Consider the following 56,271-nt stretch of genomic DNA (forward strand, 5'->3'; position numbering starts at 1 on the left):
GCTAGATGAGCATGACGGACGTTATGTTTTGTGCTCCCTATTCAGTCAATATTGACTTTACCATCTCTTGCACCTCAGGCTTTTCAAAGTCTTCTTCAACCTGAATGTGGGGCATGAGTCGGGCCATAATGGCATCTTGCTTCTGGCCGGCGGCCCAGGCTTCGGCGTAGGGCGTGTCGGGCGAGAACGTGACGCGCGAGTACAGCGGCAGCCACTTAGCGGGGTATTGGGCCGCGATTTTGGCCTCAATGCGCTTTTGGAGCAGGAAGCGCGGGTCGGCCACGCGGTCGCGCATTTCCACGAAGTTGTAGAGCGCGAGCTCGGCCATGGCGTCGGTATTGGGCTTGCGCAGGCGTTCAAACTCGTCCATAACGCGGCCCCAATCGCCTTCGCCTAGGTCGTCGAGCAGACGGTCGAGCACGGTGCAGTCCTCGAAGCCCGCGTTCATGCCCTGGCCGTAGAAGGGCACGATGGCGTGGGCCGCGTCGCCGAGCAGCAGCACCGAATCCTGGTAGCTCCAGGGCCAGCACCGGATGGTGACGAGCGAGCCCGTGGGGTGGTTAAAGAACTCGGTATCAAGCTCCGGCATCAGCGGCACCACGTCGGGAAACACATCGCCGAAAAACTTCTCGACCTCCTCGGGCGTGCGCAGGCTGTCAAACGACAGCGACCCCTCATAGGGAAAGAACAGCGTGGCATTAAAGGAACCGTCGAGGTTGGGCAGCGCAATCATCAAATAATTGCCCCTAGGCCAGATGTGCAGCGCGTTTTTCTCCAACTGCCAGGTGCCATTGGGGCCCGCCGCAATGGTCAATTCCTTGTAGCCGTACTCTAGGTACTGCTGCGAGTAGTCGGCGCGGTCGAGGCGCTGCATGGCGCCGCGCACCGCCGACCACGCGCCGTCCACGCCAAACAAGCGTTGGTAGGGCACGTCGTACTCGCGGCCGCTGGCCACGTCGCGCAGGTGCAGGCGGCGGGCGGGCAGGTCGAGCTGCGTCAGCTTCTGGCCAAAGGTGATTTCCATGTCGGGCTTAGCCTCCACTAGGTCAAGCAGCGTGCGGTTGAGGCTATCGCGGCTCACCGAGAAGATGGCCTGGCCCTCCTGCCCGTAGGGCTGGTAGGTGAGCTGGCCGCGCTGGTCGTGCATCACGCGGCGGTACATGGGGATGCCCACCTTACGAATATCGTCGGTGACGCCCACGCCCGCCAGCCCGCGCCAGCCGCGGTCGGAGAGCGCCAGGTTAATGGAGCGGGCCTCGCGTAGGCCGGCCTTGCGCGGGTCGGGCAGGCGCTCGTAGAGGTGCACCGGGTGGCCGCGCCGCGTGAGGTACAGCGCCAGCAGCGTGCCCACCAGGCCCGCGCCCATGATAACCAGCGGCTCGGTGGCGGCGGGGGCCGCAGCGGTGGGAGTAAGCGAAGTAGGAGAATCCATGCAATGAAGGTAGCAGCGTAATCGGCGGCCCGGCGGGGCGCTATTTCAGGCTGGCTAGCGGGTAAATAAAGGCTAGTGAACTCGTGTTCTTGTCCTTCGAGAGAAAACCGGGCTTGAACGTGGCCTGGGCGTTTACTACCTGATAATCACCTGGTTTTTTTAGGTCGGCTACCAGCAGGCGAGCCAGCTTGCGCATCTGCTGCTTCAGGGTATCGGGGTGCTGCTCGGGCGAGTTTAAGGGGTTGATAACTTCGAGGCTGAGCACGGCCGGCCCGGTGCCGCCCGCGGTGGCCGACACCTTCACCTGCTCAGCTTGCAGCAGCTCTACCTGCCGCTGGAGGGCCGCGTCGTGCTGATGCCGGATGGCCACGTCGGACGCTATATCTACTTGCTTGCCGCAGCCCGCCACCACGCCACCCAGCAGCAATAGCCAAAGTTTTGATGCTTTCATACTACTTAAAACCAATTACTTGCCAGCACCATCAACTGCTCCAGCGCCGCTTGGTCGTCGTGGTCGAAGTCGTTGAGCTGGTCGCTGTCTACGTCGAGCACGGCCACCACGGCGCCGTTTTTGAGCACGGGCACCACGATTTCCGACTTCGAGTCGGAGCTGCACGCGATGTGACCCGGAAACTCCTCCACGTCGGGCACCAGCACCGTGCGGGCCTCGGCCCAGCTGGCGCCGCACACCCCGCGCCCCTTGCGGATGCGGGTGCAGGCAATCGGCCCCTGAAACGGCCCCAGCACCAGCTCGTCGCCCTTCACCAGGTAAAAGCCCACCCAAAAGAACCCGAACGCCTGCCGCAGCGCGGCGGCCGTGTTGGCGAGGTTGGCCGTAAGGTCGGGTTCGGCGCCGGTCAGCGCCTCGATTTGGGGCAGCAGCTCGGCGTAGCGGGCAGCTTTAGTATCGGCGGTAATAAAGAGATTTTCGGCCATTAGAATAGGTAGCGTAATTTAGGTTTTACGCAAAAAGCGTTTGTCATTGCGAGCGCAGCGAAGCAATCGCATCAGGACGAGCCGCTCGGGTATGATTGCTTCGCTGCGCGCGCAATGACAAACGGTTCGGGTAATCACTAAGCCAGCGGCAGCGCGGCGCTACCGTCGTTCTCAAACCAGAACAACTTATCGGGCCCGACGTTTTCGACCGAGCGCCAGTTGCGCAGGCCCACGCGGGGGGCGGCAATGCCGCGCTCGAGGCGCCTAGGGCTGCGGAAGACGCGCATCTCATCCCACAAGTTGCTGGCTAGCAAGGTGCCGATGACGGTAGGGCCACCTTCTACCAGCACCGAATCGAGGCCGCGGGCGCGCAGGTCGGCCAGCACGGCGGGCAGCACATCGGGCGCGGCGGCAATGTCGGTGGGCAGGGTGATGAAGTCGAGATTGGGCCGCGCCTCGCAGTGCCGGTGCGTGTACACCAGCGTGGGCTGGGTGCCGTCGAAGAGGTGGTGGGCGGGCGGTAGGCTTAGGTTTTTGTCGAGCGTGATGCGGGTTGGCTGCGGGCCGGGCCAGTCGCGGGCGTTGAGGCGAGGGTTGTCGTGCAGCGCGGTGCGCGTACCGACCAGAATACTAGCCTCTTCAGTGCGCCACTTGTGGGTGAGCAGGCCCGCCTGCGGCCCGCTTATCTGCACCGCCTGAAAGTGCGGCCCGGCCAAAAACCCGTCGGCCGACTCGGCCCACTTGAGCACCACGTAGGGCCGCTTTTTTTCCTGCATCGTGAAGAAGCGGCGGTTGAGCTGGCGGCCTTCGGCGGCGAGCAGGCCAGTGCTGACTTGGATGCCGGCGGCGCGCAGCCGGGCCAGGCCCTGCCCGCCCACGAGCGGGTTGGGGTCGTCGTTGCACACGATGACTTCCGGCACGCCGCGGGCGATGAGCAAGTCGGCGCAGGGTGGCGTTTTGCCGTGGTGCGCGCAGGGCTCCAGGGTCACGAAAACGCGACTCTGGCGCAGCAGGTCCTGGTTTTCGACGCTGGCCAGGGCGTTTACTTCGGCGTGCGGCCCACCGTACTGCTGGTGGTAGCCTTCGCCGATAATGGTGCCGCCGGGCCCTACCACCACGCAGCCCACCATCGGGTTGGGGCGGGCGGTGCCCTGCCCTAGGGCGGCCAGGTCGAGGGCGCGGCGCATGAATAGCTCGTCGTGCATAACAAGGGTAAAAGTAGCGGCAGTAGCCCGCAAAACCCGCCCTAAAATTACGGCCCACGCCCGCCGTAATTTTGCGCCGATGACCACCGCCGCGTTTACCGCCCACCTCACCGACGCTCTGCTGGCCCCCTACCCCGGCCCCGAAGCCGCCGCCGTGGCCGCCCTCATAACAGAGCACCTGCTGGTCCTGAGTCCCTTGCAGCGCCGGATGCAGGCCGCTGCGCCCGTGCCCGCCGAGGTCGCGGCCCAGCTGCCCACGTTGGTAGCCCGCCTGCTGGCCCACGAGCCGGTGCAGTACGTGCTGGGCACGGCGCACTTCGCGGGCATGGACCTGGAGGTGACGCCCGCCACCCTCATCCCGCGCCCCGAAACCGAGGAGCTAGCCCAGCTCATTGCCCAGGAGCAGGCCGGGCGCACCGGCCTCACGGTGCTCGACGTGGGCACCGGCTCGGGCTGCCTGGCGCTAGCCGTGGCCCAGGCGCTACGGCCGGCCCGCACGGTAGCCGTCGATATTTCGGCCGAAGCGCTGGTGGTGGCCCGGCGCAATGCCGCCCGCTACGCGCCGGCGGTGGAGCTTCAGCAGCTTGATATTCTGCAAGCTAGCCCGGCCGGCTTGACCCCGGGCACCCTGGACGTGCTGGTGAGCAACCCGCCCTACGTGCGCGACAGCGAGCGAGCCCAAATGCGCGACAACGTGCTGAGCTGGGAGCCCGGCACCGCCCTCTTCGTGCCTGATACTAACCCGCTCATTTTTTACAAGCGGCTGGCCGAGCTGGCGACCACGCTATTGCGGCCCGGCGGCGGCGTGTATTTAGAAATAAACGAAGCCCTAGGTGCCGAAACAGCCGCGCTGTTTCCGGCTTCTGAGTTTGACGACGTGCGGGTAGTGGATGACTTTTTTGGGCGGGCACGGTTCGTGCGGGCTACCAGAAAGTAGTTTCCCGCAGAGTTTCGGGGGGTTAGACGCAGGGTTCCGCAGAGTTCTTCCAAGAGAAAACCTTGCGAAACTCTGCGCCTAACCCTGCGAAACCCTGCAGGAAACTCACTTCAAAACGCTAGAGCCGTTTCAACCCGGCCAGCGCCTGCGCGTCGCCGGGGCGGATAAGTAATACCTTATTATACAACGCCCTGGCCTCGATTTTCTTACCTAGACTGAGGTAGGCAAAAGCCAGCGAGAGATTGGTATCGTAATCGAACGGATAGAGGTTGACAACTTTCTCAAAAAAGCGAGCAGCTTTATCAAACTGCTTGCGATTCAAGTAGATGACACCCGCCCAGTAGTTAGCCTGGGTGTTCTGAGGGTCCACTTGCAAAATGGCCGTGTAGAGGCCCAGCATGCGCTCTACCTGACCTAGGGCGTTGAGGGGTTTGATGAGGCCAAACTTAGGCTCGATGGCGTAGGGCCGCTGGTCGATGGCCTTCTGATAATAAGCCGCCGCAGTGGTGTAGTTTTTGGCCAGAAAATACAGCCAGCCCAACCGCAGATTCTGCTCGTAGAGGTTGGTGTAGCTACCGCGCAGCGCCCCGATGGCGTCGTCATAATTGCCCTTGGCCTCGGCGGCGTAGCTCGCCGCAAAGGCTGCCGGCAACCCTTCCTGCGCCCGCGCGCTGGCTGGCCCTAGCAGCAATAATGCGGTAGCAAAAACAACGGGCTTTACCAAATCCATGCAAGGGCGGCGGAGAAAGAGGAGAGCGAGTAACTTTTGTTAATCAGCGTAATGCGGCGCTGCTCGGCCCCGTACACCAGGCGCAGCCGCAGCCGTCGGGCCCCCAAGATAAGCAGGCTGGCGGCGGCGCGGCGGCCCAGCGGGTCGAGCAGATTGTAGACGTAGGTGCCGTCGGCCTCGGCCAGCACGGGCACGGCGCCCGCGCTGCCCCAGGCCTCGGCCCACAGCCAGGGCCGCAGCCGCCCGCCCGCCCCAAGCAGGGCGTTGGGGTAGGTGCGGCCCACCGAGCGCACCAGGCTGCCGCGCCCAAAGCCGTAGAGGCGCAGGTTGCCGAGCGGGTACACCGTCAGGCGCAGGTCGGCCTGCACGCGGGCCGTGTCCGTGACCATGCCCGCGTACAGGCCGGCCTGGGCGGTCCACACCGGCCGGGCGTAGGCCAGGGCCAGGTACCCTAGGTGGTTGCTGCCCAAGTCGCGGGTGATGAAGTCGTAGCCCGCCTTGGCCTGCCAGCGCGGGGCCAGCTGCCCCACTAGCAGGGCGTGGTACTGGTTTTGGCTGATGCGATGCTCTTCGATGCCGCCGGGAAAGCCATATCGAGGCAGCTCTACGCTTTGGTGGTAGTAACTAAAATCCTGGGTTAAGCTGAGGCGCGGACTGAGGCGGCTGCCCACGCTCAGCCGGCCGTAGGTGCCCGCGCCGCGGCGGCGCTCGCTGGTTTGCAGGGTGCTGATTTCTACCTCCAGCTCTGTTAGGGCGCGGGGCCGGGGCAGGCCGAGGGCGCGGCTGGTTTCGGCGGGAAGGGTACCGGCCAGGAGCGCGGCCGGGCCGGGCTGGTTGAAGGCGAGATAGGTGGCGGCCAGGCCGGCACGCGCCTCATCGTCGAGCGGATTTTGATGCAAAGCGGGGCCGTAGTAGCGCAGCGCCGCCGCTAGATGGCTGGTGGCCAACGCGCCCGCTCCTAGGCGGCGGCGTAGCGCGGGGTAGTCGCTGCCTTGCGCAATGGCCGCCCGGCCCACCGAGTCGAGTGCCCGCCAGCGCTGCTGCTCCAGCAAGGCTTGGTTGAGGCTATCTACATATTGATAATCAAGCAGCTGCTGCGCACAAGTGCGGCCAGCACCCGCAACTAGTAGCCACCCCAGCAGCGCTAGCCGCCACGCCCAAGACCACCCTAGGTAGCGGATGAAAGGGGCGCTGCTCATATAGCCGCCGCAAAGGTGAGGTGCAGCGCCGCCGGCCCCTGGCCGACGGTGAGCGCCGTCAGGGCGCCCTCACTGACCGTGAGCGTAGCTTCCTGCACGAACCGGCGGCGCCCCCAATAAGCCACGACTACCCGGCTGCGCAAGGGCAGCGGCCGGCCCGCTAAGCCCGGTAGGGTAGCGGGCCGGCTCAACTCAAACGTGGGCCGCACGAACCGGTAAAACGGGGCCACTAGGTCTTGCAACCAGCCTAGCCAAAGGCTGCGCACTACCGTAAGCGGCAGCGGCACGGCGCGCAGCGGCGCCTCTACTAGCGGCACCCAATAAGCGGCCAAGTAAAATTTATAGAGCCAAGCCTGCCTAGGTCCGTAGTACGCCGTGAAGCGGAACAAGCCTTCATCTTGCTCAAAATATGCCACAGCGCCCGTTTGGTGGCAGCGCAGGTAACGGGCGTTGTAGGCGTCGGTGAATACTTCCCACTGCTGCGGCGGGGCCGTAGGCGCGGCAGCCAACTGCACGGCCAGCCGGTAGCCGGGCGGCAGGTGCAGCGCCTGGCTCAGCTGCGGCTGGGCCGGTGGCGTCCGCACTACGCTACCTAGCTGCGGCACCGCTCCGTAATACAGCTGCTCGGTACCCAGCGGCTGGCACGGGCAGGGCGCTAAAGATTCCAAAAAATGAGCCAGCGGGTACGCCAGCGTAGGTGAGCCAATGGCCGGCGTGGCCTGCACCTGAAAGTGTAGGTGCGGCTCGGGCGAGCGGCCCGAACTGCCGCAGGCGGCTAGCACGTCGCCGCGCCGCACGGCGTCGCCGGGACGCACCCGCGCTGAGTGCGCCCGCAGGTGCGACAGCTGCGAATACACGCCCGGCGCGTGGCGCAGCACAATGGTATTGCCCCAGTTTTGGCGCGTATTCACTTCGCCAATCGCATTATCTTCCACGTGCTGCACTACTTCCTCCACCACGCCATCGGCCGGGGCCAGCACGGGCTTGTTGTAGCAGTAGTAGTCGCTGAGGGCCTGGCCCGCGCCGTGGTAGGTGCGGCCATCGGCATCAGTAATGGCGAAATCGAGCGCCTGCCCCCACGCGCCTTGGTGCGTGGGGCCGCCATCGGTGTAACCCTGGGTGCAGCGCCAGGCACCTAGGAAGGGCAGCGCCAGCGGCACGTAGCCAAGGCCGGCCGAAGCGCCGGGTGGCTGGGCCAGTTGCGCGTAGAGGTTGGCCTCGGGCGAGTAGCGCTGCATGGGCACCAGCACCAGCCAGCGGCCCGGCGTTTCGCGCAGTAGCAGCACGTATAAAAACAGCAGCGACGTCAAGCAAAACGGTAGCGACAGCGCCGGCAGCCCGGCCTTGGCCAGCAGCGGCGCCAGCCCGCCCAGCAGCACCGCCGTCACGGGCAGGCTCAGCAGGGCCCAGCCGTAGCTGGCCAGCGAGGGCACGACGAACACGCCGCCCACTGCTACGGCCGCCACTATATAGTTGGCGCCCAGGTTATACGCCTCCGGAGTGCTTGCCGCGCCACCTAGGGCATGGATAACCTCAACCCCAATAAAGGCCAGCACCGACAGCGAAAACGCGATGCGCGACTGCCACAGCAGCCCCGCCGCCACCAGCAGCCCGGCCCAGGCGCTGTCTTGCAGCAGCACCGCGCTCAGGGCGCGCAGGTAGGTGGCCAGCAGCGGCGGCCAGGGGTAATCGCCTGCCCAGCTGGCCAGCGCCACCAGCCGCGGGCCGCCCACGGCGTACAGGTCGTTGAGCCAGTACGCGCCTGGCTCGGCCGGCGCCAGGGCGGGCCAGCTGCCGGCACCTAGGAGCAACAACCACATTACCAGCACAAAAGGCAACGACAGAAACGGCAGTCCGCGCCCGCCCAGCCAGCCGCCCAGCGCCACACTTAGCAGTAGCGCCAGCCCGGCGCCCACCACCACCAGCGCCCCGAGGGCCCAACCCGGCGCAAGAAATAGCGGTAGCGCCAGCCCCACCAGCAGCGCATTGAAGCTGTAGGCCCCTAGGTCGGTGTAGTCGCGCCGGAAGCCACCCAGCCGCGCCCCGGCCACCGCCAGCGCCGCCGCCCCCAACCCCGCCGCTCCCGCCCACGGCCGCCCGAAGCTGGCCACCACCAACAGCGCCGCCAGCCCCCGGTGCTGGGAGAAGAACAGCATGCTGTAGCTGTGCAGAATAGCGCGGAAGTAGGCGGGCATTTTTTTGGACGAAACAGAAAAAACGTCTGTCATTGCGAGGAGGCACGACGAAGCAATCGCACCCAAACGGTAGTTGAACGGCTCACGAACGGCTCGTCCTGATGCGATTGCTTCGTCGTGCCTCCTCGCAAGGACAGACGGGATTAGTATGCCAATTACCCATTGTGCTCCGTACTTAAGTGCCCCGGCACCCGCTCCAATTGCTGCACGTATTCTAGCGTTTCGGCCTCGCGAATGACGTGCGCTTGGCCTTGTAAATCAAGCAGTACTACGTTAGGACGCAGGGTGATAAACTGCTGCCACTGGCTCAGGTTGTAGGCGCCCACGCGATGCACCACTACCTGGTCGCCGGCGGCCAGCAGCGGCAGCACGATGCTCTCGCGCACCACGTCGATGTTCATGCACAGCGGGCCGTAGAGCACCGTGGGCTCAGTTTGCTCCGAGAAATTGCCCACGGGGCTGATGTGATGGTCGTACCAATAGGAGGTGAACAGCAGGTTCACCCCAAAGTCGAGCACCGTGGCGCGGCGGCCGTCGGGCAGGCGCTTGGTGGCCAGCACAGTACCTAGCAAGTAGCCCGCCTCATCGACCAGCGCCCGGCCGGCCTCCAGCACCAGCAGCGGCAGCGCCTCGGGCCGGAAACCCGCGCCGAGCAGCGCCTCGCTCACAGCCGCGGCGTACTCGTCGAGGTCGGGCACCGCGTCGGGACCGGGCAAGAAGCTGCCTTTTAAGGTATTGGCTGAGGGAAAGCCGCCGCCTAGGTCGAGGTAGCGCACCGGCAGGCGCAGCTCGTGCTGGCAGCGCAGGGCCAGCGCCGCCAGCTTGGTAGCCGCCACGCCGTAGGCGGCGGGCTGCATAATGAAGGTGCCTAGGTGGCAATGTAGACCCACCAATTCGAGGCGGCCGGCGGCCGCGGCTACTTGGCCGAGAGCCTGCCAGGCCTGGCCGTTTTCGAGGTTAAAGCCGAAGCGGTCCCACTGCGGGTAGAGGCCCGCGTCGAGATTCACGCGGATGGCCACCCTAGGGCGCTGCGGCCGGCCGGCGGTCACACCCAGCAGCAGGTGCAGCTCGTCAAAATTATCGAGGTGAACGACGGCATCAATTTCGGCGGCGCGTAGCAAGTCGGCGCGGCTCTTGCCGGGGCCGTTGAAGAGAATCTGGGGGCCGGGCACGCCGTTGCGCAGCGCTTTTTCGAGCTCCATGCCGCTCACTACTTCGGCCCAGGCGCCTTCCTGGTGGAAGACGCGGCACACCGCATTGAGGTAGTTGGTTTTGTACGACCACGCCAGCTGCACCTGCGGGTAGCGGGTGCTGAAGGCCCGCGCCACGGCCTGGTAGCTGCGGCGCAACTGCCGCTCGCTCAGCACAAACAGCGGCGAGCCGAACCGCGCCAGCAGCTCGGGCACGGGCACACCTTCCAGCTCAGCCACCGGCCGGGCACTGGCGCGCGGGCCCACTTTGGAGAGCGGACCGACCGTGAGTTTGCGCAGCGTGGGGCGTTCGTAGGGGAGCTTCATAAGGATAGGCAGGCAGGTATACAGGCTAAAAACACGCCTGTCATGCTGAGCGCAGCGCAGCGGAGTCGAAGCATCTCTACCGCTTCGTTGCTACCGTCAGGAGTTAGTTTACCTGCCAAGATGCTTCGACTCCGCTGCGCTACGCTCAGCATGACGACTGTGTTTGAATAGTATCTCATAATTCCCCCAGCCCCGCTATTTGCTGAAAATCACTGTAATCGGCCACCAAATCCCAGGCGCAGCGCATGAACATCTTGCCTATCGCTACCTCATCAAATGGGGGCACGGGCTCGCCCAGCGCCAAGTGCAGCAAGGCGGCGGGCTGGTTGTGGCCGGCGGCGGCGGTGAGGTACACCCACGCCGGAAACCTAGGGTTGATTTCGAGGATAAACAGCTCGCCGGCCGCCGTGCGCAGCAGCTCTAGCTCGAAACTGCCGCGCCACTGGCTGACGCGGGCAAACTGGTGGGCCAGCTCGGTCAGACTGTCATCCTCAATCGTGATGCCGGCCCAGGCCTTGCCTTTGTCGGTGATGGTGAGCTTGCGCATGGCCACGGCGCTAAGGCAGTGGCCGCGGCCATCGGCCAGACCGGCTACGTTTAGCTCTTGCCCGGTCACGAAGCGCTGGGCCAGCAGCGGCAGGCCCCAGCGCGCTTGCAGCTGGGCAAAAGCCGCTTCGGCCTGGGCCAGCGTGTGCACCACCTGGGCCTCGTACCAGCGGCCTTTCAGCACCAGCGGCCACCCTAGAACGGTGGCGGCCGCGACCAGGCCACCTAGGTGGTGCACCGCCTGCGTGGTGGGCACCGGCAGGCCGTGGGCTTCGCCGAAGGCGCTCAGATTCAGCTTATCGCGGGCATCGAGTTGGGGCAGCGTGGGCACCAGCAGCCGAATACCTAGGTTGCGCAACTGGGGTTCGAGGCGGCTAAAGAGCGGTAGCTCGGCATCAAAATTGGGGATAATGACATCGAGCTCTTCCTGGGTTTGGATGTAAGTAAGGCGCTCGAGCAGCGCGGCCGAGCCAGCGGCGGGGTAGGGCAGCTGGTAGGTTTTCTGGAATAAATCGCGCAAATAAATGCCCGGCTCTAGCGCCTCGTAGCTCAGCCCGATGAGGCGCACCTCGTAGTCGGGGCTTTCGAGCAGGGCGCGGGCCACGGCTACGCCCGCGCCGGGGCTGTCGGTGGCGTTGAGGCCGGTGAGGGCCACGGTGAGTGGGCGGCGGATTGGGGCGGGCGCGGGGGCAGACATTAGACGGCTTCCTCCAGCAGCTGGTAGTGGGCGAGCTGGGTTAGCAGGTCGTCGAAGTCGCGCTGCAACTGGCTGGCCGACACCTCGTAGCGGTCGAGCAAATCGGCTTGGATGGCCGCCACGGCGTGCCCGGCTTTGAGCTGCGCAATGATTTCCGCCGCCAGCGGGTTGGCCGCAAACGAGTCGCCGGTGGCGGGGTTGAAGACGAAGCCGGCCTCGCTGGTCGCAATATTTTTCTTGAGCTTCATGGGGCAGCAAAGAGAGGCACAAAGATGCGGCACTGATGCGCGTGGCGCCACCAACGGGCGTGGCGGGCACCTAAGGCAGCCGCCCAGGCCAGCGGCCGCTTACCCTCCTCCAAATTTGCTACCTACCCGCGGTGCTTGCGCGCCTCAATCGCCGGGAGTGCCGCGGGCGTCGCCCGGTGCCGGGGTGGGGCCGACCAGTGCCGGCAACTAGCGCTCTAGGTGCGCCGGGCGGCAAACTAGCGGCACTGGCCGATTGGCTAGGGCCGTCGGGGTGAGGGTAGCTGTAGCTTGCGTTGCTTTTCAGAACCAGCCTTTTCCGTGCCTCAGTCTCTTCTCCGGTCGGCCTCCACGCTACTGCTCCACGCCCTGGTTTGGGGCCTGGTGGCGGTGCTGCTCATCGCGCAGCAGCCCGATTATCCCGGCCCCAAGCCCCCCGAGTTTTGGCTGACGCAGGCCACGGTATTTGGCTTGCTGGTGGGCTTGTTTTATTTGAATGTGGGCTGGGCGGCCCCGCGCCTACTGCACCGGCGGCAGCTGCCCGCCTACGCGGCCGTGAATACCGTGGCCGTGCTGCTGGTACTGTGGATGCACCAGCAGGTAGAAACCCGCCTGCACGTGCCCGAACTGATAGCCCGCGGCCGCGAGGCCGTGATGAACCCGCCCAACGCGTGGTCGTCGCCGCGCCCGCACCTGCTGCTGACGCCCGAGGAAGAAAGCGGCGGCTTGTTTGACACCGGCACGCTGCTGCTCACGCTCATGGTCCTGGGTCTCGCTACCAGCCTCGCCGCTACGCAGCGCGGTCAGCGCGACGCCGAGCGCCACCTAGAGCTAGAGCGCCGCCAGGTAGCCACCGAGCTGAGTTTGCTCAAGGCCCAGATTAACCCGCATTTCTTCTTCAACACGCTCAATAACATCTACGCGCTCACCCTCATCGACGGCGAACAGGCGCGGGCGGCCCTGCACCGCCTCTCGCGCATGATGCGCTACGTGCTCTACGAAACGCCCGCCGGCCACACCCGCTTGAGCCAGGAAATCAGCTTCTTACGCGACTACATCGAGCTCATGCACCTGCGCCTCACCGACCAAGTGGAGGTGATATTTGAAACGCCCACCGACCCCGCCGCGCCCGACCCCTACATCGCGCCCATGTTGTTTCAGCCCTACGTCGAGAATGCCTTCAAGCACGGCGTGAGCGCCACCGAGCCCAGCCGCATCACCATTGCGCTGCGCCAGACGGCCGGCCAGCAGGTCGAGATGTGCGTGCGCAACACCTTGTTTGCTAACCGCCCCGCCGACCCCGACGAGCCCGGCGGCATCGGGCTGGCCAATACCCAGCGTCGCCTCGACCTACTGTATCCCGGCCGCCACCAGCTCCGCACCACCGCTCCCACCGCCAACCACGAATACGAAGTATGTCTCAGCCTCCTGCTGCCGTAGCGGCCCCCATTTCCTGCATCGCCGTCGATGATGAGCCCCTGGCCCTAGGTCTGGTTTGCGCCTTTATCGAGCAAACGCCCTTCCTGAAGCTCGTGGGGCGCTATTCCAGCGCCGTGGCGGCCTTGCGCGCCCTGCACGAGCAACCCGAGGTCCAGCTGCTGTTTCTCGACATTAAGATGCCCGACCTCAGCGGCCTAGAGCTGGCGCGGGTGCTGCAAGGCGGCGGCCAGCGCGTCATTTTCACCACGGCCTTCAACCAATACGCCCTCGAAGGCTTCCGAGTCGATGCGCTAGATTATTTGCTGAAGCCCTTCAACTACGAAGAGTTTTTGCGGGCCGCGCTCAAGGCCCGCACCTACTTCGAGCTGAAAAACCCCGTGGCCGCGGCACCCGCCCCGAGCGCCCCCACTGCGCCGCCCGACGACCACATTTACCTCAAGGTCGAGTACCAGCTGGTGCGCGTCGCGCTCAGCGATATTCTCTACGTGGAGGGCCTAAAGGACTACGTGAAGGTGCACCTCACCAGCGCCACCCGGCCGCTGCTCTCACTCACCAGCCTACGCAGTATGGAGGAAAAGCTGCCCGCTGGCAAGTTTATGCGCATCCACCGCTCCTACATTGTAGGGCTCGACCACGTGGCCGCCGTGGGCCGCGGCACGCTGCAAGTGCGCACCGAAACCCTACCCGTAAGCGACGGCTACCGCGAAGCCGTGGATGCTTTTTTTGCCCGTTGGAAGTAGTGGCCGGCTAGTCTGTGCACTCATTAATTATATATTTATTATTTCTGTTAGTCACGGGGTTGCACTATCTATAGACCAGCTTCAAAAGTGCGCTAAGTAGCTGATTTTCTTCGTAGCTTGGGGCTACACATATGGCTTAGCTCCCCGGCATGAACTTCTTCCAGAAACTATTCGCCCGCCCGGCAGCGAAGCCGGCCTCCCCACCCGCGCTCCCTACCCCCGCGCCCAACTGGCTGGAAATCGAAGGCCAGTTTGTGGACCTGAACACTCTCACGGCCCCGCAGCTAGCCGAGCTAGAAGCCCGCTTGCTGGCGCGCCGTCAGCAGCGCGGCGCGGCGCTCAACACCTACGTGCACACGCTGGCCGCCGAGCGCGAGCGCCTGCTAGAAAACCGCGACGCTCACCTGTGGGTGCTCACGCTCCAGCTCATGTTTGGCGAGGTCCTAGGGCGGCGCGTGGCCATCCAGGATATCGGCCCGGGCATGCAATTGCAACACTTAGTATTGAGCTTTGGGCAGCCCGACCAGGTAGAAGCTATCAGCGGCGGCCTGGCCCTGCTCTACGGCCGCCCGCCCACCGTGAGCTACTTCGAGCTAGACGGTGCTACCATCGTCAAGGCCATGATTGGGCTGCGGCCGGCCCTGCCCTTTGGCGCGGTAGCTGAATAGCTTGCTTCTCCCCGCACCACCGCTTGCCCATCGCCAGCAGCCAAATGGGCACCTAGGCAACTGGTAGTACTCTAGCGCAGTTTCGGAGCCAGCATATTTATAAAAAGAGCCCGCACTACAAAGTAGTCGGGCTCTTTTTATGAGTGAATACAAACTATAGCAAAGCTAATTCTTTGCTATACAACTATTTAGCTTGACCAGCTTTGTAGTGCACGGCCGGCAGCGCCCGCAGGCGCTCGGCGGCCTGCTCGGCCGTGATGTCGCGCTGGGCATTAGCCAGCAGTTCGTAGCCCACCATGAATTTCTTGACCGTAGCCGAGCGCAGCAGTGGTGGCAGGAAGTGCATGTGCAGGTGCCACTCGGGGTAGTCCTGGCCATCGGTGGGCCGCTGATGGAAGCCGGCCGAATACGGGAAGCTGGTTTCGAACAGGTTATCGTACTTGATGGTGAGTTGCTGGAGGATGTCGGCCAGCCCGTCGCGCTCCTGGTCATTGAGCTGGGTGAGGTCTTGCACGGCGCGGCGCGGCAGCACCAGCGTCTCGAAGGGCCACACCGCCCAGAAGGGCACCAGGGCCACCCAGGTATCGTTTTCGACCACGAAGCGGGTCTTGGTTTTCTCCTCGATGGCGAGGTAGTCGCTAAGCAGCGTGCGGCTGTTCTTGTCGAAGTACGCTTTTTGGGTGCGGCCTTCGCGGGCGGGCAGGTCGGGCACGGTGCGCTCGCTCCAGATTTGGCCGTGCGGGTGCGGGTTGGAAGCGCCCATCGCCTGGCCTTTGTTCTCGAAAATCTGGACGTAGTTGATGTTCGGGTCGGCCCCTAGGGTGCTAAATTCCTCGGTCCAGGTATCGACTACTTTGCGGATTTCGGAGATGGGTAGCTCGGGCAGCGTCAGGTCGTGGCGCGGCGAGAAGCAGATGACGCGGCAGTGGCCGGTTTCGGCCTCGGCGCGCAGCAGGCCGCCTTCTTCGTAGGTACCGGTTTCGCCTTCGGGCAGCAGCGCCGCAAAGTCGTTGTCAAACACGTACTGGTGGTCGTACTTGGGGTTGACGATGCCGCTGGTGCGGGTGTTGCCGGCGCACAGGTAACAGGTGGGGTCGTAGGCGGGCGGCGCGGCGGTGGCCGTTTTTTCCTGCGCACCCTGCCAGGGGCGCTTGGCGCGGTGCGGCGATACGAGCACCCACTCATCGAGGAGCGGGTTGTGGCGGCGGTGAGGTTGCTCCGTGAAGTCGAACATGGCGGATGGGGTATAATGGAACGCAGTCTACTAACGTAAGCGCCCTTTTACTGGCCAAAACTACGGAAGCGGCTTTTATCCTTGTAGCAGACCGGCGATGAGCAGCACAAACGCGACTACTAGTGAGCCTGGCAGTAAAATGTTTACTAGCGCCCGTGCTATGCTAAAACCCTGTATTAGTGCAACGCCTTTGAGGAGAATTGCTATGGACCAGCTCCCCAGCGCAATTTTTGCTATAAAGAGCACAGGCAGCACACTACTCAGTAGCAGAGGATATGCTAGACGCAGCGCCTGAAACGAATCGTCTTCGAGAAAGACTAAGGCTGGCCACAGTAATAGCAGCCCAGCAATGACCGGCACCTGCGCCCACGCCAGCACTGTCCTGAATTTGTTGCTATCATCTATCCCCCCGAGCCACCGCCCCACGATAGTTAGCCCCCAGGCATATATCGAGCTAGTTATCCAGCCAGATATACTCCCCATCACTACGGCCAGGAGGAGTATTGTCCCGACGTTCATCTTATCATTTCGCTGCTGACTAATGGCGCGCTCCACGGCCCGCGCTATGCCACCCAGAAAAAACAGGATGGAGACGTAATCATCCGGATATTTTGCCAAAATGAAGGCTAGCGTAGCCTGCGGCCGACGCCAGATACTAGCTAATAAGCTGCGCTTAGTAATACCTCGATTATCATCAGAGTAGGGCAATACCTTGTGCATAACAGCTTCGGGATTAGGCCACGAAGGTAGGCTGTCGGTACCTACCTAGGCCACCCGGCTCCTCACGTTGCTTACCCCTCCTCCACCACCGCGAACACCAGCGCCAGCGGCTCAAAGCACTGCAGGAGCTGGTCGATAAAGCCGGGGTTGTTGAGCAACACGCTCAGCACGTTGTCAGTCCGCTCCTGCAAGCCACCGTCAGGGAAGAGCTTGTCTTTGAGCGCGGTTAGCTGCGAATAGGCGGTTTCGTGTTTGGCTTCGGAGGCTTTGGCGAGGCGCTTTTCGAGGCCGGCGAGGCTGCCGGCGGCTTTCTGGGCTTCGGCAGCTACGGCTTTTACCAGGGTTGGGTCGAGGCGCTGGGCCAGGTCCTGCACCTGCTGGTAGGCGGCGGCCAAGGCTTCTCGCTGAGCAGCCAAGGTCACTTCCTCCTGGCCAAGCTGGGCGCCGACCTGCTTTTTTAGCTCCCCTAGGGGCTTGAAAATATCTAGGGTACCCAGGCCCAGCTTGCGCAGCTTGCCCGCGTTGGCGCGGCTCAGGTACATGGCCGAGTTACGGGGCAGCACGATGGGATAGGTCACGCCCAGCTGCTCAAACACGCCTTTCAGCTGGAACCAGTACGCTACTTCGGCCCCGCCGCCGATGTAAGCGAGGTTGGGCAGCAGGATTTCCTGGTACACCGGGCGCAGCACCACGTTAGGGCTGAAGCGCTCGGGCTCACTGTCGGCCAGGGCCAGCAGCTCGGCTTGCGAGTGGCAGCGGCTGGTGCCGCGCACGGTTACTTGGGTGCAGTCGGCGCCGGGCGTGGCGTCAGGCTCCAGGCGCTCGCGTTTGCCGTCGTCGGTGAGGAAGAACAGGTTGAGCGGGCGCGAATACACCTGCGGCTTGTAGCCGGCCGCCGATAGCTCGGCGTTGGTGGCCTGCACCGCTTGGTTGGACAGCTGGCCCTGAATTTCCTGCTTCAGCAGCGGTTTCAGCGCCTGTTTGAGGGACGGGCGGTCGGCATCGAGGCAGACCAGGCCATACTCGCCAAACAGGCTGGTGGCTAGCCGGCGCGTGGCCTCGCTGAGCGTGGCACTGCTGCCGTAAGCGTCTTTGAAGGCGGCCGGCACCTCGGGCGGCAGCTGGTTCAGGATTTCGTCGGCCAGGCCATCGAGCGGCAGGCGGCCCACCGGGCCACCTAGGCGGCCTTCGCTCGGCCCGGCCCAGCTCAGCGTTTTGCCAAAGAGCTGGAAGTGATTGATTTCGGCAAAGTCGTGGTCCTCCGTAGCCAGCCAATACACCGGCACGAAGTCGTGCTGCGGATACTCGGCCTTGAGCTGCTGACTAAGCTTGATAGCCGTAACTATCTTATAAACAAAGTACAGGGGCCCCGTAAACAGGTTAAGCTGGTGCCCGGTCGTGATGGTAAAGGTCGTATCCTTCGCCAGCAACTCCAGGTTGGCGGCCACGGCGGGCGGCACCGCGCCGCCCAGCTCAGCGTACTGGGCGCCTAGGTCGGCCACCAGCCGCTGCCGCGCTTCGGGCGAGTAGGCGGCTTTCTTTTCTTCTATCTGCGCCTGGAAAGCGGTCAGCTCAGGCCGGCGGTGGTAGAAAGGAGCTAGGGCCGGCGAGCCGGCGATATAGTCAGTGAGCAGGCCCGAAAACGCGCCGGTGGCGGCGTAGGGCAGGGTAATACAGTCGGCAGCAGCCATGAGCGCGAAGGGAAAAGGAGGCGCGGAATTCAGCCAAGAACCCCGCGCGGCCCGAAAAGTTAGTAACGCGAACTTTCCAGTCCGCGGGCGAGCGTAGCGAGCACCGGCGCTAGCGAACGTTTGCTACCGTAGCTGCTCGCTGCGCTCGCTAGCGGACTGGAAAATTCGCGTTACGCGCCCCAAAACCGCATTTCCAGCGAGATGCGCGTTTCGTCTTCGTTTAAATTCACCGCCCCGCCGTGCAGCAAATAGGGCGAAAACAGCAGCACCTCCCTAAGTTCCGGGTTGGGCCGAATAACATCGAGCGGCTCGGCGCTGCCCAGCACGCCCGGCACCGTGAAGCGCACGCCGTTGCTGACGGCGCCGCCCGCGGTGCGCAGCGTGCGGTTTTCGGGCCAGTGGTGCGAGCCCGGCACCAGCGTCAGCGCCGATTGCGCCGTGCTACCCGCCACGGGCACGTAGATATTCAGGCAGTTATGGTAGTCGGGCAGCCACACATCGCGGTGCATCGGGTTGTTGTCAGCTTTGCCCGGCCGCACAATCCGCAGGTGGAAAAACCGCTCATTGTCCCAAGGATTGAGCGCTCGCACGGGCCGGCCGCACAGCTCGCCCACGCGCTGCTCGAGCCGCGCGGCGGGCAATGGTAAAAACTCGGCCTGCTGGTACTCTTTGGTGCGATTGACCACAGCCAGGTGCAGGTCGCGGTCGTCGCCCACCACGCGGTGGTAGTGCGCCACGTCGAAGTCGGCGGGCACCGGGCGGCCCGCGGCACCTAGGGCCTGGCGCACCAATTGGGCGAGGCCTTCGCGTAGGGCAGCTTGCTCGGCGGCGGGTAGGAAATCGGCCACGGTGTAGCCCTGGGCGGCCCAGGCGGTGCCGGCCGTCAGGTCGTCATCAGAGGCCAGCAGCACGCGGCCATCGGTGAGGCCGACCTCACCCTGCACGTCGTAGGTAACGTTTTGTTGATTAATGCGAACCTGCATAGCTATTCGGTTTGGTCGTCATGCAGAGTGCAGCGAAGCATCTCGCGTGGCGCAGTATATACTTTGAGTACTGCGCCACGCGAGATGCTTCGCTGCACTCTGCATGACAAACGCAAAGATTTTTAGCGCACGACCTCGCCGTACAAATCGAAGTCTGACGCGCCGGTGATGTGCACATTGGCGAAGCTGCCTTGCGGGATGTGCAGGTCATTCGTAGCCAGCACCAGTACCTCATTATCAACCTCGGGCGAGTCGAACTCGGTGCGGCCCACGTAATAGCCGCCTTCGAGCCGGTCGAAGAGCACTTTGTACGTTTGGCCTACGCGCGACTCGTTGTAATCCAGCGATATCTGCTGCTGAATTTCCATGATGCGGTCGGCGCGCTCCTGCTTTACCTCAGCTGGCACGTCGTCGATGAGGGTGTGCGAGTGCGTGTTTTCCTCGTGCGAATAGGTGAAGATGCCCAGGCGCTCAAACTTCGACTCCTGCACAAATTCGCACAACTCCTCGAAGTCTTCCTCCGTCTCGCCGGGGTGGCCGGCGATGAGCGTGGTACGCAGCGCGATGCCTGGCACGCGGTCGCGGATGTCGCGCACCAGTTCCTTAGTACGGCGACCCGTGATGCCCCGACGCATGGTTTTCAGCATGTTATCCGAAATATGCTGCAACGGCATGTCGAGGTAGCGGCAGACATTGTCGCGCTCGCGCATCACGTCCAGCGCCGCCAGCGGAAACTGCGAGGGGTAGGCGTATTGCAAGCGCAGCCACTCCACGCCGGCCACGTCAGAGAGGCGCTCTAGCAGCTCGGGCAGCTTGCGTTCGCCGTAGGCTTGCAGGCCGTAGTAGGTTAGGTCTTGGGCAATGAGAATCAGCTCTTTGGTGCCCATGCTCACGAGGCGCTTGGCCTCGGTTACGAGGTCTTCCATGGAGCGGTCTACGTGCTTGCCGCGCATCAGCGGAATGGCGCAGAACGAGCACGGGCGGTTGCAGCCCTCCGCAATTTTGAAGTAGGCGTAGTGCTTGGGCGTGGTGAGCAGGCGCTCGCCCACCAGCTCTTTTTTGTAGTCGGCCTCCAGCACTTTCAGCATCTGGGGCAGCTCTAGGGTGCCGAAAAACGCATCGACCTGCGGAATCTCGACCTCCAGCTCATCTTTGTAACGCTGCGAGAGGCAGCCTGTTACGTAGAGCTTTTCGAGCTTGCCGGCTTCCTTCTCGTCGGCGTAGCGCAGAATGGTGTCGATACTTTCCTGCTTGGCATTGTCGATAAAGCCACAGGTATTGATAATGACGATGTTAGCATCCGACTTCTTGGCCTCGTGCGTTACCAGAAAGTCGTTGGCCTTGAGCTGGCCCATGAGCACCTCGCTATCAACAAGGTTCTTGGAGCAACCTAGGGTGATAACGTTGACTTTGTTTTGTTTAATCGTTCTAACTTTCACAACCGCAGATTTAACTGATTTAACGGATTTCGCGGATACGCCCGCCTGCGGCGGGCGTATCCGCGAATAGTAGGGTATAGTTTTTCTTGGCTTCTGGCTCTGGCTTAGCGCACTAGGCTTGAAGCGAAGCGGAAGATGGGCAACACGCTTGGGGCGGCAAGGGGTTCCGCGGCTGACCTAGGCTGGTTAATTCGCGGGCGGCTAGAGCGCTTCGAACTGGCGCAAGAAGCGCACGTCGTTCTCCGTGAAGAGGCGCAAATCTTTAATCTGGTACTTAAGCATGGTGATGCGCTCGATGCCCATGCCCCAGGCGTAGCCGGTGTATTTCTCCGAGTTGATACCGCAGTTTTCGAGCACGTTGGGGTCTACCATGCCGCTGCCGCCGATTTCGACCCAGCCGCTGCCTTTGCAGATGTTGCAGCCCGCGCCCTTGCAGATGAGGCAGGTGATGTCAATCTCGGCGCTGGGCTCGGTGAAGGGGAAGTAGCTGGGTCGGAACCGGATGTTAATGTCCTCGCCAAACATCTCGCGCACGAAGTAGTAAATCGTCTGCTTGAGGTCGGCAAAACTCACGTTCTCATCAATATACAAGCCCTCAATCTGGTGAAAGAGCATGTGCGCCCGCGCCGAAATGGCCTCGTTACGGTACACCCGGCCGGGCATGACGCGGCGGATGGGCAGCGGCTCGTTTTCCATCACGCGCACCTGCACGGTGCTGGTGTGGGTGCGCAGCAGGTGCGGCTGGGCTACCTCGGCGCCGGGCGCGGGCTCCACAAAAAACGTGTCCTGCATATCCCGTGCCGGGTGGTTTTCGGGAAAGTTGAGGGCCGTGAAGTTGTGCCAATCGTCTTCAATCTCTGGGCCTTCAGCCACCGCGAAGCCGATGCGGGCGAAGATGCGCAGCATCTGCTCGCGCACCAGCATCAACGGGTGGCGGGTACCTAGGGCGTTGGGCACCGGGGGCAGCGTGTAGTCGAAGCCTGCATCGGCGGGCTGGTTGGCGGTGGCTTCTTCGAGCGCGGCCTGGGCCTCGTCGAAGCGGGCCTGGGCCTGCTGCTTGAGGCCATTGAGCTGCTGGCCCACGGCGCGCTTCTCCTCGTTAGGCACGGTTTTGAGCTGGTCGAAGAGGTCGGCCAGGCGGCCTTTGCGGCCGAGGTAGAAAAGGCGAAACTGGTCGAGGGCGGCGGCGCTGCTCACATCGGCGGCGGCCACCTCGGCGGCGAGGGCCGAAATAGATTCCTGCATGATACTCGCAAAGGTACGGCGGCCCGCGCCGGGCCCGGAAGCAGTCGGCGGCAATACCAAACTATCCGTATAAGTCGTTGGCTCAAAATTGGCACTGCCTTTGCAAAAGCCTACTCAGTCTCCCCTACCTCCTCTCTTTTTCTCTTCATTATGGTACGCCAACTGCTCCTCCCTTTGCTCGGCCTGGCTTTGCTCACCGCCGAAACCGCCGCGGCCCAGTCGCAGCCCGCTAGCGCGGCTTCGCCAGCTTCGGCCGCCAAAACGGCCCGCACCACGCCCCGCGCTGGCCGCACCCTCACGGCCCGCGAGCGCCGCCAGGCCGAGGCTGCTGCCAAAGCCGCCGCCAAAAGCCCGGTAGTAGCCATGGCCACCGCGCCCGAGCAAAGCAACTGGAGCGGCTGGAGCAACGATGCCGTGAACCTGCCCGATGATGGCTCGCTCTACCACCCCCACACCAACATCTCGGTAGCGCCCGGCATGCCCCTCAACCAAGTGAGCCACGGCGTAACCACCGACTACGATGGCCGCCCGCTGCGCCGCCCCACTACTACTTCGTCGGGCACCACGCTGCCCACGCCTCGCTAGCGGCCCTAGGTGCCATAGTCACGTTTTTCTGCCACCAGCGGCTGCGGCCACGGAAGTAGCCTTCCGTGGCCGTTTTGCGTAAGTGCGGGAGCTAAGCGGCTGGTTGAGCTGGCTTGGCTCCACGCTTATTTCCTTTAGTTTATGCTTCGTTCTTTTTGTTTGGCGCTGCTAGGCCTAGGCCTACTTGCTACCTCGGCCACCGCCCAAACCACGCCTACCAAGGCGAAGACGGCGGCCGCCCGCCCCAGCACCAAGGCCGCTGTTACCCGCCGCACCAACCGGCTAAACGATGCCGCCGAAAGCGACAAAGGCCAGTCGGGCTACGCTGCTCCCGGCGAGCCCATCACCAGCCCCAGCCACAACGGCAAGAATACCCCGCCCTACGACGGCCCCGCCGCCGCCGCTCCCAAAGGCACCACGCTGGCCGCACCCAAGTAAGTGGCTTTAATCCATCAAAAAGCCTCCCAACCCACTGCCAAGCGGCAAGTGAGTTGGGAGGCTTTCTGGTTACTAAATCAATCCGCTACACCGCGGCAGCTTCGGCGTCTTCCTCTACCGAAACGGCCTCGGCCTCCGCCGCGCGATAATAGAGCGTGCTGCAATTTTCGGGGCGCAGCACCCGCTCGGCGGCCCGGCGAATGTCGGCGGGCGTCACGGCCTGCAGGGCGGCGGGCTCCTCGTTCACAAAGTTGGCATTGCCCAGCAGCTTGCCGATGGCCAGGGCCAGGGCGCGGTTCAGCAGCTCAATCTCGCCGAAGACTAGCCCGGTTTCGGCCTGGTTTTTTACTTTGTCGAGCTCGGCGGCGGGCACGTCGGCTTGCAGCAGCTCGGCCACGGCAGCTTCCACGGCGCGGTCGGCGGCTTCGAGCGTCACGCCGGTGTTGAGCTTGCCGCTGACCACGAGCAGGCCGGGGTCGAGGGCGCCCGTGAGCGAGGCCGAAACGTTATTAAACAGCGCCTGCTCCTTCACCAGCTTTTGGTGCAGGCGCGAGCTTTTGCCCCGCCCTAGGAGGTCGGCCAGCAGGTCCACGGCGTGGTAGCCGGGGTCGAGGCGGGCGGGCATGTGGTAAGCCTTGTAGAGGGCCGACAGCGGCACGGCGGCCGTGGTTTCGATATGGCGAGCCTCCGTTTGCACGGGCTCCTGGGGCAGCTGGCGCTCGTAGCGCGGACCACCTTCGATGGGGCCAAACCACTTCTCGGCCAGGCGCTTCACTTCGTCGAATGCCACAGCCCCGGCCACTACCAGCACGGCATTCTGGGGGGCGTAGTGCTTGCGGAAGAAGGCGCGCACGTCATCCATTTCGGCTTCTTCGATGTGGCTGATTTCCTTGCCAATAGTATTCCACTGGTAAGGGTGCGTGCTGTAGGCCAGCGGCTTAAGCTTCAGCCACACGTCGCCGTAGGGCTGGTTGAGGTAGTTCTGCTTAAACTCTTCTACTACTACTTTACGCTGCACATCAAGGCCGTTTTGCGAAAAAGCCAGGTCGAACATGCGGTCACTTTCGAGCCAAAAGCCGGTTTCGATGTTGGCGGCCGGCAGCGAGAGGTAGTAGTTGGTGATGTCCTGCGAGGTGAAGGCGTTGTTTTCGCCCCCTACCTTTTGCAGCGGCTCGTCGTAGTTGGGCACGTTCACCGACCCGCTAAACATCAGGTGCTCAAATAAGTGCGCAAATCCCGTGCGGCCGGGGTGCTCATCGCGCGAGCCCACATCGTAGAGCACGTTGAGCACGGCCAGCGGCGTCGTAAAATCTTCGTGCACCAGACAACGCAGGCCGTTGCCTAGGGTAAATTCTTGGTAGTGTATCATTTAAAGAATAATGGAGGGCGTGTTGGAAGGTGCCTAGGGCGGCGGGAGCAACAACTACTAAAAGACAATAACAGTGCCTGTTGCTTGCTGGTTGCGCGCGGGCGGCTACTTGGGCCGCCCATGCGCGGCCCGAACTTACTGCACGCTCCCCAAACCTAGCGGCCCTCGGTGCAAGGAAAATGCAGCCGCTACCTTCGCGCCGGCCAATTGGCCCGCCTCCTCCCATGACTGCTGCCCCCGCCACCCTCACCTTCGACCGCCGCGACTACTCCAACGACGTGCTCAAGCAGCTCTACCGCGAGCTGCTGCGCCCGCGCCTCATCGAGGATAAAATGCTGATTTTGCTGCGCCAGGGCAGGGTGAGCAAGTGGTTCTCGGGCATCGGGCAGGAGGCCGTGTCGGTAGGTAGTACGCTGGCGCTCAACGCCGATGAGTACATCTTGCCGCTGCACCGCAACCTAGGCGTCTTCACGAGCCGGCAGGTGCCCCTAGAGCAGCTGTTTGCGCAGTGGCAGGGCAAAAAAACGGGCTTCACCAAGGGCCGCGACCGCAGCTTTCACTTCGGCAGCCACGCCCACCACATCGTGGGCATGATTTCGCACCTAGGGCCGCAGCTGGCCGTGGCCGACGGCATTGCCCTAGCCGACCTGCTCGACAAAGCGCCCCGCGTGACGCTCACCTACTCAGGCGACGGCGGGGCCAGTGAGGGCGATTTTCACGAAGCCCTCAACGTGGCCGCCGTGTGGCAACTGCCGGTTATTTTTCTAATCGAAAATAACGGTTACGGCCTGAGCACGCCCAGCAACGAGCAGTTTCGGGCTAAGTCCTTCATCGACAAGGGACCCGCCTACGGCATCGAGGCCGTGCAGGTCGATGGCAACAACGTGCTGGAGGTGTACCACCTCATCAAAACGCTGGCCGAGGACCTGCGCCAGCGCCCGCGCCCGGTGCTGGTCGAGGCGCTCACCTTCCGGATGCGCGGCCACGAAGAAGCCAGCGGCACCAAATACGTGCCCGCCGAGCTGCTGCAGGAGTGGGCCCAGAAAGACCCCGTCGAGACCTACGAAAAGTGGCTGCTGGCCGAGGGCATCGTGAGCGAAACGGCCCGCATGCAAATCCGCGAGAGCATCAAGCAGGAAATAGAATACGCCCTGCAAGAAGCCGACGCCGCCCCGCTGCCCCTGCCCGACCCCGCCGAGGAGCTAGCCGACATGTACGCACCGGTTTCAATTAACAATGAGCAATTAACAATTAACAGCAGCCAGGAGGCGAATAACGAACAACAAGAAGCGAGTAACGAGCCGCGCGAAGTCCGCTTTATAGACGCTATTTCGGACGGGCTGCGGCAGAGCATGGAGCGCTACCCCGAGCTAGTGCTCATGGGCCAGGACATTGCCGAGTACGGCGGGGTGTTTAAGATTACCGAGGGCTTTGTGCAGCAGTTTGGCAAGGAGCGCGTGCGCAACACGCCGCTCTGCGAGTCGGCCATTGTGGGGGCGGGCCTCGGGCTGAGTATCCGGGGCAAGAAGGCGATGGTCGAGATGCAGTTTGCCGACTTCGTGACCTGCGGCTTTAATCAGATAGTCAACAACTTGGCCAAGAGCTACTACCGCTGGGGCCAGCAGGCCGACGTAGTGGTGCGCATGCCCACCGGCGCGGGCTCGGCCGCCGGCCCCTTCCACTCGCAGAGCACCGAGGCGTGGTTTACCCACGTGCCGGGCCTGAAAGTGGTGTACCCCAGCAACCCCCACGATGCTAAAGGCCTGCTCTGCGCCGCCTTCGAAGACCCCAACCCGGTGCTGTTTTTTGAGCACAAGCTGCTGTACCGCGGCCTGAGCGGGCCGGTGCCGGCCGCGTACTACACCACGCCCATCGGGCAGGCCGCGCTAGTCACGGAAGGCCACGAGCTGAGCGTCATTACCTACGGCCTTGGGGTGCACTGGGCTAAGGCCGCCTGCGATGAGCTCGGCATCATGGCCGATATTCTGGACCTGCGCACGCTGCTGCCCTGGGACACCGAGGCCGTGGCTCGCACCACCCGCAAAACCGGCCGCGTGCTCATCCTGCACGAAGACACGCTCACGGGCGGCCTAGGTGGCGAAATAGCGGCCTGGCTGGCCGAGCACTGCTTCAGCAGCCTCGATGCGCCGGTGCGCCGCGTAGCCTCGCTCGATACGGCGGTGCCGTTTGCCCCAATACTGGAGGCCAGCTTCTTGCCGCAGCAGCGGCTGCGCGAGCAACTGCGGGCGCTGCGAGCGTATTAAGTTATTAGTGGTTAGTGAGTAGTGTTTAGTGGTGAATAGCTGAATCGGTTGATAACTAAACACTACTCTTTAACCGCTAATCACTAAAAAGCGCCGACTTTCGTACCTTCCGGTTCACGCATTTTTTTGCTTCTGTGAAATCGTTTCTACGCTCGTTCTTACCGCTCTTGCTGGGCCTACTGGCCAGCTGCTCGATGTACGATAAAGTTTTCCACCCGCGCCGCCTGCCCACGCCCGACATGACGGCCGAGGCCAAGGCCAAGCACCGCGCGGCCGAAAAGGCCCGCCACAAAGGCCAGGTCCTCAAGACGGAGGAAATAACAACCAATGCCACCGACGCCAACGCGGCGGGCGGCGCCAAGGGCAAGGCCGACAACAAGCTGACGTACAGCGAGCTACCCGAGGGCACCCGGGTAAAGTACGACAAGGAGCTGCTGCTCAAAAAGCCCAAGCTCAAGCGCCGCCAGTACCACCACTACGACACCCGGCCCCTGAAGCACCGCGACGCCAGCCGTGAAAACCGCCGCCTGCGCAAGCACTCCAAAGGCCAGGGCCACCCCGAGGATGCCAAGGACGAGAAAATGCCCCTGGCCCCGCCCACCGACGCTAGCCCCACCGACGAGCCCACACCTAGGGCCAAAGAAACCAAGGCAAAAGAGCCGAAAGTGGAAGAGCCAAAGCAGCCAAAAGTGAAGGAGCCCAAGGTCAAAAAGGAAAAAGAGCCGAAGGAACAGAAAACCAAAAAGGCCCCGCTTCCGAAGCCCGACCCCACGCAGGAGCGCCCCGGCTACTAAGCTCATTCCCACCTGTGCTACTCATGTTTATTCACCTCGCATTTGCCGTCCTGCTGGCTTCTCCGGCCCAAACGACGCCCAGCAGCCCGGCCCAGCAGCGTGCCGCTGCCCGCCAGGCGCTGCGCGAAGCCCGCGCCACTGACGCGCCTTACCAAGACAGCCACCTGGCTGGGGCGCACCGCCCGCTCGAGCGCGGCGAGTCGGCCCCGGTACCGGCCGCTACCGACGAGCCCCGCTTCGACCGCAACGGCAAGCCGCGCGTAACCGAACCCAAATACCCCGGCTTGCGGTTACGTAAGCCTAACAACAACCTTCCCCGCTAACAGCTCCTTTTATGGCTACTTCCTGGCTCCCCCTCACGCAGCCCGACCAGCTGACTGACATCGTACGCGAATCGCACGAGCACCCGGTTATTATTTTCAAGCACAGCACTACCTGCTCCATCAGCGCCACGGCCAAGGCCAAGCTCGAGCGCCAGTGGCCCGATGCCGCCCTGCCAGAGGGAACCCCGCTTTACTACCTCGATTTGCTACGCTTCCGCCCCATTTCGGCCCAGATTGCGCAGGAATTTGGCGTGCAGCACGAGTCGCCCCAGCTGCTGCTTATCCAGGATGGCAAATGCACTTACCACGCCTCGCACATGGGCATTCGCCTCGCCGACGTGGCCGAAGAGGTAAAATAAAAAGTAGCTTGGACTCTGCGAGTCCGAGCGCTCGCGTAGCGAGCATCCACGATAGGTAAGCTTTTCAACGTAAACCTAGGCGCGGGAGGCTCGCTGTGCGAGCGCTCGGACTCGCAGAGTCTAAGCTACTTATTCATACACAAACCGGATTTCCTGCCGGATTTCCGGGTGCAGGCTCAGCGCCACTGGGCAGGTGTGGGCTACGCGCTCCAGTAGGGTGCGGTCACTTTCGCTGAGGCTGGCGGGCAGCTGCAGGTCCACGTTGAGCTGCGCGATGCGCCGGGGCGCGTCTTGGCTCATCGTCTTTTTGACTTGCACGGTGCTGCCTTTCAATTCTATGTCGTGGCGCTCGGCCACGATGGCCATGGTGGTCAGAATGCAGGTACCTAGGGCCGTGCCGACCAGGTCGGTGGGCGAAAACGCCTCGCCCCGGCCGTGGTTGTCTACGGGGGCGTCGGTTTGAATAATGGTGCCCGAGGCCACGTGCGTAGCCTCGGTGCGGAGCTGCCCTTCGTAGCGGGCGGTAGCGGTAGGAGCGGTCATCATACTGCGAAGCTACCTACCCGCCGCCAACCGCCCGGGAAGTCGCTTTTCTTCTTTTGCTGCTTTCAGCTGCTGTCTACCCCAACTGTGCTATTTTTGACCTACTTATGAAGCAATTTCTGACCATTGGGGTATTCGCAGGCCTTGGGGTACTGGCCGCGGCGCCCGCCTGGGCGCAAGCCGGGGCGGCGTCCACGCCGGCGCCCCAGGCCGTGCTAACGGTCGTGCCCTCGGCCGCCCCGTCCGAGGAGCAGTCATACCGCCGCGAAACGGTTTTTGGCGTCAATTTCAACACCCAGGGCGGGCTGATTGGGGGCGTCAATGTGCGCTCGGCCAAGGTTATGAACGAGAACACGCTCTGGTTTTGGAGCCTGGAGGGCGTGTTTTTCAAGAACCCCAAGGAGGAAAGCGTCATCAGCGACTTTGGCGGCACCTTCACGGCCTACAAAACCAACTACGCCTTTGCCCTGCGGCCATCCATCGGCATTCAGCGCATCCTGTTTCATAAGGCTGCCGAGGCCGGGGTGCAGGTCAACGGCCTACTGAGCGCGGGGCCTTCCCTAGGGTTGCTCATGCCCTACTACATCAGCTACGACTATACCTACGCCCAAACGGGCCGGCCCAGCGCCAACGATGTCATTACCAATGAGCAGTACGACCCCGGCAAGCACACCGCACCGCAGGCCATCGTAGACCGGGCGCCCTTCTTTGCGGGCATCGGTAGTACCAAGGTGGTGCCGGGCGTGCACCTGCGCGGTGGCCTTAGCTTCGAGTATGGCCGCTACCGCGATGCCGTGGCCGGCGCCGAAGTGGGCTTTGTAGTAGAGCTTTATACCAAGCGCCTGATTACCCTGGACTCCTCCACGCCCGCGGCGCCTGTATCGCCAGATGTGCTGAACAAGCAGTTCTTCCCGTCGGTTTACCTCACGCTGTACCTAGGGCACCGCAGCTAGCCCTATCTAGGGTCTACCCCGCACTATGCGCCATATCAGCACCGAGCCCGGGCACTTTGCCTGGGCTTTGTTGTTAACTTTACACTATGGATACTATGCTGCTTTCGCTTCCCATTATTCAGCCTCAGCCCGAACCCGTGGCGCCGGCCCGCGCCCGCAAGCCCGACTGGCTGCGCGTGAAGCTGCCCATCGGGCCCGACTACGCCGCCGTGCGCAAGCTGGTGGATGAGCACAAGCTGCATACCATCTGCGAATCAGGCAACTGCCCCAACATGGGCGAGTGCTGGGGCGCGGGCACGGCCACTTTTATGATACTCGGCAACGTCTGCACGCGCTCGTGCTCGTTTTGCGCCGTGGCCACCGGCCGGCCCTCGGAGCTTGACCTCGACGAGCCCCGCCGCGTGGCCGAGGCCATCAGCCTGATGAAGGTGAAGCACGCCGTGCTCACGAGCGTAAACCGCGACGAGCTCAAGGACCGCGGCGCCAGCGTGTGGCGCGACACGGTGGTGTTTACCAAAGAGCTAAGTCCCGAAACGACCATCGAAACGCTGATACCCGACGTGAAAGCCAACTGGGCGGCGCTCGATGTCATGATTTCGGGTGGCCAGGAGGTGATTTCGCACAACATGGAAACCGTAGGCAGCCTCTACCGCCTCGTGCGCCCGCAGGGCAAGTACGACCGCAGCCTCGAGCAAATCCGCCGCACCAAGCTGCAAGGGCACCGCACCAAGTCAGGCATCATGCTGGGCCTCGGCGAAAAGCAGGACGAAGTGCACCAGGCCATGGACGACCTTGTGGCCAACGGCCTCGACATTCTGACCCTAGGGCAGTACCTCCAACCCACCAAGCGCCACCTCGAAGTAGCCGAGTTTATTCACCCCGACACCTTCGCCCGCTACAAGGAAGAAGGCCTGCGCCGCGGCCTCAAGTACGTGGAAAGCGGCCCGCTAGTGCGTTCTTCGTACCACGCCGAGCGCCACGTAAACGTGCCGATATAATAGTTTTAAGATTGGCTATCATAATGGCAACGAGGCTTATAAATTAAGCAAAACAGTGTTGTGGCATCTCTTATCTTCGCCCCCACCGGCCGTATTAGTCGCTGGCCTTATTTCTCGCGCGTTCTAGCATTATACTTACTGACATTTGCTTGCTATAGCCTGCCTGCTTTAGCCGAATACCAGTTTGGTGATACAGCTTCGGTCTGGAAGAACCTATCGCTTGCAGGGTTGATAATCTGCTTTTACTTGATTTTTCTGCAAAGTGTAAAGCGACTTCACGACCTCGATATGCGAGCTTGGTGGCTGCTGGTTTTGTTGCTACCCGTGGCCAGCTTGGTCGTGGGCGCTGGTATGCAATTCGTTGCTGGCACGGCTGGTCCCAATCGGTTTGGCCCTTCACCTCGCCAATCAGCTGTACTCTATTCAGCCATCACCTAGAAAAAGAAAGGCCTCGCCAAAATTGGCGAGGCCTTTCTTTTTAACTACAAGTAAGTTAGCGAGTAGCTTGGCGGCGACGGTCGTCGGTGGGCGGGTAGTTGCCGAGCACGCTATTCACGATGCGGTAGGTTTCTTCTTCCGTAATCGTGTTTTTGTCGAGCTGGGCCTGGCCCGTGCCGCGCCACGCTAGTTCCTTGCGCTTGGCATCGACAATGTCGATGATGACAGTGCCGGCTTTGTAGTTGTACGAGCCACCGTAGGGATAGCCGTAACCACCGTAGCCGCCGTAGCCGTAGCCATAAGGGTATCCGTAGCCGAAGGGGCTGCCGCCCACGCGCTGCTGTTGGTTTTCGATGCGCACGCTGTAGGCCACAAACACATCGGGAGTAGCGTTACTCGCCACTTCGGTTAGGCCTTTAACGCCTAGGTCCTTGGTTACGGCGTCGCGGATGCGCTGGTCAGTGAAGGACTCGTAGCCCTTGGCGGGGCCGCCTTCGGTATCATTGGTTTGCTTGGGGTACCAGGCCCACGTTTTGTAGGCGCGGAAGTTGACGGCGTGGTCAAAATCGCTGGTCGAGGCCACGTTGGCCGTGGAGCAGGCAACTACCCCAAAGGTGAGCGCCAGGCCCGTGACCGCCAAGGCGACCGGGCGGGCCAGTAAACGAGTGATGCGGTTCATAAGGCTATAAATTAAAGAGATAATCCTGCGGTGCGGAGGTATTGGCTTAACGCTAGGTACCTAGGCAATGTTCCAAAAAAAGTAGGCAAGCCGACTAGTTTGCTTAGCTACTCGACTAAACCGCAACACGCCAGGCCGAGTGCTTTCGCGGGCTCGGTCTGGCGTGTCTTAGATGGTGGCTAGCCGCGTGGGTTTAACGCGGGGCAGGCAGCCATATTGTTGCGCGGACTTTACAGGCCGCGTCTGTTCAGCTACTCGCTAGCGGACGCGGCCTGTAAAGTCCGCGCAACATTAATACGACGGGCCTTTGTCCGTCGCAACGAGTTGCTCGGGCTCGTCAGCGTACTCTTCCAGCGGGGTGCAGCTGCAAATGAGGTTACGGTCGCCGTAGGCCGAGTCGATACGGCTGACGGTGGGCCAGAACTTGGCGTTGCGCACGTAGGGCAGCGGGTACACGGCCTGCTCGCGCGAATAAGGACGCGTCCACTCCTGGGTGAGGACGATGGCGGCGGTGTGAGGCGCGTGCTTGAGCACGTTTTCCTTGGCGTCGGCGCGGCCTTCTTCGACCTCCGTGATTTCCTTGCGGATGGCAATCATGGCCTCGCAGAAGCGGTCCAGCTCCTCCTTGCTTTCGCTTTCAGTGGGCTCAATCATGAGCGTGCCGGCGACCGGAAAGCTCACCGTAGGCGCGTGAAAACCGTAGTCCATCAGGCGCTTGGCGATGTCTTCCACCTCGATACCCGCCTTTTTGAAGTGGCGGCAATCGAGAATCATCTCGTGGGCGCAGCGGCCCTGCGCGCCGGTGTAGAGCACCGGGTAGTGCGCCTCCAGGCGGACCTTGATGTAGTTAGCATTCAAGATGGCAATCTCCGTAGCGCGGGTGATGCCCGCGCCGCCCATCATCGAAATGTATGCGTAGGAGATGGGCAGGATGCTGGCCGAGCCATACGGCGCGGCCGATACGGCCCCGCTCGTGCGGCCCTCTACCGGCACCACCGAGTGGCCGGGCAGGTAAGGAATCAGGTCCTCCACCACGCCGATGGGGCCCACGCCGGGGCCGCCGCCGCCGTGCGGGATGCAGAAGGTTTTGTGCAGGTTGAGGTGGCACACGTCGGCGCCGATGCTGGCGGGCGAAGTGAGGCCGACCTGGGCGTTCATGTTGGCGCCATCCATGTAGACCCGGCCGCCGGCCTGGTGGATGAGCTCGCAGATTTCAATAATCGTTTCCTCGTACACGCCGTGCGTGCTGGGGTAAGTCACCATGAGGCACGAGAGGCGGTCGGCGTGCTGCGCTATTTTGGCGCGCAGGTCGTCCATGTCCACGTTGCCATCTTCGGTGCTTTTTACCACTACTACCTGCATGCCAGCCATCACGGCCGAAGCGGGGTTGGTGCCGTGGGCCGAGGCCGGGATGAGCGCCACCGTGCGGTGGTTGTCGCCGCGGCTCAGGTGGTAGCCGCGGATGGCCAGCAGGCCGGCGTACTCGCCATTCGCGCCCGAATTGGGTTGGAGGCTGACGGCCGCGAAGCCGGTTACCTCGCAGAGCCAAGCTTGCAGGTCGCGAATAATTTGCTGGTAGCCCACCGTTTGGTCGGCCGGGGCGAAAGGGTGCAGCTGACCGATTTCGGGCCAGGTCACGGGTATCATCTCGGCCGTAGCATTGAGCTTCATGGTGCACGAACCCAGCGGAATCATGCTGTGCGCGAGGCTCAAGTCCTTGTTTTCGAGATGCTTCATGTAGCGCAGCAGCTCGTGCTCGGCGTGGTGCGTGTTGAAGACGGGGTGCGTGAGGTACTCGCTGGTACGCTGGAGGCTCTCGGGCCAGGTCAGCATCATTTCGGCTTCCGCAGTCGGGGCGGCCGTGGTCGCTACCTCCTTGCCCAAGACTTTAGCGAAGATGTCTACGATGTCGCGCACGTCGTCGAACTCCACGTTCTGGTGCAGGCTGATGCCTACCAGCGTGTCCTCGTAGTAGCGGAAGTTGATGCCCGCGCTCTCGGCCTCTTTCTTCAACGCCTGCTGCATCTCGTGGCTTTCGAGGCGCAGGCTCAGGGTATCGAAGTAGTGGCTATTCAGCTGCTCCACGCCTAGGGCCTTCAATTCTGCCTCCAGAATCTGGGCGAACAAGTGCGTGTTCACGGCAAACTGGCGGATGCCTTTCGGGCCGTGGTACACGGTGTACATGCCGGCCAGCACGCTCAGCAGCACCTGCGCGGTGCAGATGTTGGAGGTCGCCTTCTCACGGCGAATGTGCTGCTCGCGGGTTTGCAGCGCCATGCGGTAGGCCTTGTTACCGGCCGCGTCCACGCTCTGCCCGATAATGCGGCCCGGAATGACGCGCTTAAACTGGTCTTTACACGAGAAAAAGCCCGCGTGCGGCCCGCCAAAACCCATCGGCACGCCGAAGCGCTGCGACGAGCCCACGCAAATATCCGCGCCCAGCTCGCCGGGCGAGGTCAGCAGCGTGAGCGCCAGCAGGTCAGCCGCCATCACCACAAACAAGTTATTGGTCTGCGCGTTGGCGATAAATTCCTGATAATCAAAAATCGTCCCGTTGGCGCCGGGGTACTGCACCATCACGCCAAACAGCGCCTCGTCGGTGAGGTCGGCCGTGCGGTGGTCGCCCACCACCAATTCGATACCTAGGGGCGTAGCGCGGGTGCGCAGCACGTCAATGGTCTGGGGCAACACCTGCTCCGACACGAAAAACTTGGTGGCGTTTTTCTTCTTGGTTTGCGAGTGCAGCAGGTGCAGGGCCTCGGCGGCGGCGGTGGCCTCGTCGAGCAGGCTGGCGTTGGCGATGGGCAGGCCCGTGAGGTCAATTATCATCGTCTGATAGTTGATGAGCGCCTCCAAGCGGCCCTGCGCAATCTCAGCCTGGTAAGGCGTGTAGGCGGTGTACCAGCCGGGGTTTTCGAGGATGTTGCGCTGGATAACCGGCGGCAGCGTGGTATCGTGATACCCTAGGCCGATGTAGCTCTTATACACCTTGTTCTGCCCAGCAATCTGCTTGAAGCGCTTCAAAAACTGGCGCTCGGTGAGGGCCGGCGGCAGGGCCAGCGCCTGGGGCAGGCGAATGGCGGCGGGCACCGTTTCGGCGATGAGCTGGGCCAGGTCGGCGGCGCCCACGGCGTCCAGCATGGCTTGCTGGCTGGCGGGGTCGGGCGCGTTGTGGCGGGTTTCAAACACGTCGGCGGGCTTGAATCGGAACGACATAATAGAGGTATGAAGCGAAGAAAAAAAGCAGCTTTTTACTAAGACAAAGTTACACCGTGAATAGGCCCAGCCGGCAGCCATAATCTGCGTCAACGCTCGCTTTATGCACGCAAAAACCCTAGGTATCGTGCTTCGCAAGCGAAAGCGCGCTACCTAGGGTTCGCCGTCTGACCACCAAGGGGGTAACCTGACTTTTACTGATGCGGCTACTTTTTTTCTCCGCCGCGCTGCCTACTTCGCCAGTAGCTGGGTCGAAAACCGCTTCCAGTACAAGTAAGGGCTAGCTTTCAGGATTAGCAGAAACAACGGTAGCCGTTTATCAGCGCCATTGCTTATTTTCAGAATATTAGAAACTTTCAGGTAACTACTGTATTTCTCCAGCAATGGCTTTACTGCCTCATAAGGCATATTAGCCGAAATAATAGTTAAGGTTAGATTTCTAATCCAGGTATAGAGAAACAATACCATATTGACCCGCATAGCCGGGCTAGCTTGGGTATCCTGCGCAAAAGCATCTTCGATAGCTTGGCAGCAATCTGGAATACCCAGGTATTTATTTAAATCACCCAATCTGGTTGTGATGGAACCACTTCGTTCAAAATAATTATAGAGTGGCTTAGGATAAAAATACAGTTGGCGAGACTTCTTCCATAGCAATGGCTTGATGAGCATATCTTCATAATAGATATTATCCACGAATTTAATATCCTTAAATAAAGAACGCCGGTAAAGGTTATTCCAGATATAGGAAGTTTCCTTAAAACGCAGCATAGCATCAATTGCCGTAGCGCCATCTACTAATCCCGTAAGGCTAGCTTTCCACACTTCTGGCTTCTGGGAGGTATCAGTACCAATCCGAAACGTATCGCACACCACAATATCAACGTCGTGCTCGGTAGCAATCGCCACCATTTCGGCCAGCATGGTAGAGACTATCGTATCGTCGCTATCGACGAATAATACATATTCACCGTTTGCTATGGCAAGGCCATTGTTTCTGGAGACTGATACGCCACTATTAAAAGCGTTTTCCAGAATTGTGAAATTAGCGTATTTACTCTTAACAAGTAACTCTCTTGCTAAAGAAATAGAATTATCTGGTGACTTATCATCCACCACTATCAATTCTATATCTTGATACGTTTGGTCAATAATTGATTGTAAACATGCCTCTATATGGGCTTCTACTTTGAAAACCGGAACAATTACACTTACTTTCATAGAAAACAGTAGTTGAAGACCTTATAAGCAGCAGCACGTTATGTAACAATTTGCGTTATTTTACTCAGCAGCCAGTCAAAAATAGGGGTACTTTTATATAAAAGCATAAACCAGCCCCAAACTTCTCCCGCCAGCCTTGGCTGCCGTAGCTACCTACTGGCAGCAACAAGCGCGAAGCTTTCTGTGCTGCCGCTGCCCCTACCAAACATGACCTCCCCTGTATTTTCCGGTCTTTACCGCCCCTCACTGGCCCTGCTCACCGACCTCTACCAGCTCACGATGGCCTACGGCTACTGGAAGCGGGGCCTGCATGAGCGCGAGGCCGTGTTTCACCTCTACTTCCGCCGGGCGCCGTTTGAGGGCGGCTACGCCGTGGCGGCGGGCCTGGCGCTGGCCATCGATTACCTGGAGAATCTGCGATTTGCCGCGGAAGACATTGCCTACCTCGCCGGCCTCACTGGCAGCCAGGGCGCCCGCCTTTTCCCCGATGACTTTCTGGCTTACCTAGGCAAGCTGAAGTTTACCTGCGACGTGGACGCCGTGGCCGAAGGCACGGTAGTGTTTGGCAATGAGCCGCTGGTGCGCGTCCAGGGCCCGCTGCTACAGGCCCAATTGGTCGAAACGGCGCTGCTCACTATCATCAATTTCCAAACGCTCATTGCCACCAAAGCTGCCCGCATTCGCGACGCGGCTGGCCCCCACGATACGGTCTTGGAATTTGGCTTGCGCCGCGCCCAGGGGCCCGATGGCGGCCTAGGGGCCAGCCGCGCCGCTTACCTGGGCGGGGCCGACGCCACCAGCAACGTGCTGGCCGGCCGGCTTTATGGCATTCCGGTGCGCGGCACCCACGCCCACAGTTGGGTGCAGGCTTTCGGCGACGAAAGCCAAGCTTTCGCTGCTTACGCCGACGCCTTTCCCGATGACTCCGTCTTCCTGGTCGATACCTACGACACGCTCGACGGCGTGCGCCACGCCATCGCAGTAGCCCTCGACATGCGCCAACGCGGCCACGAGCTAGGCGGTATCCGCCTCGACTCAGGCGACCTAGCCTACCTATCCCAAGAAGCGCGGAAGCTACTCGATACCGCTGGCCTGGAGAACGTGCGCATCGTGGCCAGCAATGACCTGGAAGAAACTCTCATCGCCAGCCTCAAGCAGCAAGGCGCCCGCATCGACACGTGGGGCGTAGGCACGCAGCTCGTCACGGCCTACGACCAGCCCGCCCTGGGCGGCGTGTACAAGCTCGCCGCCCTGCGCACGGCCAATAGCCAGGGCTGGGATTTCACGCTCAAGCTCTCCGAGCAGCAGGCCAAAACCAGCATCCCTGGCATCTTGCAGGTGCGCCGCTACCTAGGCGACCAGGGCCAGCCCCGCGCCGACATGATTTACAACATCGCCGCCCCTACGCCGCTACCCGCTGCTCCCACCATCCTCGACCCCGCCGATGCCACGCGCCGCCGCCCCGTGCGCCCCAGCGCCCCCTTCCGCGACCTGCTAAGCCCGGTGCTGCGCCAGGGCCAACTAGTGCAGCCGCTGCCAACGCTGGCCGAAAGCCGGGTTTTCGCTCGGCAGGAAGTCAATAGTCTGGATGCTAGCATCCGACGCTTTCTCAATCCGCACGTGTACCCGGTGGGCTTGGAGCAGGGGCTGCATGAGTTTCGCACGCAGCTGATGCTGGCGAAGCGGCCGGTGCGGCTGGCGTGAGGTATTCTTGTTCTATTTATTCCAACCAGCCTTATTACTGCATGTCTCCATCGACAACGGAGTGCGATGAGGGTAATCTTCGTTTTTAGTTTTGCGAGTATATGCTTGCTCAGGCAGGTATATCAAGCTTTCAAACTCGAATCCAACCGGCCATTTATCCCGCGTATTTAATACTTCCTCATAAAATTCACGACCATTTAGCAATACGCTGCATCGGTCATACAAAAAAGCATCTGCGGAGATGTGATTGGTATCCTGTCCTGGATAACAAGCAGCTGCATAATTTTGGCCGTCCAACTGATAGAGTTTTTCAGCCAGTATATTATCAAAGACAAAAATATCTTCTACCGGTAATGCTGCCAGCCGTTTAATAGCTGGCAGCATTACTGCGTTGTCATTACCCGATTTTTTCCAGTTGAAGGAGTCAAGAATTTCCCAGAATAGGCTCTCGTCCATCGGCCGGTATTCAGCCAATACTTTTTGAGGTACGACTTCGCCTTCCTGAATTTCTCGGTAGCCTTTTTTAGCCTTATCAGTAATCAGCTTCGCTACTTCTGACTCACAAGAAGCTGCATCGACGAAGCTTTTGCTACTATGCTGGCCTTGTGTTCCAACCTTGCCAAAGGCAACAGTATAAGTAGAGTCGTCAATTTCGACGTTCCAAAACTTATTAGCTTCGCCCTCTTGGTTGATGAAATAACGTGTCATTGCGGTTCGTTTTCATGACCACAGGTATAGCCTACGCATACCGCAACTCCCCCGCCGCGACGCGCAGCGTCACGCCTGCTTCGGCGGTGAGGTAGCCGGCCATCTGGGCCTGGTAGCCGCTTTGGGCAAGCTGCTGCACTAGGGCTTCAGCGGCTTCGGGGGCCGTGACGAGCAGCATCCCGTTGCCCATGTTCCAGTAGAGGTAGGCGGTTTCGGGGCTGATACCGCCGACTTCGCAGAGGCGCTGCATGGCGGGCAGGGGCGCGAAAAGATTGTCGAGCACCGCGCCGAGGCCGTTTTTGAGCACCCGCTTGAAATTATCGGCCACGCCGCCGCCCGTGATGTGGGCCGCGCCGCGCAGGGGCAGGCCGGCATCGAGCACCGCCGTGAGGGCGGGCGCGTAGATGAGCGAAGGCGCAAGCAGGGCCTCGCCCCAGGTGGCGTACTGGTCGGCGTCGGGGCCGTCGTAGGGGGCCGTGTGCCAGTTGTCGCCGAAGAGGCGCTGCAACGTCTTGCGGGCCAGCGAATAGCCATTGGAGCGGAACGAGGGCGAGCGTAGGGCCACTACCGCATCGCCGGCCTGGGCAGTGTCACCGCTCAGCGGCTTATCGAGGCTGGGGTGCAGCACGCCGATGGCCGTGGAGCACCAGTTAAAGTTCATGCGGGCGCCGGGGAAGCCGCCGATGCGGTTACCCAGCTCGGCAATCTCGCCGCCGGTAATGGCGATTTTCGAGAACATACAGGCGTCGTGCAGGCCACGCATCATCTCGTCTACCACGTCGTAGTCGAGGGTATTCACGTCGATGATGTTCGACAGGTTGGTAGGCACGAAGCCCGCTGCGATAAGGTCGTCGGCGGTCATGGCCACCAGGTCGTAGCCTAGGGTATCGTACTTATCAAGGCGCTCGCCCAACTCGATTTTGGTCCCGATGCCATCCGAACTGATACCCAGACGCTCCTGGCCGAAGCGGATTTCGTTGCTAAAGCCGCCGTCGAGGTCGCGGGCGGGCTCGCCGGGCAGGCCGGCGCGGGTAGTGAAAGTCTTTTTCGACCAGTTGTAGGCGTTTTTCGAGGCAGCGTTGCCGAGGTCGATAGAGTAGCCGGCGTCGGGGGTTTGGGCGTTGTTCATGTGAGGGGCTACGCTCTTTATCACCTAGCTCGCTCTAGCGGCAAAGCTTTGAGCCGGGCTAGTGACCGAGGCGGCGTAGAATTTTCAGTTCAGAATTAGCGGGCGGATACCGTTGTTTGGCATTAAGCTACCCTAGGTAGCAGACACCCGCACCTTAAGAATTACACTTAGTAATTACTAAGCTATAAGTGAATAAATAATTTTAAGCTGCTGTCCTTTTCCTGGAAATACTACCCTTCAAGGATAAGAAAGAAATAATTAAAAATAATTTTATTCCACTAAGCGATAATATATTATGCTTATGCCAATCACTAAAGTATATCTCTAATGCTCGCTTATAATCCTGTAATTTGGCCGCGTTCGCAATAGCCGCAGGAGCTTTAGACACCAGCCATTCGTGCTTATACTTTGACGATTCGGCTGGCACATTCAACGAATCCACGGCGTCAAAAGCATAAATACTCGCGTTATTATCGGCTTTTGTACCAACGCTACTATCAGAGATACGGTAGCAAGCAGTATAGCTATTTACAAAAAACATTTTGTAATTACCCTTACCTATCTGCAAGCCAAAATCAAAATCACAGGCGTCTCCGGTTCCCTCGTTATACTGAACCTTTTTAACTATGGCAGATTTAATCATGTATGCATCATTAGGAAACTGTTGTAGAAAACCAGATTCCAGAGATGATAATTTTACTCCTTCGTAAGCAGCCGTTCTGTAATACGTTTTATTTAGCGATTCTGATTCTTCCTCATTTATCCGTCCATCATTAGACATAACATACTGCTTACCAAAGGCAATATCAATTGTCGGATGCGCTACAAAACAGCTGTGTAGGGTTTCGAGAGCAGTGGGCAGCAAAACGTCATCGTCATGCAATAAAACCGTTAGCTCGCCCTCTGCGTGCATAAATAGGCTATTAACATTACGCGCCTGCCTCAGAGAAGGGCGATTGTGAAAATACCTAATTCGTACATCCGTAATCTGTAAATTAGCATTTACCCACTCTTCGGTATCGTTCAATGACGAATCATCGCCTATTAGAATTTCATAGGGACGATGGGTTTGATTTAAACATGACTCTACAGCTTGCTGTAGTACATCAGGCCGATTATAAGTAGGAATGCAGATTGAGATATTCATAGTAAACTGGCATTCAATAAATTGCGAGTATCGCAGTAAGTCAAGATGGCGAATATAGCTATTTCTACCACTTTTCAACACGATAGGTAGTAAATGTTGCCTCGTTTATGATGGCTAGCTTACGCGCGCAGCGATGAGTACACGGACAACAAAGCTCTAGCATTTGCTTATTACAGATGATTACCTAGGCTCAATATTCCTGTGATGTTTCTTCGCCAAGTTGGGGCAACCAACTCGGCGAAAAGACTGGGAGCTAATTAGTCATTGACCGGTCGCTACGCCCGCGTGGGCAGGCACCTAATGTTCGGTCGGCAGCGGCGCCTTGGCGCTCACCGACGGCACCTTGTCCACGATGCGGTGGCTCTGGCGCTCCTCCTGAATGTGGCGCAAGTAGCGCGTCACGTCGCCCGTCGGGTACTTGCCGGTGAAGCACGCGAAGCACGAGCCGCCGTGGCCGCGCTCCTCGGCAAAGAGGTCCTGCAAGTCACTTAAATCCTGGTAGATAACTTTATCAGCCTCGATGTAGCGACAGATTTCGTCTTCCGTGTAGTTAGCCGCAATCAGCTCGGTGCTCATGGCCATGTCGATGCCGTAGATGCAGGGCGAGACCAGCGGCGGCGCGCTCGAAATGAAGTACACCTCGGCCGCACCCGCCTCGCGCAGCAGCCGCACGATGCGACGCGACGTGGTGCCGCGCACGATGCTATCGTCCACTACGGCCACCTTTTTACCTTCGACAAAAGCCCGGATGGGGTTCAGCTTCTTCTTCACCACGTCTTCGCGGCCGGCCTGGGTCGGCACGATGAACGAGCGGCCCATGTGGTTGTTTTTCACCATGGCGCGGCGGTAGGGCACGCCAATGGCTTCGGCTAGGCCCGAGGCCGAAAAGTAGCCCGACGAAGGTACATCAATCACCATATCGGGCCGCAAACCGGCATCTACTACCTTGCGGGCCAGTATTTTACCTAGGCGCACGCGCTCGCGGGCTACCAAGCGACCGTGAATGGTCGAGTCTTCGCGAGCGAAGTAAATCTGCTCAAACACGCAGAAGGCCTTGGGCAACTCCTGCTGGTTCTTGTAGTGAACCTGGTAATTCTGGTCAATAAAAATCGCCTGGCCCGGCCCCACGTTCTCCACAAACTCGAAGTCGAGGTAGTCGAAGCAGGTGCTTTCCGAAGCGAAGGCGTAGACCGGGCCCTCGGGCGTATCGCGGCGGCCCATCACCAGCGGGCGGATGCCCAACGGGTCAGTAAAGGCCAGCAGGCCCTGCCCGGCAATGATGGTAACGGTGGCATAGGCGCCCTTCACCAGCTCCTGGGTCGTCTCCACGGCGTCGAAAATATCGATTACCGAAATCCGGTCCAGGTCTTTCACGCGCAGCTCCGACGCGAAGGTGTACATGATGAGCTCCAGGTCGTTAGTCGTCTTGGGCAGCACGTGGTACTTCTCGTGCAGCAGCTTGGCCACGTCGCGGAAGTTGATGACGTTGCCGTTGTGCACCATCGCCAGCCCGAAGGGGTAGCTCGTGGTGAAGGGCTGCGCCAGGTCCGAATCGTTGGCGCCCTGCGTGGTGTAACGCACGTGCCCGATACCGGTGTTACCGGTCAGCTTTTTGGTATGCTTGGGTTTAAAAACGTCGTTGACCAGCCCTTGCCCCTTGTGCAGGTGGAAGGCGTCGCCGTCAAACGTCGCAATGCCGGCGGCATCTTGCCCCCGATGTTGAAGGGCGGTGAGGCCGATAATCATATCGCCTACCACGCGCTCGGGGCCGTGAAAACCTACAATGCCACACATAATCAGTTAATTATGAGGTAAAAATTACGAGTTAATAATTTGGGAAGGATGGGTAGGATAGAACAGCTACCTAGGTTAACTAAGCAGCCAGTGCAGATTCTTTAATCAGCGCCGCCAGCGTTTCAGCATACAAGACGTGCTCGACAGCTAAACCACGGCGCTGCACTTCAGCCAGGGTATCAGCCCCTACCAAATTTACGACCCGCTGCGCCAAAATCGGCCCCGTGTCCAGACCTTCGTCAACTAAATGCACGGTTATTTTGGTTTCCGTCAAACGGTTATCAAAGGCCCACTCGTAGGCGTGCAGGCCCTGGTGCTGGTGCGTATCGGCAGGGTGAATGTTGACGATGCGGCCCGCAAACGCCCGCACGAATGTGGGCGAGAGCACCCGCATGTAGCCCGCCAGCACCACGTAGTCGGGCTGATATTCTTGCAGAATGGCCACCACATCGCGGTCAAATTCTTCGCGCTTGCGGCCTTTTGAGGACAGGCTATCGGTGGGCAGCCCTAAGGCGGCGGCCGAGTCGATGCCCGGCGCGGCTAGGTCGTTGCTGAATACCACGACTATTTCGGCCAGGCCTTGCAGCACGCCCGCGCGCACGGCTTCGGCCAGCGCGAGCATATTGGAGCCGCGGCCGGAAAGCAGGATGGCAAGACGGGCAGGACGGTGGTCGGTCATCTAGTAAGCGCTGGTTTCCAGCAGCGGCGCGGGGCGCTGGCCGATGTCGGGACGCACGTATTTGTCTTGAAAGTAAACCAGTTCGGCTTCGGCGTAGGCCAGCTGCACGGCCGTGGGCAGGTCGGGACCATGGGATACCACTACTGCCACCCGGCCGCCGTTGGTGAGGAGTTCGCCGGGCTGCTGGCCGGGCTTTACGCCGCCCACGAATACCTGCGTGCCCTGCCCCTGATTGCCGATGCCGTGGATGGGAAAGCCCGTTGGGAACTGCGCCGCCGGGTAGCCGCCCGAGGCTAGCACCACGCCCACAAACGCGCCCGGCCGCTGCCGCGTGATGGTCTGGGCCAGGTTGCCGTCGAGCGTGGCCTCTATCAATTCGAGCAGGCTGCTTTCCAGCGCGGGCAGGATTACCTCGGCCTCGGGGTCGCCGAGGCGCACGTTGTATTCGAGTAGCTTGGGGCCGCTCGGCGTCAGCATCACCCCAAAGTAGAGGAAGCCGAGGAAGTCGAACGGCTCGGCTTGCAGGCCGCGCAGCGTGGGGTCGATGATGTCGGCCCGGATGGCCGCCAGCCAGTTATCATCCAAAAACGGCACCGGGCAATACGCGCCCATGCCGCCCGTATTGGGGCCTTCGTCGTTGGCTAGCAGTTGCTTGTGGTCCTGGGCTGGGGCGAGCAGCTGGATGCTAACGCCATCGGTGAGGCCGATGAGGCTGACCTCGGGGCCGGTCAGTTTCTCTTCGAGCAGGAAGCTGAACCAGCCTTCGTGCAGTTCGCGCAGCTCGGCCAGGGCGGCCGTGGCTTCGGCGATGGAGCTGCACACGTACACGCCTTTACCGGCGGCCAAGCCGTCGTATTTCACGACTACTTGGCCATCCAGCTCTTCGGCCTGCGTCTGCGCCTCGGCAAACTGGTCGCTGCGGTAGCTCCAGGCGCGGGCCGTGGCGATACCGTGGCGGCGCATGAATTCCTTGCTCCACACCTTCGAGCTTTCCAGCGTAGCCGCCTGCCGCCGTGGGCCAAACACGCGGATGTCCGTCTCCAGGAAATAGTCGGCCACGCCAGCCGCCAGCGGCGCCTCTGGCCCCACCACAATCAGCTTGACGCCGTGCTCCTTGCAGAAGCCCTGGATGGCCGGAAAATCGGTAGCGCTAATACCCGGCACGCTGCCGGGGATGCCGGCGTTGCCGGGCAGCACGTGCACGGTCGCGCCATCCTGGCGAAGCTTAGTGGCCAGGGCGTGCTCGCGGGCACCGGAGCCGAGGAGGACGAGTTGTTGCGTGTTGCCGCTCACGTTACGAGAGAAAAATTTTTAACTAAAATCTTGAATGAAAGCGATTAACTCGTCATGAAACGAGAAAACGGAGCGACCGGAGAATTGCAGGGTAGCGCCCGCTTTAATTCCGTTGGGCAAGTCGGTAGCCGTAATAGCGAAGTAGTCAATGTCTGCTTCTGCCTGCTCTTCCTGCCAGCGAAACGCTGTAATGTGCTGGGTGCGCTCTGTAAACCAAGCGGCTGCTCGGGTAGCCTGCCCCTCAAAAGCTGCTTTGCCATCCAAGCGCACCGTTACGTCGCCGTTAGTCGAGTGCTCGAACTGTACGTCAGGGTGCAAGCAAGCCAACATGCTGGGCACGTCGAAGCCATTGTACGCCTCGATGTAGCTGTCTACCAACTTTTCAGCTCGCGTTGCATCCATTGTAACGAGTGTATTTACAGTGCTTTTGATTCCGCATTGCTACTTTAGTAAGCCAGCCTTCACTAGGTTGCGGGTCAGGCGCTCGGTTACGTCCTCGTCATCACCGGCCGTGGCCAGGGGCTGGCCCACGACGCGCTGGTAGATGTCGAGGTAGCGGTTGACGGCCTCCTGCGTTACCTCGGGGGTGAGGGCACGGGGGTAGGCGCCATCCTTCTTATTGGCAATGAGCCACTGGCGGATGTACTCCTTATCCATCTGCTCGGCACCCTCGGGGTTTTGGGCGTAGTCGGCGGCGCTCCAGAAGCGCGACGAATCGGGCGTGTGGATTTCGTCAATCAGAATCAACTCGCCATTCAGCAGGCCAAACTCATATTTGGTGTCAACCAGGATGATGCCCTGCGACGCCAGCAAATCGGAACCTACCTTGAACAGCTCCAGCGCCTTTTCGGCCATCTTATCGTACAGCTCCTGGCTCACCCAGCCCTCGCTCACGAGGTTGGCGGGGGTGATTTCGCGGTCCGACTCCTCCTTGGTGGTCGGCGTCACGATGGGCGTGGGGAACTGCTGGTGCTTGGTCAGCCCATCGGGCACGGTCACGCCCGAGAACGTGCGCTGGCCGCTCTGGTAGCCGCGCAGCATCGAGCCGGTGATGTAGTTGCGCACCACCATCTCTACCTTAATGGGTTGCGCTTCCTTCACCAGCATGGCGTTGGCGTCAATCATCGCCTTCACGTGGTTGGGGATGATGTGGGCCGTTTTTTCAAACCAGAAGTTGGCCAGGCCATTGAGCACCGCGCCTTTGTGGGGCACGGCCGTGTCGAGTACCGAGTCGAAAGCCGAGAGGCGGTCCGACACCACGATGAGGCGCGTGCTGTCGTCGATGCGGTAGCTATCGCGGACTTTGCCGCGGTGCAAAAGCTGAAGCTGGGGGGTAGCGAAATGCGGGAGCGTATTCATACCGAATAACCTAGGCGTGGGTGACGGATGCGCTAGCTTCCTGCGCCCGGTGTTGGAGATGCGTAACGATGTTCTTGAAAATGGCCAGGCCCTCGCCTTCTTCTTGCAGCTCGCCGCGGCGCTTTTTCTGGCCCCAGTCGGGGTGATTGCAGCCGGCCAGGTAGGCCTCGGGGTGCGGCATGAGGCCAAAAATGTGGCCCGTGGGGTCGGTGAGGCCGGCGCAGTTGAGGTCGGCGCCGTTGGGGTTGAGGGGGTAGGTGCCGGTTTCCTGGTCGTCGTGGCCGGCGTAGGTTAGGCAGTTGAGACCTAGCTCGGTAATGCGGTCGCGGGTGGCCGCGTCGGGCACTACTAGGCGGCCTTCGCCGTGACGCACGGGCACTTCAAACGACGTCAAGCCGCTCAGGAAAGGCGTGGGCGTTTTCATCTGCGCGTTCACTTTGAGGCGCACCCAGCGGTTTTCGTAGCGGCCCGAGGCGTTGTGCGTCAGCGTTACTTCGGGCTGAAAATCGCCGCCTAGGTTGGGCAGCAGCCCGAGCTTCACTAGCACCTGAAAGCCGTTGCAGATGCCCAGCACGAACTTGCCGGCGGCCACAAATTCGCGGATGTCGGTGAGCAGCGTGCGGCCCGCGTCGCCGGTTTGGCGGTAGCGCAGCTTATTGGCCAGCACCACGCCCGAGCCCAGGTCGTCGCCGAACGAAAACCCGCCCGGAAAATTCAGAATATCAAAGTCGTGAATGCTCACCCGGCCGTGCAGTACCTCGTTGAGGTGCACAATGGTGGCTTCGCCCCCGGCCAGGCGGTAGGCGGCGGCCATTTCCTCTTCGCAATTGATGCCGAAGCCGGTCAGGATGAGGGCTTTGGGGGCCTGGGCTAGGTCTGCCATGTTAGTTGTTGTCAGGTGGTCCTTGCTCACTGCTCGTTATTGATGGAGCGCCGCGGCGGGCTCCAGGCCAATCGTTTGGTTTACTGGGCCGTTGGTCCAGGCGGCGCGCAGGTCGTGGGTGCTGGCACGCAGCAGCTCTCGGTCGCCGTGCTGCACCCGCAGCTGCCCGTCGTTAGTCACGACACCTAGGCGGGTGGCGCGGCCTTGCAGTATGCTTTCAAACGCTACCACGTCTTCCGGCGCGATGCTCACCACGAAGCGCGAGTGCGACTCCGAAAACAGCTGCACCACCGGCGACAAGCCCGTTTCGGCTAGCTCGATGCTGGCGCCCAGGCCGTCGCGGCCGAAGGTGCTTTCGGTCAGCGCTACGGCTAGGCCGCCATCGCTCAGGTCGTGGCTACTTTGGATGAGGCCTTGCGCGTTGGCTTCGCCGACCAAGGTGTACAGCTCCTTGGCTTTGGCGAAATCGACCTTGGGCACGTTGGCGCCCAGCTCGTTGTAGAGCTGGTAGAACTCCGAGCCGCCTAGCTCGTCGTAGGTTTCGCCGAGGAGATAGATGACGTCGTCGGCCTGCTTGAAATCGGAGGTAACTACCTGGCGCACGTCTTCGACCTTGGCCGTCATCGAGTAGAGGACCGTGGGCGGCACCGAGATTTTCACCCCGTCGGCCTTGAAGTCGTTCTTCATCGAATCCTTGCCGCTGGTGAGCGGGATGCAGTAGGCGGCGCAGGCGTCGCGCAGAGCTTGGCACATCTGCACGAGTTTGGCGAGCTTCTGCTTGCCGTCGGGGTTGATGGCGGGGTCGTAGACCGAGTCGGGTACGCAGAAATTGTCGTTTACCGACCAGAAGATGTTATCGCCCGGCGTGAGGTTGGGCAGCTTGCCGCCCACCGAAATAATCTGCCGCACGGCCTCGTCAAACGAGCCGGCCGACATGTGGTAGGCGTCCAAATCGCCCAGGCGGGGCAGGATGCCGTTGCTCACGGCCACGCCTTCCCAGCTCTCGAAATTGAAGCGCACCACGGCGGCATCCTGCGGCGCCTGGCCGGTGGCACCCATGAGAGGCTTCACGATGGTGCGGCCCTTCACCTCATGGTCGTACTGCCGGATAACTGACTCGCGTGAGCAGATATTGAGCGAGCCCATCAGCTTGAGCAGCACGTCGTTGTAGTCCAGTGCGGCGGGCAGGGCCGGCTCTTGCGCGGCGGGCTTCACGTATTCGGCCAGTAGGGTTTTGCGCGGCACGCCCTCGTGCAGGAATTCCAGCGAGAGGCCGGCAATGGGCTGGTCATCAAATTTCACGTCGAGATATCCCTCGCCGTTGAAGAAGCCGATATCGGTCAGTTCAACCTCCATTTCGCGACCTAGGGCCAGCAGTTCGTCCAGCTTGGCGGGCTCCACGGCGAGGGTGAAACGCTCCTGCGACTCGCTCAGGAAAATCTCCCAAGGCTTGAGGCCGGGGTATTTGAGAGGTACTTTTTCGAGCTCCACCACCGCGCCGCCGGGGATGAGCGCCAGCTCGCCGATACTCGATGAGAGGCCGCCCGCGCCGTTGTCGGTGCTGCACCGGATGAGGCCGCGGCGCGTGGCGAGGATGAGGAAGTCCATCGCCAGCTTTTGGGTGATGGGCGAGCCGATTTGCACGGCCGTGGCGGGCGCGGCCTCATCGAGCTCGATGCTGCTGAAGGTCGCGCCGTGGATGCCATCCTTGCCCACCCGGCCGCCGGCCATGATGATGCGGTCGCCGGGCAGAATCACTTTTTCCCAGCTGTCCTTGCCGTCCAGCTGCATAGGCATCACGGCGCCGGTGCCGCAGTACACGAGCGGCTTGCCCCGATAGCGGTCATCAAAGATGATGGCCCCGTTCACGGTCGGCACGCCCGACTTGTTGCCGCCGTCCTCAATGCCCTTGCGCACGCCTTCAAAAATGCGGCGCGGGTGCAGCTGGCCGGTCAGCAGCGGACCATCGTAATCAGGATTGCCGAAGCACAATACGTTGGTATTAAATAACAACCGGGCGCCGCCAATGCCAGTAGCCAGCGGGTCGCGGTTATTGCCCAAAATGCCCGTGATGGCCCCGCCGTAGGGGTCGATGGCCGAGGGCGAGTTGTGCGTCTCGACCTTCCACACGAACAGCGATTCGGGGTTGATGCGCACCGCGCCGGCATTGTCCGAGAAGACTTTGATGAGCCAGTCGTTGCCGTTGGCGCGTAGCTGGCGGTCTACCTCGCTGGTCGCGCCCTTGATGAAGGTTTTGAACAGCCCGTCAATCTCTTCCTCCGCGCCCGTTTCCAGGTTTTTGTACTTGATAACGGCGCTGAATTCCTTGTGCTTGCAATGCTCCGACCAGGTTTGGGCCAGAATCTCCATCTCGCAGTCGGTCGGGTCGGCGGGCAGCCCGAGGCCGAGGCGCTGCTCGCGCACACTGCCTTGCTCGAAGTACGTGCGAATGGCCTGCATTTCGGGCAGGTTTAGCGCGTACACATTGTCCTTGCTCAGCTGCAATAACTGCTCGTCGGAGAGGCCACCCAGGGCAATGGTTTCGGTGCGAGCGTCGGCCCCGCCGCCGGGACGCGGCGTGTAGTCGCGGATGCCGTCGGCTACCGCGCCTACCTCAAAACGGTTGATGAGCTTGTTGCCCAGCAGTTCTTCGGCCAACCGGCGCAGGTCGGCGGCGGGCAGCTCGTTTTCGACGAAAAACAGCCGCTTCGAGAAAATATGCTGCGTGCGGGTGTCGATGGGCTCGTTGAGGAAGTCGCCGAGCGCGTTTTGGGCCGAGGTGCCCTCATCGTCCGTCACGCCGGGGCCTTTGGCCACCAGGATGTAGCTTTTGAAGCCTTGGGGCGCGTTCACCTGGTCGATGGCGACGCTGTGCAGCACGGGGTCTTGCAGGCAGGCGGCGGCGAAGTCGGCGACTTGCGCGGCGCTCATCCCAGGGTAGCGCACGGCGTAGAGCGCCGCGCTGCGCACCTGGCCGGTGGCTAGGCCCAGGTGGCGGGCCGCGTCGGCGGCCACGCGCTGGCCGTCGCCGTCGTGCCGGCCGGGTTGGAGGGTAAGGAGGATGGAATGCTGGTTGGTTTCCAAACGGGAAAGACGGCCCTAGGGCCGCCCGTTAAGCGTTGTGTAGCGCAGGTTTTCAGGCCGCGACCCATTCAATTTCCTTCGCGAACGACAACGTTCGCGCTACTTCGAGTCCGGCCGACTGCCGGGCTTCACGGCCGGAATCCCGGCCAAATGTTCCGGCACCGCATCGGCCGCAAAAACGGCCGCCTGCACCGGCAACAGCGCAAAGTTCGGGAACGGAAGCTGCGCGGCACCATTGGTGCGGTCAATTAATGACACCACTGCCAGCACTTCGACCCCCATTTCCTGCAAAACCCTAGCTACTTCGAGGGTGCTTTTGCCGGTCGTAACTACGTCTTCGGCAATAACTACCCGCTCGCCAGGGGCCAAGGTGAAGCCGCGCCGCAAAATCATTTCGCCATTCGCATCACGCTCCGTAAAAAGTGACGGCACGCCGAGCTGTCGGGCTAGTTCATAGCTTACCACTACGCCGCCCATCGCCGGGCCCACCACCGTATCGGGCGTTAGGCCCGCATCGCGCAGGCGCTTGGCGAGCACCGCCATCGCGGGCGCGGCCAGCTCCGGCTTGCGCAAAAAGCGGGCGCACTGCACGTAGGTATCGGAGTGCAGCCCCGACGAGAGCTTAAAATGCCCGCTCAACAGCGCGCCCTCTTCGCGCAACTGCGCTTCGATGATGGTAGCGACTTCGGCGGCGGAGAGGTCGGGGGTGAGTTGTTGGGTCATGTTTAAAAGTATACCGTGGACTCTGCGAGTCCGCGCATGGGTAGGCTGGTCAGTGACTTACTAGTGGCTCAGGGCCTTTTTTGAAATAGTCCTCGGGAATAGTTCGAACTTCTATTCTGGATGGCTTTGGTGAAGCAGTCAATCCTTCAGAACTCTCGTTGTCAATTTCACCAAACCAGACAGCGATATGCTCTTCTGGCACTTCTTCACCACTAAGGCTTTGTCCGCCAAGTCCAACAACTACGCAGTGCGAGCCATCAAGCTCTAGGATGTCTCCTAATTGGAATTTGCTTTCCATATGGCTTTGGCAATGCAACTCGCGGACTCACAGAGTCCACGGTACATCAGGCCGTTACTGAACGGTGCTCATTAATCTCATTCATCAACTCCCGCGCCGCCGCCGCCGAATCCTCAGCTTGCCAGATGCTGCGCGACGCATTAATCAGCAGCCCGCCGCCATCGGCAAACAAGCCCGCTTTCATTACCGCTGCCAGGTCGCCGCCTTGTGCACCGATGCCGGGCACCAGAAACCACTGCGCCGGGCAGAGCTGCCGCAGCCGGCCCAGGGCCACCGCATCGGTGGCACCAGCCACGAGGCCGATGTTGCCGTGGGTCGCGTCGAGGTCGGCGAGCAGTTTCGCCGTGAACTCGCTCACGGGCTCACCGCTTTGCAGCACGGCTTCCTGAATAGGCGAGTGGTTCGAGGTTTTGGCCAGAGCGAAGACGAACTTGCCAGGGCGGGCGAAGGGCACCACCGCATCGGCGCCCATGTAGGGGTTCACCGTCACGGCATCGACCCCCACCACGTCGTAGGCAAACTGCGCGTAGTGCATGGCCGTGTTGGCGATGTCGCCAAACTTACCATCCAGAATAACTGGGATGCCATCGGGCACGGCCGCCACCACTTGGCGTAGCAGTTGCGTGCCGTTGCCCCGGCTCAGGAAGAAAGCCAGATTGGGCTTGAAGGCGGCAGCGTAGGGAGCGGTTTCGGCGATGACCTGGGGCAGGCGGCGCGTCACGTCTTCGTCCGAGCCGGTGGGGTCGAGGCCCACGCAGAGCAGCGTATTGGCCTGGGCAACGCGGGTGAGGAGCTTTTGCATCAGCAGTACCGTGGACTTTGCGAGTCCGCGAGTATAGAGTAAGGGAGAGCGATAAAACGCGCGGACCCGCAGAGTCCACGGTACACAGTTACGCGCCGGCTAAGCACAAAAAAACCGCCTCAAACTAATGGGGCGGCACTTGAGAAACACGGAAAACCCGAATCACAGGGCGAATGGAAAACGGCGGCCACAGCCTTCCGGTCTTTCCGCAGAGCTGCCGGTTGGGCCGTTCCGCGTATCATCCACTGGTGGTTGAGTGCGTTCACGGTGCAAAATTACGATTTTCTTTTTCGGCGCAATGTTACCTCTTCCAAAAAAGCCATTTCGTTCTTTTCAAGAAAAAAGCGTTTTCTGCGGTGCATTAGGTTTTTAGGCCATTTTTTGGCTGGTTTTATCCACCAAACAAAATTCGCTTCTCGCTAACCGCTTGCCACTGTCCGTAAGCTTGGCGTAACTTTGACTGTTTATTTCGGTAATGTCACCCACGTTGAACATTTCAGCCTAAGCATCTTACGCACAAAAAATCCCGTCGCTCTCCTGAGAAAGCGACGGGATTTTTTGGCTCCTAGGGCTACTTAAACGCCTCGTTGAGCACCGCCGCCAGCCGCACGCCGGCCTGCTGGATGCGCTGCTTCATCAGGTCGGCGTGGGCGGGGTAGTAGCGGAAGTCTAGGTCGGGCTTTTGAGCGGACTCGGCGTAAAGCTGCGTGGCGGCGGTGTACGACTCGAACAGCCACTCAGCGGGGTCCTGGACTGACTGCCAGGTTTTGGCCAGGGCAGTCGGCACGGCGGCATCGTACTGCTGGCCCATCTCGGTGTAGGTGAGGCCCTGGTAGTCGATGAGGCCGCTGTCCCAGAGGCTGTGCAGGTTAGTGTCCTTGCCGCGGTAGGTGAGCTTGATGTCGTTGCCGCCCTTGTCTTCGGCGCGGCCGGTGTGCATGGGCTGGTGCATGTCGCCCACGATGTGCACCACGAAGACGAGCGCCTCGGCCCGCTGCGCCTGGGTTTTAGTGGGGTCACGCATCTCCTTGATTTTAGCCACCAACGCGTTGTAGGCGTTGGGGTTCGTCTGCCCTTTCACGGCTTGCAGGTACTGGTCGTGGCCTAGGCCCAGGGCCGTATTCACATAGTGCCAGGGCGCGGTTTCCTTGTATTCGGGCAGATTGCGCATCTCGTCGGGCTGGGTGCTCACGAGGGCCAGGGTCTGGGTGCCGAGCAGGGTGGTTACCTGACGGCGCGCCTTTTCGGTGAGGTGGTTAGTAGCGATGAGGCCGACGGCCCGATGGCCATCTACACCCCAGGCCCACAAGCGGAGGGGTAGGACTGCCAGCAGAGCCAGCGAAAAAAGCAATTTGCGCATTCGTAAAGAAGAAAAGACGGGCAAGGACAGGCAGCTAGCCCAGGAGTTGCAGTAGAAAGACCTATTCCCTGTTAAGCCTAGGTGAATACTTCTCGTACCCTCCGCAGCCAGCCCAGCCAACCAGCGGCCAAGTAGCCCTACCTGCTTAAAACTCAACGTGTACCCGCAACGCCACCACGTGCACCGGCCCCGGCAGGCGGCTGGTGTTGTAGCCGGGATTGAAAATAATCTGATAGTCAGGACTCAGCGCCGCGTGGTAGCGTGGAAAGTCGATGCTGTAGTACACCTCGCCAATGTATTCCAAGCCATAGTCGAGCCGGCCATCGCCGAGGATGAAGCCCGAACCGCCCGCCGCCAGGTAGTTGCGGTGGTCGCCGGAGAGGCCGTTGGCTACGGCCGCCACGCCGAGGCGGTCGGTGGGGCGCTTCCAGCGGGCGCCCGTGCTGGTAGCGCCCACGCTCAGGCTCCGGTCGATTTCGGTAAAAGCCCAGGTTTCGTTGTGGCCGTCGTTGTAGCTGAAGCGGCCGAAGAGGCCAATTTCGGGCGAAATCTCCTGCTCGGCATTAATTACGAAGCCGTATTTGGTGCGGCGCTCGGCGCGGGCGGCTGTCACGTCGGGCATGGTACCCAGGCCGCGCGCTTGCTGCACGGCCAGGTTGTAACTGCCCATGGCGGCCTGGTTGCGGAAGCCCAGCAGACGCACCGCGCCGGGGTGGCCGTTCACTGCATACGACTTCGTGACTTCGGCCGTAATAGCCTGCGCCTTATCGTAGTGAAAGTCCAGGGTCGGGCCGTTGGCATCGGTGGGCATCGACGACACGCCGGCGCGCAGCGCCAAGCCGGGCTGCACGTACTCTACCACCGCGCCCACCGTGTAGCCGCGCACGTTGGCGGGGTAGTCCCAGCCGCCGGCGCTCATCAGACTCCAGTTAAAAAACTGGGTGCGCGGGTCGTGTGAGTAGCTGTTCTGGTCGAAGTAATCGGCGATGCTGAACTTACCCACATTCAGGGCCAGGTACTTGGCGGGGCGCGCGCCTTTCAGCTGGTTGAGGTCGTCTTCGTCCTCCTCTTCCGACGGACCTAGGGACCAGAGCTGGCGCAGGTACAGCCGTGCCAGGTACACCTGCGGCGCGGGGTCGCCGATGCGAAACGTCTCCCCGTTGGGTGCGCCGCCGATGCCGGTGGCGCCGCTCAGGCCGCTACCGCCCGCCACCTCGGGGTTGAAGTACACTGCTCCTCCCTTCCACAGCCGCCGGCCCAGAAAGAGCGTGGTCGTGAGCGAAAGTTTGGCATTTTCGCGGGCCTGCAGGCTGTTGCCACCCGCATAGCGCGGCTGTAAATTATTGTGCCACTGCTGAATAACGGTCTGCTGAAAGTGCAGGCTCCAGTTTTCGTTGTGCTCGTGGTGGGTGGGCTGCTGCGCCGAAGCCGCCGCGGGCTGCAGGCCGGGCGTTACCGAAGCCGGCGGCGTGACCTGGCCCTGCGCCAATGCCTGGCCCGCTACCAACCCTAGAGTGGCTGCCCCGAGGGCGCGCAAAAAGTAAAATTTCATCAACCTAGAAACAGAAAGCGGTAGTAATACAGCCGGCAAAAGTAAGCCCGGCGCGAGGCCGGGCTCACATTCATCTGATATTCATTAGCCTACTGCTTCAGCTTACCAGCTTACTGGCCTACCAGATTTTTACCCGCGCCGAGTCCGGGATATAAAGCTTCTGGCCCGGTTTCACCCCAAAGGCCTCGTAGAAAGCCGGCACGTCGGCCATCGGGCCATTCACCCGGTACTGGGCCGGCGAGTGCACGTCGGTGAGCAGCTGCGAGGCCAGGCTCTCGTCGCGCACGTGCATTTGCCACCCCAGGGCGTAGCCCAGAAAGTAGCGCTGCACCGGCGTCAGGCCGTTTATTTTCTTGCCTTCCTTGTACTGCTTAGTTTTCTTGAAAGCATCCAGGCCGATGACGATGCCACCTAGGTCGGCAATGTTCTCGCCAGCCGTGGCCTTGCCGTTGATGTGCAGCGAGTCGAGCAGCGTGTAGCCATTAAACTGCGTCACGATGACGGCCACGCGCTGGTTGAAGCGCTTGCGGTCTTCCTTGCTCCACCACTCGTGCAAGTTGCCCTTGGCATCAAACTGGCTGCCCTCGTCGTCGAAGCCGTGGGTCAGCTCGTGGCCGATGGTGCTGGCGCCGGCGTAGCCGTACACCAGCGCATCATCAGCATCGGCGTCGAGCAGCGTGGGCACGGCAAAGGCCGCGGCGGGTAGCACAATCTCGTTGTTGCTGGGATTGTAGTAAGCGTTGTAGGTCTGGGGCGTCATGCCCCACTCGGTGCGGTCTACGGGCTTACCCAGCTTGTTGAGCTGGTAGTTATACTGCCACTGGTTGGCCCGCATCACGTTGGCCGCGAGGGAGCTGCGGTCGATGGTCAGGTTCGAATAATCCTTCCACTTGTTAGGGTAGCCAACTTTGGGGTTGATTTTATGAAGCTTGTCCAGGGCCACCACCTTAGTGGGCGCGCTCATCCAATCCACGTTTTGGATGTGCTGCGCAAACGACGTTACCACGTTCTTCACCAAGGTATCGTAGCGGGCCTTGGCCTCGGGCTTGAAGTATTCCTTCACAAAAAGCTGACCTAGGGCATCGCCCAGGGCATCTTCTTCCATGTCGAGCACGCGCTTCCAGCGGGGGCGCATGGCCTTGGCGCCGCGCAGCGTGGTGCCATAGAACTTAAAGCTCTCATCCACGAACGGCTGGCTGAGCGTGGGCGCAAACTCGCGGGTAACCTGCCACGTGAGGTATGCTTTCCAATCATCCACGGGCTTGGTTTTCAGCAGCTGGCCCACCGTTTGGTAAAACTCGGGCTGGCCCACGATGACGCTATCAACGCTCGTGGCGCCCATCTGGCTAAACCACATTTTCCAGTCGAGGCCGGGCGTCAGCTTGTCGAGTTGGGCCAGCGTCATCTTGTTGTAGTTCTTGTAGGGGTCGCGCAGGGCTTCGAGTTTGCGCGACGACTTGGCCAGCGTCGTTTCCAGCGCCATTACCCGCGCCGCATTAGCGTTGGCCGTGGTCGAGTCCTGGCCCAGCAGCTTAAACGTGTTAGCCACGTGCCGCACGTAGGCGCGGCGGATATTCTTGGTGCGCGTGTCGGTATTGAAGTAATAATCGCGGTTGGGTAGCCCTAGGCCGCTCTGGTACAGGTGCAGCGCCATCTTATCACTGTTCTTGTCGTCCTGCCCCACCCGCGGGCCGATGAGCGCGCGCACGCCCAACGGAATTTCGTGGGCAATGACGCCTGGCACGTCGGCCGCTGTCTTCATCGCCGCGATGCGGTC

Annotated in this window: 51 protein-coding genes (1 of these 51 only partly in view); 14 read left to right on the forward strand and 37 right to left on the reverse strand. The window is 61.3% G+C overall.

Going from position 1 to position 56,271, the window contains the following annotated elements:
• Positions 1 to 37: 37 nt before the first annotated feature.
• From ACFSDX_RS16195 to ribD, 4 genes are all read right to left on the reverse strand, one after another.
• Positions 38 to 1,432, reverse strand: coding sequence for an FAD-dependent oxidoreductase (locus ACFSDX_RS16195; protein WP_382315356.1), 1,395 nt, complete (start codon positions 1,430 to 1,432; stop codon positions 38 to 40).
• A 40-nt stretch (positions 1,433 to 1,472) separates the two neighbouring features.
• Positions 1,473 to 1,883 carry a hypothetical protein gene (locus tag ACFSDX_RS16200; RefSeq protein WP_382315358.1) on the reverse strand — a complete coding sequence of 137 codons (411 nt, stop codon included), beginning with the start codon at positions 1,881 to 1,883 and terminating at the stop codon, positions 1,473 to 1,475.
• A gap of 5 nt (positions 1,884 to 1,888) precedes the next feature.
• Complete coding sequence (locus ACFSDX_RS16205) at positions 1,889 to 2,368, reverse strand: GAF domain-containing protein (RefSeq protein WP_382315360.1); 480 nt, start codon at positions 2,366 to 2,368, stop codon at positions 1,889 to 1,891.
• 137 nt (positions 2,369 to 2,505) lie between these two features.
• Positions 2,506 to 3,573, reverse strand: a complete 1,068-nt coding sequence (ribD, locus tag ACFSDX_RS16210; RefSeq protein ID WP_382315362.1) for a bifunctional diaminohydroxyphosphoribosylaminopyrimidine deaminase/5-amino-6-(5-phosphoribosylamino)uracil reductase RibD — start codon at positions 3,571 to 3,573, stop codon at positions 2,506 to 2,508.
• 79 nt (positions 3,574 to 3,652) lie between these two features.
• Between ribD and prmC the strand changes: the two genes are divergently transcribed.
• The gene (gene prmC, locus ACFSDX_RS16215; RefSeq protein WP_382315364.1) at positions 3,653 to 4,510 is read left to right on the forward strand and encodes a peptide chain release factor N(5)-glutamine methyltransferase; all 858 of its coding nucleotides are present in this window, start codon (positions 3,653 to 3,655) and stop codon (positions 4,508 to 4,510) included.
• 118 nt (positions 4,511 to 4,628) lie between these two features.
• Here the strand turns inward: prmC and ACFSDX_RS16220 are convergent, their stop codons facing one another.
• The 6 genes from ACFSDX_RS16220 to ACFSDX_RS16245 all read right to left on the reverse strand — a co-directional run bounded on the left by ACFSDX_RS16220 (position 4,629) and on the right by ACFSDX_RS16245 (position 11,642).
• Positions 4,629 to 5,240, reverse strand: coding sequence for a tetratricopeptide repeat protein (locus tag ACFSDX_RS16220; RefSeq protein WP_382315366.1), 612 nt, complete (start codon positions 5,238 to 5,240; stop codon positions 4,629 to 4,631).
• Positions 5,228 to 6,439 carry a hypothetical protein gene (locus ACFSDX_RS16225; RefSeq protein ID WP_382315368.1) on the reverse strand — a complete coding sequence of 404 codons (1,212 nt, stop codon included), beginning with the start codon at positions 6,437 to 6,439 and terminating at the stop codon, positions 5,228 to 5,230. Before ACFSDX_RS16225 ends, ACFSDX_RS16220 begins: the two co-directional genes overlap by 13 nt.
• Positions 6,436 to 8,634, reverse strand: a complete 2,199-nt coding sequence (locus ACFSDX_RS16230; protein WP_382315370.1) for an urea transporter — start codon at positions 8,632 to 8,634, stop codon at positions 6,436 to 6,438. Before ACFSDX_RS16230 ends, ACFSDX_RS16225 begins: the two co-directional genes overlap by 4 nt.
• 155 nt (positions 8,635 to 8,789) lie before the next feature.
• The gene (locus ACFSDX_RS16235) at positions 8,790 to 10,151 is read right to left on the reverse strand and encodes a type III PLP-dependent enzyme domain-containing protein (protein WP_382315372.1); all 1,362 of its coding nucleotides are present in this window, start codon (positions 10,149 to 10,151) and stop codon (positions 8,790 to 8,792) included.
• 175 nt (positions 10,152 to 10,326) lie between these two features.
• Positions 10,327 to 11,394 carry an ATP-grasp domain-containing protein gene (locus ACFSDX_RS16240; RefSeq protein WP_382315374.1) on the reverse strand — a complete coding sequence of 356 codons (1,068 nt, stop codon included), beginning with the start codon at positions 11,392 to 11,394 and terminating at the stop codon, positions 10,327 to 10,329.
• Positions 11,394 to 11,642, reverse strand: a complete 249-nt coding sequence (locus ACFSDX_RS16245) for a PqqD family protein (RefSeq protein ID WP_382315376.1) — start codon at positions 11,640 to 11,642, stop codon at positions 11,394 to 11,396. The genes ACFSDX_RS16240 and ACFSDX_RS16245 overlap by 1 nt, the downstream gene beginning before the upstream one ends.
• 318 nt (positions 11,643 to 11,960) lie before the next feature.
• Here ACFSDX_RS16245 and ACFSDX_RS16250 point away from each other — a divergent pair, with 318 nt between their 5' ends.
• The 3 genes from ACFSDX_RS16250 to ACFSDX_RS16260 all read left to right on the forward strand — a co-directional run bounded on the left by ACFSDX_RS16250 (position 11,961) and on the right by ACFSDX_RS16260 (position 14,487).
• Positions 11,961 to 13,079 (forward strand): sensor histidine kinase, encoded by a 1,119-nt coding sequence (locus ACFSDX_RS16250; protein WP_382315378.1) that lies wholly within the window; start codon positions 11,961 to 11,963, stop codon positions 13,077 to 13,079.
• Positions 13,055 to 13,819: a LytR/AlgR family response regulator transcription factor gene (locus ACFSDX_RS16255; protein ID WP_382315380.1), complete on the forward strand. Its 765-nt coding sequence runs from the start codon at positions 13,055 to 13,057 to the stop codon at positions 13,817 to 13,819. The genes ACFSDX_RS16250 and ACFSDX_RS16255 overlap by 25 nt, the downstream gene beginning before the upstream one ends.
• Before the next feature lie 149 nt (positions 13,820 to 13,968).
• Positions 13,969 to 14,487, forward strand: a complete 519-nt coding sequence (locus ACFSDX_RS16260; protein WP_382315382.1) for a hypothetical protein — start codon at positions 13,969 to 13,971, stop codon at positions 14,485 to 14,487.
• Positions 14,488 to 14,671: 184 nt separating this feature from the next.
• Here ACFSDX_RS16260 and ACFSDX_RS16265 read toward each other — a convergent pair whose 3' ends face one another.
• The 6 genes from ACFSDX_RS16265 to pheS all read right to left on the reverse strand — a co-directional run bounded on the left by ACFSDX_RS16265 (position 14,672) and on the right by pheS (position 21,799).
• Positions 14,672 to 15,721, reverse strand: a complete 1,050-nt coding sequence (locus ACFSDX_RS16265; protein WP_382315383.1) for a UDP-glucose--hexose-1-phosphate uridylyltransferase — start codon at positions 15,719 to 15,721, stop codon at positions 14,672 to 14,674.
• A gap of 75 nt (positions 15,722 to 15,796) precedes the next feature.
• Complete coding sequence (locus tag ACFSDX_RS16270) at positions 15,797 to 16,441, reverse strand: YIP1 family protein (protein WP_382315384.1); 645 nt, start codon at positions 16,439 to 16,441, stop codon at positions 15,797 to 15,799.
• A 71-nt stretch (positions 16,442 to 16,512) separates the two neighbouring features.
• Complete coding sequence (gene bshC, locus ACFSDX_RS16275) at positions 16,513 to 18,132, reverse strand: bacillithiol biosynthesis cysteine-adding enzyme BshC (protein WP_382315386.1); 1,620 nt, start codon at positions 18,130 to 18,132, stop codon at positions 16,513 to 16,515.
• Between the two features lie 170 nt (positions 18,133 to 18,302).
• Positions 18,303 to 19,115 carry a phytanoyl-CoA dioxygenase family protein gene (locus ACFSDX_RS16280; protein WP_382315388.1) on the reverse strand — a complete coding sequence of 271 codons (813 nt, stop codon included), beginning with the start codon at positions 19,113 to 19,115 and terminating at the stop codon, positions 18,303 to 18,305.
• Between the two features lie 122 nt (positions 19,116 to 19,237).
• Positions 19,238 to 20,554 (reverse strand): 30S ribosomal protein S12 methylthiotransferase RimO, encoded by a 1,317-nt coding sequence (rimO, locus tag ACFSDX_RS16285; protein ID WP_382315390.1) that lies wholly within the window; start codon positions 20,552 to 20,554, stop codon positions 19,238 to 19,240.
• Between the two features lie 201 nt (positions 20,555 to 20,755).
• A complete protein-coding gene (gene pheS, locus ACFSDX_RS16290; RefSeq protein ID WP_382315392.1) occupies positions 20,756 to 21,799 on the reverse strand; it encodes a phenylalanine--tRNA ligase subunit alpha in 1,044 nt (347 codons plus the stop codon).
• Positions 21,800 to 21,949: 150 nt separating this feature from the next.
• Between pheS and ACFSDX_RS16295 the strand changes: the two genes are divergently transcribed.
• Positions 21,950 to 22,384, forward strand: a complete 435-nt coding sequence (locus ACFSDX_RS16295; RefSeq protein WP_382315394.1) for a hypothetical protein — start codon at positions 21,950 to 21,952, stop codon at positions 22,382 to 22,384.
• 141 nt (positions 22,385 to 22,525) lie between these two features.
• Complete coding sequence (locus tag ACFSDX_RS16300) at positions 22,526 to 22,822, forward strand: hypothetical protein (RefSeq protein ID WP_382315396.1); 297 nt, start codon at positions 22,526 to 22,528, stop codon at positions 22,820 to 22,822.
• An 85-nt stretch (positions 22,823 to 22,907) separates the two neighbouring features.
• Here ACFSDX_RS16300 and ACFSDX_RS16305 read toward each other — a convergent pair whose 3' ends face one another.
• Entirely contained in the window at positions 22,908 to 24,191 is a 1,284-nt protein-coding gene (locus tag ACFSDX_RS16305; protein WP_382315398.1) for a M16 family metallopeptidase, read from the reverse strand.
• Between the two features lie 224 nt (positions 24,192 to 24,415).
• Here ACFSDX_RS16305 and ACFSDX_RS16310 point away from each other — a divergent pair, with 224 nt between their 5' ends.
• The 4 genes from ACFSDX_RS16310 (at position 24,416) to ytxJ (ending at position 27,931) form a co-directional block, all read left to right on the forward strand.
• Positions 24,416 to 26,455 (forward strand): alpha-ketoacid dehydrogenase subunit alpha/beta, encoded by a 2,040-nt coding sequence (locus ACFSDX_RS16310; RefSeq protein WP_382315400.1) that lies wholly within the window; start codon positions 24,416 to 24,418, stop codon positions 26,453 to 26,455.
• Positions 26,456 to 26,589: 134 nt separating this feature from the next.
• Complete coding sequence (locus ACFSDX_RS16315; protein ID WP_382315402.1) at positions 26,590 to 27,249, forward strand: hypothetical protein; 660 nt, start codon at positions 26,590 to 26,592, stop codon at positions 27,247 to 27,249.
• Between the two features lie 23 nt (positions 27,250 to 27,272).
• Positions 27,273 to 27,572 (forward strand): hypothetical protein, encoded by a 300-nt coding sequence (locus ACFSDX_RS16320; protein ID WP_382315404.1) that lies wholly within the window; start codon positions 27,273 to 27,275, stop codon positions 27,570 to 27,572.
• Positions 27,573 to 27,583: 11 nt separating this feature from the next.
• Positions 27,584 to 27,931: a bacillithiol system redox-active protein YtxJ gene (gene ytxJ, locus ACFSDX_RS16325; RefSeq protein ID WP_382315406.1), complete on the forward strand. Its 348-nt coding sequence runs from the start codon at positions 27,584 to 27,586 to the stop codon at positions 27,929 to 27,931.
• Positions 27,932 to 28,060: 129 nt separating this feature from the next.
• On the opposite strand, the gene ACFSDX_RS16330 is transcribed toward ytxJ, so the two are convergent.
• Positions 28,061 to 28,477 (reverse strand): OsmC family protein, encoded by a 417-nt coding sequence (locus ACFSDX_RS16330; protein ID WP_382315408.1) that lies wholly within the window; start codon positions 28,475 to 28,477, stop codon positions 28,061 to 28,063.
• A gap of 104 nt (positions 28,478 to 28,581) precedes the next feature.
• Between ACFSDX_RS16330 and ACFSDX_RS16335 the strand changes: the two genes are divergently transcribed.
• From ACFSDX_RS16335 to ACFSDX_RS16345, 3 genes are all read left to right on the forward strand, one after another.
• Entirely contained in the window at positions 28,582 to 29,427 is an 846-nt protein-coding gene (locus ACFSDX_RS16335) for a hypothetical protein (RefSeq protein ID WP_382315410.1), read from the forward strand.
• Positions 29,428 to 29,525: 98 nt separating this feature from the next.
• On the forward strand, positions 29,526 to 30,425 hold the full coding sequence (gene lipA, locus ACFSDX_RS16340) for a lipoyl synthase (protein WP_382315481.1): 900 nt from the start codon (positions 29,526 to 29,528) through the stop codon (positions 30,423 to 30,425).
• Positions 30,426 to 30,485: 60 nt separating this feature from the next.
• Positions 30,486 to 30,863 carry a DUF805 domain-containing protein gene (locus ACFSDX_RS16345; protein ID WP_382315412.1) on the forward strand — a complete coding sequence of 126 codons (378 nt, stop codon included), beginning with the start codon at positions 30,486 to 30,488 and terminating at the stop codon, positions 30,861 to 30,863.
• 55 nt (positions 30,864 to 30,918) lie between these two features.
• On the opposite strand, the gene ACFSDX_RS16350 is transcribed toward ACFSDX_RS16345, so the two are convergent.
• The 3 genes from ACFSDX_RS16350 to ACFSDX_RS16360 form a co-directional block, all read right to left on the reverse strand.
• Positions 30,919 to 31,542, reverse strand: a complete 624-nt coding sequence (locus ACFSDX_RS16350; RefSeq protein ID WP_382315414.1) for a DUF4136 domain-containing protein — start codon at positions 31,540 to 31,542, stop codon at positions 30,919 to 30,921.
• A 291-nt stretch (positions 31,543 to 31,833) separates the two neighbouring features.
• The gene (gene gcvP / locus ACFSDX_RS16355) at positions 31,834 to 34,758 is read right to left on the reverse strand and encodes an aminomethyl-transferring glycine dehydrogenase (protein WP_382315416.1); all 2,925 of its coding nucleotides are present in this window, start codon (positions 34,756 to 34,758) and stop codon (positions 31,834 to 31,836) included.
• 231 nt (positions 34,759 to 34,989) lie between these two features.
• Positions 34,990 to 35,979, reverse strand: a complete 990-nt coding sequence (locus ACFSDX_RS16360) for a glycosyltransferase family 2 protein (protein ID WP_382315418.1) — start codon at positions 35,977 to 35,979, stop codon at positions 34,990 to 34,992.
• Between the two features lie 207 nt (positions 35,980 to 36,186).
• Between ACFSDX_RS16360 and ACFSDX_RS16365 the strand changes: the two genes are divergently transcribed.
• Positions 36,187 to 37,683, forward strand: coding sequence for a nicotinate phosphoribosyltransferase (locus ACFSDX_RS16365; protein ID WP_382315420.1), 1,497 nt, complete (start codon positions 36,187 to 36,189; stop codon positions 37,681 to 37,683).
• Between the two features lie 12 nt (positions 37,684 to 37,695).
• Here ACFSDX_RS16365 and ACFSDX_RS16370 read toward each other — a convergent pair whose 3' ends face one another.
• The 16 genes from ACFSDX_RS16370 to ACFSDX_RS16445 form a co-directional block, all read right to left on the reverse strand.
• Positions 37,696 to 38,391, reverse strand: a complete 696-nt coding sequence (locus tag ACFSDX_RS16370) for a DUF4240 domain-containing protein (protein ID WP_382315422.1) — start codon at positions 38,389 to 38,391, stop codon at positions 37,696 to 37,698.
• Between the two features lie 31 nt (positions 38,392 to 38,422).
• A complete protein-coding gene (locus tag ACFSDX_RS16375) occupies positions 38,423 to 39,520 on the reverse strand; it encodes an AIR synthase-related protein (protein ID WP_382315424.1) in 1,098 nt (365 codons plus the stop codon).
• Between the two features lie 202 nt (positions 39,521 to 39,722).
• Positions 39,723 to 40,667, reverse strand: coding sequence for a glycosyltransferase family 2 protein (locus tag ACFSDX_RS16380; RefSeq protein ID WP_382315426.1), 945 nt, complete (start codon positions 40,665 to 40,667; stop codon positions 39,723 to 39,725).
• 297 nt (positions 40,668 to 40,964) lie between these two features.
• A complete protein-coding gene (gene purF / locus ACFSDX_RS16385; RefSeq protein WP_382315428.1) occupies positions 40,965 to 42,461 on the reverse strand; it encodes an amidophosphoribosyltransferase in 1,497 nt (498 codons plus the stop codon).
• A 79-nt stretch (positions 42,462 to 42,540) separates the two neighbouring features.
• Positions 42,541 to 43,140 carry a phosphoribosylglycinamide formyltransferase gene (gene purN / locus ACFSDX_RS16390; protein WP_382315430.1) on the reverse strand — a complete coding sequence of 200 codons (600 nt, stop codon included), beginning with the start codon at positions 43,138 to 43,140 and terminating at the stop codon, positions 42,541 to 42,543.
• Positions 43,141 to 44,433, reverse strand: coding sequence for a phosphoribosylamine--glycine ligase (purD, locus tag ACFSDX_RS16395; RefSeq protein ID WP_382315432.1), 1,293 nt, complete (start codon positions 44,431 to 44,433; stop codon positions 43,141 to 43,143).
• A gap of 18 nt (positions 44,434 to 44,451) precedes the next feature.
• Entirely contained in the window at positions 44,452 to 44,835 is a 384-nt protein-coding gene (locus tag ACFSDX_RS16400) for a nuclear transport factor 2 family protein (RefSeq protein ID WP_382315434.1), read from the reverse strand.
• Between the two features lie 39 nt (positions 44,836 to 44,874).
• A complete protein-coding gene (locus ACFSDX_RS16405; RefSeq protein WP_382315436.1) occupies positions 44,875 to 45,792 on the reverse strand; it encodes a phosphoribosylaminoimidazolesuccinocarboxamide synthase in 918 nt (305 codons plus the stop codon).
• 10 nt (positions 45,793 to 45,802) lie between these two features.
• Positions 45,803 to 46,675 carry a phosphoribosylformylglycinamidine synthase subunit PurQ gene (locus tag ACFSDX_RS16410; protein ID WP_382315438.1) on the reverse strand — a complete coding sequence of 291 codons (873 nt, stop codon included), beginning with the start codon at positions 46,673 to 46,675 and terminating at the stop codon, positions 45,803 to 45,805.
• A 36-nt stretch (positions 46,676 to 46,711) separates the two neighbouring features.
• The gene (locus ACFSDX_RS16415) at positions 46,712 to 49,759 is read right to left on the reverse strand and encodes a phosphoribosylformylglycinamidine synthase subunit PurL (protein WP_382315440.1); all 3,048 of its coding nucleotides are present in this window, start codon (positions 49,757 to 49,759) and stop codon (positions 46,712 to 46,714) included.
• A 99-nt stretch (positions 49,760 to 49,858) separates the two neighbouring features.
• Complete coding sequence (gene pyrE, locus ACFSDX_RS16420) at positions 49,859 to 50,482, reverse strand: orotate phosphoribosyltransferase (protein ID WP_382315442.1); 624 nt, start codon at positions 50,480 to 50,482, stop codon at positions 49,859 to 49,861.
• A 49-nt stretch (positions 50,483 to 50,531) separates the two neighbouring features.
• Positions 50,532 to 50,780, reverse strand: coding sequence for a hypothetical protein (locus ACFSDX_RS16425; protein ID WP_382315444.1), 249 nt, complete (start codon positions 50,778 to 50,780; stop codon positions 50,532 to 50,534).
• A 46-nt stretch (positions 50,781 to 50,826) separates the two neighbouring features.
• The gene (pyrF, locus tag ACFSDX_RS16430; protein ID WP_382315446.1) at positions 50,827 to 51,582 is read right to left on the reverse strand and encodes an orotidine-5'-phosphate decarboxylase; all 756 of its coding nucleotides are present in this window, start codon (positions 51,580 to 51,582) and stop codon (positions 50,827 to 50,829) included.
• A gap of 571 nt (positions 51,583 to 52,153) precedes the next feature.
• Positions 52,154 to 52,942 (reverse strand): S1/P1 nuclease, encoded by a 789-nt coding sequence (locus ACFSDX_RS16435; protein ID WP_382315448.1) that lies wholly within the window; start codon positions 52,940 to 52,942, stop codon positions 52,154 to 52,156.
• 145 nt (positions 52,943 to 53,087) lie between these two features.
• Complete coding sequence (locus ACFSDX_RS16440) at positions 53,088 to 54,494, reverse strand: carbohydrate porin (protein ID WP_382315450.1); 1,407 nt, start codon at positions 54,492 to 54,494, stop codon at positions 53,088 to 53,090.
• A gap of 118 nt (positions 54,495 to 54,612) precedes the next feature.
• Positions 54,613 to 56,271 carry the 3' portion of a M13 family metallopeptidase gene (locus ACFSDX_RS16445; RefSeq protein WP_382315452.1) on the reverse strand. 390 nt of this gene lie beyond the right edge of the window, so the window shows 1,659 of its 2,049 coding nt (coding positions 391–2,049); the start codon falls outside the window, past its right edge; the stop codon is at positions 54,613 to 54,615.

Source organism: Hymenobacter bucti (genome assembly GCF_042681145.1).
Classification (GTDB): Bacteria; Bacteroidota; Bacteroidia; order Cytophagales; family Hymenobacteraceae; genus Hymenobacter; species Hymenobacter bucti.

Excerpts from the sequence above, each read along its gene's own strand:
- pheS (WP_382315392.1), bottom strand. The coding sequence starts at position 21,799 with ATGCAGGAATCTATTTCGGCCCTCGCCGCCGAGGTGGCCGCCGCCGAT.
- ACFSDX_RS16330 (WP_382315408.1), bottom strand. The coding sequence starts at position 28,477 with ATGATGACCGCTCCTACCGCTACCGCCCGCTACGAAGGGCAGCTCCGC.
- ACFSDX_RS16225 (WP_382315368.1), bottom strand. The coding sequence starts at position 6,439 with ATGAGCAGCGCCCCTTTCATCCGCTACCTAGGGTGGTCTTGGGCGTGG.
- ACFSDX_RS16410 (WP_382315438.1), bottom strand. The coding sequence starts at position 46,675 with ATGGCAGACCTAGCCCAGGCCCCCAAAGCCCTCATCCTGACCGGCTTC.
- prmC (WP_382315364.1), top strand. The coding sequence starts at position 3,653 with ATGACCACCGCCGCGTTTACCGCCCACCTCACCGACGCTCTGCTGGCC.
- ACFSDX_RS16360 (WP_382315418.1), bottom strand. The coding sequence starts at position 35,979 with ATGAAAGTAAGTGTAATTGTTCCGGTTTTCAAAGTAGAAGCCCATATA.
- purN (WP_382315430.1), bottom strand. The coding sequence starts at position 43,140 with ATGACCGACCACCGTCCTGCCCGTCTTGCCATCCTGCTTTCCGGCCGC.
- ACFSDX_RS16425 (WP_382315444.1), bottom strand. The coding sequence starts at position 50,780 with ATGGAAAGCAAATTCCAATTAGGAGACATCCTAGAGCTTGATGGCTCG.
- ACFSDX_RS16255 (WP_382315380.1), top strand. The coding sequence starts at position 13,055 with ATGTCTCAGCCTCCTGCTGCCGTAGCGGCCCCCATTTCCTGCATCGCC.
- ytxJ (WP_382315406.1), top strand. The coding sequence starts at position 27,584 with ATGGCTACTTCCTGGCTCCCCCTCACGCAGCCCGACCAGCTGACTGAC.
- ACFSDX_RS16440 (WP_382315450.1), bottom strand. The coding sequence starts at position 54,494 with ATGAAATTTTACTTTTTGCGCGCCCTCGGGGCAGCCACTCTAGGGTTG.
- ACFSDX_RS16310 (WP_382315400.1), top strand. The coding sequence starts at position 24,416 with ATGACTGCTGCCCCCGCCACCCTCACCTTCGACCGCCGCGACTACTCC.
- ACFSDX_RS16305 (WP_382315398.1), bottom strand. The coding sequence starts at position 24,191 with ATGATACACTACCAAGAATTTACCCTAGGCAACGGCCTGCGTTGTCTG.
- ACFSDX_RS16235 (WP_382315372.1), bottom strand. The coding sequence starts at position 10,151 with ATGAAGCTCCCCTACGAACGCCCCACGCTGCGCAAACTCACGGTCGGT.
- ACFSDX_RS16265 (WP_382315383.1), bottom strand. The coding sequence starts at position 15,721 with ATGTTCGACTTCACGGAGCAACCTCACCGCCGCCACAACCCGCTCCTC.
- ribD (WP_382315362.1), bottom strand. The coding sequence starts at position 3,573 with ATGCACGACGAGCTATTCATGCGCCGCGCCCTCGACCTGGCCGCCCTA.
- ACFSDX_RS16400 (WP_382315434.1), bottom strand. The coding sequence starts at position 44,835 with ATGGATGCAACGCGAGCTGAAAAGTTGGTAGACAGCTACATCGAGGCG.
- ACFSDX_RS16260 (WP_382315382.1), top strand. The coding sequence starts at position 13,969 with ATGAACTTCTTCCAGAAACTATTCGCCCGCCCGGCAGCGAAGCCGGCC.
- ACFSDX_RS16335 (WP_382315410.1), top strand. The coding sequence starts at position 28,582 with ATGAAGCAATTTCTGACCATTGGGGTATTCGCAGGCCTTGGGGTACTG.
- ACFSDX_RS16240 (WP_382315374.1), bottom strand. The coding sequence starts at position 11,394 with ATGTCTGCCCCCGCGCCCGCCCCAATCCGCCGCCCACTCACCGTGGCC.
- ACFSDX_RS16230 (WP_382315370.1), bottom strand. The coding sequence starts at position 8,634 with ATGCCCGCCTACTTCCGCGCTATTCTGCACAGCTACAGCATGCTGTTC.
- ACFSDX_RS16195 (WP_382315356.1), bottom strand. The coding sequence starts at position 1,432 with ATGGATTCTCCTACTTCGCTTACTCCCACCGCTGCGGCCCCCGCCGCC.
- ACFSDX_RS16205 (WP_382315360.1), bottom strand. The coding sequence starts at position 2,368 with ATGGCCGAAAATCTCTTTATTACCGCCGATACTAAAGCTGCCCGCTAC.
- ACFSDX_RS16270 (WP_382315384.1), bottom strand. The coding sequence starts at position 16,441 with ATGCACAAGGTATTGCCCTACTCTGATGATAATCGAGGTATTACTAAG.
- ACFSDX_RS16320 (WP_382315404.1), top strand. The coding sequence starts at position 27,273 with ATGTTTATTCACCTCGCATTTGCCGTCCTGCTGGCTTCTCCGGCCCAA.
- ACFSDX_RS16300 (WP_382315396.1), top strand. The coding sequence starts at position 22,526 with ATGCTTCGTTCTTTTTGTTTGGCGCTGCTAGGCCTAGGCCTACTTGCT.
- ACFSDX_RS16370 (WP_382315422.1), bottom strand. The coding sequence starts at position 38,391 with ATGACACGTTATTTCATCAACCAAGAGGGCGAAGCTAATAAGTTTTGG.
- ACFSDX_RS16295 (WP_382315394.1), top strand. The coding sequence starts at position 21,950 with ATGGTACGCCAACTGCTCCTCCCTTTGCTCGGCCTGGCTTTGCTCACC.
- ACFSDX_RS16380 (WP_382315426.1), bottom strand. The coding sequence starts at position 40,667 with ATGAATATCTCAATCTGCATTCCTACTTATAATCGGCCTGATGTACTA.
- ACFSDX_RS16435 (WP_382315448.1), bottom strand. The coding sequence starts at position 52,942 with ATGCGCAAATTGCTTTTTTCGCTGGCTCTGCTGGCAGTCCTACCCCTC.
- ACFSDX_RS16405 (WP_382315436.1), bottom strand. The coding sequence starts at position 45,792 with ATGAATACGCTCCCGCATTTCGCTACCCCCCAGCTTCAGCTTTTGCAC.
- ACFSDX_RS16245 (WP_382315376.1), bottom strand. The coding sequence starts at position 11,642 with ATGAAGCTCAAGAAAAATATTGCGACCAGCGAGGCCGGCTTCGTCTTC.
- ACFSDX_RS16200 (WP_382315358.1), bottom strand. The coding sequence starts at position 1,883 with ATGAAAGCATCAAAACTTTGGCTATTGCTGCTGGGTGGCGTGGTGGCG.
- pyrE (WP_382315442.1), bottom strand. The coding sequence starts at position 50,482 with ATGACCCAACAACTCACCCCCGACCTCTCCGCCGCCGAAGTCGCTACC.
- bshC (WP_382315386.1), bottom strand. The coding sequence starts at position 18,132 with ATGGCTGCTGCCGACTGTATTACCCTGCCCTACGCCGCCACCGGCGCG.
- purF (WP_382315428.1), bottom strand. The coding sequence starts at position 42,461 with ATGTGTGGCATTGTAGGTTTTCACGGCCCCGAGCGCGTGGTAGGCGAT.
- ACFSDX_RS16375 (WP_382315424.1), bottom strand. The coding sequence starts at position 39,520 with ATGAACAACGCCCAAACCCCCGACGCCGGCTACTCTATCGACCTCGGC.
- ACFSDX_RS16365 (WP_382315420.1), top strand. The coding sequence starts at position 36,187 with ATGACCTCCCCTGTATTTTCCGGTCTTTACCGCCCCTCACTGGCCCTG.
- ACFSDX_RS16350 (WP_382315414.1), bottom strand. The coding sequence starts at position 31,542 with ATGAACCGCATCACTCGTTTACTGGCCCGCCCGGTCGCCTTGGCGGTC.
- ACFSDX_RS16280 (WP_382315388.1), bottom strand. The coding sequence starts at position 19,115 with ATGCAGGTTCGCATTAATCAACAAAACGTTACCTACGACGTGCAGGGT.
- ACFSDX_RS16220 (WP_382315366.1), bottom strand. The coding sequence starts at position 5,240 with ATGGATTTGGTAAAGCCCGTTGTTTTTGCTACCGCATTATTGCTGCTA.
- pyrF (WP_382315446.1), bottom strand. The coding sequence starts at position 51,582 with ATGCAAAAGCTCCTCACCCGCGTTGCCCAGGCCAATACGCTGCTCTGC.
- gcvP (WP_382315416.1), bottom strand. The coding sequence starts at position 34,758 with ATGTCGTTCCGATTCAAGCCCGCCGACGTGTTTGAAACCCGCCACAAC.